This window comes from Microbacterium sp. SORGH_AS_0454 (assembly GCF_031453395.1).
Taxonomy (GTDB): domain Bacteria; phylum Actinomycetota; class Actinomycetes; order Actinomycetales; family Microbacteriaceae; genus Microbacterium.
The window spans coordinates 1-57,009 of the sequence record NZ_JAVIYS010000001.1; the positions used below are offsets into that span (position 1 = coordinate 1).

The window sequence follows — 57,009 nt, forward strand, 5'->3', positions numbered from 1 at the left end:
TCGTGCAGGCCCGCGTAGGTGAGCTCGGCCGGGAGCAGCATGCCCAGGCTCGTCGTCAACAGTTCGAAGGTACGGTCCATCAGCTGCCGGATCAGCGCCGACTCGATGGGGGTCAGGGTGCGCGGCTCGATCGGCGCGCTGCTCTTGCCGCCGAGCATCTGCACGACCCACGTCAGCGCCACGCCGAGATCGAACTGCACCACTCCCGGCTCGTCGCGCCCCGCGGTCGCACCGGTGACCATCGCGGTCGTCGCCGGGAGGGTGTCGGCGTACTCCTGGTACGACATCGACTCCACGCCCTCGAGCGTCAGGTGGGTGCGCATGCGGACCTTGCCGGTCAATTGCGATGCCCACTGTCGCGCGAATGCCTCGAAAGCCGCCTCCAACCGGCGCCGGTGCTCCCGACCCAGCTGGACGGGGCGGCTGAAGTCATAGGCGGGATAGCGGCGCAGGGGGTCGTCGCGGACGGCGGTGGTCGCCATGGCGGTCTCCTTGGGAGTGGTGGTCACGAGGGGTCAGCCCTGCGGAGCGGTCTGGACGAGTCCGGGGATGAGAGCACGTACCTTCTCCTCCTCGGTGGATTGCACGACGATGTCCACGCGGCGGTTCGCCGCCAGATCTTCCGCGGTGTCGCCCTCGACGAGGGGGCGTTGATCGGAGTAACCGACCGCCTGCACACGGGACCCGGTGATGCCCTCGTGCTCGACGAGGAACCGTGCGACCTTGGTGGCGCGTCCGCTGCTGAGCTCCCAGTTGCTCTCGTAGGGGGCGACCGCCGCGCGATGGTCGGCGTGCCCCTCGATACTGAGGGGGTTGCCCGCGGCGGCCAGCACGTCGCCGACCGCGTCGAGGACGGCATCCGCCTTCGCCGAGAGGTCGGTGCGGTTGTCGGTGAAGAACGTCTCGGCGCCGACCAGGCCCACCTTCAGACCGCGCTCGTCGATGACGAAGTCCACGGTCTCGGCCAGGCCCTGCGCTGCCAGCGCGGAGGTGATCTGCTGCTTCATCTGCTCGAGGTTGTCGCGCTCGCGAGCCGCGCGCACCGCGACGTCCTCGACGCCCTCCTCCGCCAGCAGCTCGGGCGGGATCACGAGCCCCTCGGTGAAGTCGCCGCCGCCCGGCGTCTGGGATTGCCCGAACGCCTCGGCGAGACCGTTCTTGAGCTGTTCGTACTTGGTCTCGTCGACGATCGACACGGCGTACAGCACGATGAACAGGCACATCAGAACCGTCACCATGTCGGAGTAGGACACCGCCCAGCGCTCATCGGGCTCGTCGTGCTCGCCCTCGTCGTGGCCGCGTCCGCGCGCGGGGCGCCTGCTGCTCACTCGGCATCCCCGGTCGCTGCGACCTTATCCGGCCGGGGCTCTTTCTTCTTCTTCGGTTTGTAGGTGGTCAGCGCCAGCAAACGCTCCTCGACCAGGCGCGGCGCGCTGCCGGCCTGGATGGCGAGGATCCCCTCGCACACGAGCGTCATGCGCTCCTGCTCGACGGCGGCCATGCGATTCAGCCGCCCCGCGATGGGGTTCCAGATGAAATTGGCCGACAACAGGCCCCAGAGGGTGGCGACGAAGGCGGCCGCGATCATGTGGCCGAGCTCGTCGGGCTTGTCGAGGTTCTCGAGCACGTGCGTGAGCGAGACGACGGTCCCGACGATGCCGATCGTGGGTGCGTAGCCGCCGAGGGCGGAGAAGAACCGCGCGGCCACGCGGTTGCGCGCGGCCTCGGCGACGATCTCGTCGTCCATCAGCGTTCGCAGCTCTTCGGCGTCGACGCCGTCGGCCACCGCCTGCACGGCGCGGCGGGTGTAGTCGTCGGGGGCGGAGTCGAGCTCGTCCTCGAGGCGCAGCAGGCCCTCGGTCCGCGCCTTCTCGGCGTAGGAGACGAGGATCGGGATGACGGCGGCCGGGGTGGATCGCGGACCGCGCGCCATCCGACCCAGCGAGCCGAAGGCTGCGATCGCGTCGCGCAGCGTGTGGCTGGCGATGCCGACGCCGATGGTCGAGCCGAGCACGAGGATCATCGGGGCGGGCAGCAGGAGCGCGCTCAGGTGGGCGCCCTCCATCGTGATCATGGCGTACAGGGCCCCGAAGGCCACGACGACGCCGACGACGAAAGCGATGTCCATGTCAGCGCTCCGACGGGGCCGAGAGAGCGGATGCCGCGGCGAGCACGCGCGCGCGGTAAGCGACGATGCGCTCGATGAGCTCGTCGAGGCTCTCTTCGACGTTGTAGACGCGGCCGTCGACCATGTGCAACGTGGTGTCGGGAGACTCGTGCACCCGTTCGATCAGATCGGGGTTCACCGCGAATCGCGTGTGGTCGAGACGGGTGAGCGTGATCATCGGGAGATCTCCGGTCGATGGGTGAGGGGACGCCCCCGACTATCGCGACGCGGCCCACCGCGGGTAACTCGGGTGGGCCGCGCCATCGAGGGGCGCCGGGTCAGCGCTTGAGGTTGGTGAGCTCCTGCAGCACCTCGTCGCTCGTGGTGATGATGCGTGCGCTCGCCTGGAAGCCGCGCTGCGCGACGATGAGGTTGGTGAACTCCTGCGAGAGGTCGACGTTGCTCATCTCGAGCGAACCCGAGACGAGCTTGCCGAAACCGGCTTGACCGGCCTCGCCGACCTGCGCACCGCCGCTGTTGACGGAGGCGCGATAGGCCGTCCCGCCGACCTTCTCGAGGCCTTCGGCGTTGGCGAAGGTGACCATCGCGACCTTCGCCAGGGTCTCGGTACGGCCGTTCGAGAACGTGCCCACGATCGAGCCGTCTCCGGTGATCGAGTAGGACTGCAGGGTGCCGGCCGCGGCCCCGTCCTGCGAGGTGATCGCGACCGTGCTCAGGTCGGCGAAGCCGGTGACCGCGGTGAGGTCGACCGCGACGCCGCCGGCATCGAGGGTGAGTCCCGCGCTCTGGCGGCCGTCGGTGAACGCCAGGGCGCCGGTCGCGCCGCTCACGGGTTCGGTGACGTCCCACCCCGTCGCGGTCCGGGTGAAGGTGAGGCTGAGGGCGGTGGTCGTGCCCTGGGCGTCGTGCACGTCGATGTCGCGGACGAGCTGGTCACCGACGGCGGCGGACGAAGGCAGGTTGCCCGTCACGGTCGCCGCCGTGGTCGCGCGCGCCGGCGAGACCACCCCCTGGGGCAGGGAGATGTTCCCGACCGCTTGGCCGGTGCCCAGGACACCGTTCTGGGCGATCCATCCCTGCACGAACGCTCCGTCGGCGGTGACCATGTTTCCGGCTCCGTCGAAGCCGAAGCCTCCCGCGCGCGTGTAGAGGGTCTCCCCGCCCGAACGCACCGCGAAGAAGCCGTCACCCTGGATCATCAGGTCGCCGCCGCGGCCGGTGGTCTGCGCGGCGCCCTGGCTGAAGTTCGTGCGGATGCCCGCGACCTGGACGCCGAGTCCGACCTGAGCGGGGTTGCGACCGCCGGCGCCGGCGCCGGGGATCGCGGCACCGCCGACCGCCTGCGACAGCGTGTCCTGGAAGAGCACCGAGGAGCCCTTGAATCCTGCGGTGTTGACGTTGGCGATGTTGTTGCCGGTGGTGTCGAGCATGGTCTGATGCGCACGGAGTCCGGAGATGCCGGACGAGAGGGAACGGAGCATGGAGGTCTCTTTCGTGTGGGTGGTCAGGCGGACGTGCGGGAAGCGGCGGTGGCGAGGGAGGTGATCTCATCGAGCGCGACCGTCGCGTCGCCGATGGTGACCTGCGGGATGGCGCCGTCGAAGCTCACCTTGGTCACGGTCCCCGTGACGGCGAGACCCTTCGCGTCGAGGTAGCCGGCCTGCTGCCCGATGAGCGTCGAGGCGGCCTGGCGCATGTCCAGGGCGAACGCCTCGGTGGAGGTGCGGCTCATCGCCGTGAGCTGCTCCATCATGGCCAGCTGCGTGGTCTGCGAAATCATCTGGTTGGTGTCCATCGGGGTGGACGGGTCCTGGTTCGTCAGCTGCGTGACGAGCAGTCTCATGAACACCTCGCTGTCGAGCCCCTTCTTCGCCGCGACGGCGGTCGTCGTCGCGGTGGTCGTGTTCGCGGGGATCGGGGCGGGCGAGCCGGTGACGGCGGTGACGGGCATGGCGGTCCTCTCAGACGAGAATGTCGAGCCCGCGACCGGTGACGGCGGGCGAGAGCGCGGGCAGGAGACGGGCGGGGGGACGGGCGGATGCCGACGGGGCGGTGTCGTCAGGGCGTTGAACGCGACCGGGGTCGGACGAGTCGGCCCCGTTCTCCCCGGGAGCGCCGCGCTCGCCCGTTCCGGCGTCGGCGGTGAGGGACGACCCGAGGCTGAGATGGGCGTGCGGCATGACCGCGGCCAGATCGCGGCGGAGGTCGGCGACGATGACGCGCAACGCCTCACGGCCCGCCTCGGTGGCTCCCGCCAGGTCGATGCGCACCTCGCCCCCGGCGCCGAGGTGGGCGCGCACGGTCACCGGTCCCATCTCTTCGGGGGTGACGGTCAGCGTGATCTGGTGGGCGCCCGCCGGGCGCTGGGCGATGTGCATGATGGCGGGTGCGACCTGAGCGGCGATCGAGCGCGGGGTCGCGGTCGGCGCAGCGGTCCGCTCCGGGGCGGGTGCGAGAGGGACGGATGCCGACAGGGGCGCGGTCGCCGCGACGCCGGTCAACCCGGCGGTCGCCGCCACCGACGGTGCCGCCTCGTGTCGGGTCGGTGCGTCCTCCGGCGCGGCGGCGAGGGCGAGCCCGGTGACGACGACGCCGCCGGGGTGCGCCGGCTCGGGCGTGCCCGCCGGTCCCGCGGCGGCGGCCGGGGGAAGGGCACGGACAGGCGCGCCGGTGGATGCCGGCACGGCCCGCGGAACCTCGGGCCCGAGAGGTTCCTCGGAAAGGATCGCGGTCGACGGCGGTACCGCCGCCGCGGCCTCGCGGGGGGAAGCGACGGCGGCACCGGGCCGCGCCGATGTCGGCAGGGCGGCGTCCACGCGGGTACCGGCGGTGACCGCTGCGGGCGTCGTCGGATCGGACGGGCTCTCGGTACCGCTTCCTGCGACGAGCGCGACGGGCGCCGTGTCGAGGCGAGCGTCGCCCGCGGGTCTCGCGGCGTCGGTGGCGATCCCGGCGAGGGGCACTCCCCCGAGGGGACCGGCCTCCGGCTCTCCGACGGCCGGGACAGGCGTCCGTGCGAACGGCTCCCCCGCTGCGGCTGTCGCGATCGACTCGGTCGCGGCGGTGGGCGACGCGGCGCTCCCGGCCATCGGAACGGCGTCCGCCCGGACAGCCGCGGACGCGGGTATCGCGATACCCGTGAGGGCTTCGGGCCCGACGACCGCGGCATCCGCCCCCGAAGACGGCCCCGGTTCGGCGGGACGATCATCGCGGCCGTCCGCGGGGGCGTCGAGGGTGTCTCGCGCGGCGGTCGCCGGCCCGGCCGCGAGAACCGGAGCGGCCGGATCATCCCGACTCACCGCGGCGTGGGCCAGCGCGTCCGCGAAGCTCGTGCGCGTGGCCGCGGGCCCCGACCCCTCGCCCGTCGAGCGCGCACCCCGGGGCGAGGCGGGCATCGACCCCGCGGTCGGCAGCAGCATGCTCACGCGGCGCTTCCCGCGTCGCGCGCCGCACGCACCACGGCGATCTCGTCGAGCGCGCTCTGTTCGGCGCGCCGTTCCTGCGCGAGCTCGCTCGCGCGATGGGCGCTCTCGAGCCGCTCGAGTCCCTTGAGCTCGCGGCGGGCCTCGACGTGGGCGGCAGACGCGGCCTCCGCGGCATCCTGGCGCAACTGCGCGAGAGCACGCAGGTCGGCCAGCGCCGCCTGCCCCGAGGATCGGGCCGCGGCCATCGCCAACAGCGTCGCGGGGTCGTCGATCTCGGTGGCGATGTCGCTCAGGCTCGACACCGCGTGCTCGACCGCCGTCTCGGCGGCGACGGCCTCGGCGCGAGCGTGCGACAGCGACTCGGCCGCGGCGCGCTCCTGCACGCCGCGCACCCGCAGCAGCCCGGAGAGGGGGAACGTCATGAGAGTCCTCCGAAGGTGGTCGTCAGGGCGGCCAACCGCCGCCAGGAGTCGTCGGTCGGGGTCAGATCGTCCATGCGCTGGGTGAGGAACCCGTCGATGGCGCCCTGATGGGTGAGGGCGGCATCCACGAGCGGGTTCGCCCCCGCCTTGTACGCGCCGATGTCGATGAGGTCGTTCGCCTGGCGACGGGCGGCGAGCACGCGGCGTAGGGTCACCGCCGCCTCGCGTTGGTCGGGCGAGGTCACCTTCGACACGACGCGCGAGACCGACCCGAGCACGTCGATCGCCGGGAAGTGGCCGCGCACGGCGAGACCGCGGTCGAGCACCACGTGCCCGTCGAGGATCCCGCGCGCGGCGTCGGCGACCGGCTCGTTGTGATCGTCGCCATCGACGAGCACGGTGTACAGCCCCGTGATCGACCCGGTGGGCCCGGTGCCCGCGCGCTCGAGCAGGCCCGCCAACACCGAGAAGGTGGAGGGCGGGTAGCCGCGGGTCGCGGGCGGTTCCCCCGCAGACAGTCCGATTTCACGCTGGGCCATCGCCACGCGCGTGAGCGAGTCCATCATCAGCACCACGTCGAGGCCGTCGTCGCGGAACTGCTCGGCGATGCGCGTCGCGACGAAGGCCGACCGCAGGCGCGCCATCGCCGGTTGATCCGAGGTGGCGACCACGACCACCGCGCGCGCGAGGCCCTCGGGACCGAGGTCGTCCTCGAGGAACTCCCGCACCTCGCGACCGCGCTCGCCCACCAGCGCGATCACGGTGACGTCGGCGGTCGAGCCGCGCGCGATCATCGACATCAGCGACGACTTGCCGACCCCCGAGCCCGCGAACAGTCCGAGTCGCTGGCCCACGCCGACGGGGGTCATCGTGTCGAGCGCGCGCACACCCAGCCCCAGTTGGCGGTCGATCCGCTGGCGTCCGATGACGCTGGGCGCGGTGTTGCCCAGGGCGACGACGGGGGCGCCGGTGAGCGGGCCGAGACCATCGATCGGGCGACCGAGACCGTCGAGGACGCGCCCCAGCAGGCCGCGACCGGTCGGCACCGTCAGCGCCGCACCAGAGTGGTGCACCGCCGCACCGACGCGCACACCGGTCATCGGGCCCATCGGCATGCAGCGCACGGCCTCACCGTCGACCGCGACGACCTCGGCCTCGATCTCGACGGCGCCGGCCGCTTCGATGCGCACGCGGTCGCCGACGGCGGCGGGGATGCCGAGCGCCTCGACGCCGAGACCCACCACGGCCTTCACGACCCCCGAGCGGCGCGGACCGGTCGCCCTCAGTGCGCGCTCCCAGCGACGGGTGGCGACACTCACGAGCCGGCCTCGCCGTCGTCGTCCAGAGCGAGTTCTGCGCGCGCCCGCTCGAAGGCCGCACCGATCCGCGTGTCCACGCTGCCGTGCGCGATCCGGACAATCGCGCCGCCGGGATCCACGTCGGCGTCCGCCACGACCTCCACGCCCTCCGCGAGTTCCGCGGCGGCCGCGTCCCGGAGCGTGCGCAGGTCGCGTTCGTTCAGGTGCACCCGCACCCATGCCGCGCGGGGCGTCTGGGCCGCGGCCCGCCGCATCGCGTGCGCGGCCGAGCGGGCGGCATCCGACATCTCCGTTCGGAGGATCTCTGCGGCCATCTCGACGGCGAGCTCCTCGAGGCGTCGCACATCGGATGCCACGAGAGCGCCGATCTCGGCGTCGAGCCGGGCCTTCGCCTCGCCGAGAGCCGAGAGGGCTGCCCGGTGGGCCGCGTCGGCCGCGGCGTCGCGCGCGGCGATCCGCCGCTCGTCCGCGATCCGCTCGCGCTCGAGTTCGGCCCGGGCATCGCGGCGGCCCGCGGCGAACCCGTCGGCGTATCCCCGCGCCCGTGCTCTGTCGACGACCTCCCGCGCGTCCGGTCGCGCATCTCCCACGCGCGGCACCACCAGCGGCGTGAAGACGGAATCGGACACGGTGGTCACCCTGCGGTTGTGGCGAAGCCGATCCGTGGCCAAGTCGACGAGCGATCCGTGCTCTTCCCGGACTATCGCGACGGGTGCGCCCCGCCGTAACCGGCCGCCTCCGAGAGGGCGGTCGGCACCGTGGTCACTCGATCAGTTCGTCGTCGTCCTCGCGCGCGAGCGTGATCTCCTCGGCGGCTTCGAGCTCGCGGATGACGCGCACGACCTCGGCGCGCGCGTCGTCCACCTGCCGCATGCGCACGGGGCCGAGAGCGCGCGTCTCCTCGTCGAGGTTCTCGCGGTTGCGCTCGGTCATGTTGCGGCGGATCACCTCGCCGATCTGATCGTCGGCGCCCTTCAGCGCGAGAGCGAGGATGCGCAGGTCGATCCCCCGCAGCACGCGCTGAGCGTCGCGGTCCTCGAGCCGCGAGATGTCGGCGAAGGTCAGCATGCGGCTGCGAACCTCCTCGGCGAGCACCTGATCGCGGTCTTCGAGGCCGGCCAGCAGCGCCTTCTCGAGCGCGGTGTCGGACCGATTGATGATGTCGACCAACGGCTGCACGCCGCCGATCGCCTCGTGCGCCTCGCGGATGCCGAAGACCCCCGTCCGCGCACGCAAGGACTCCGCGACCACGGTGATCGCCTCCTGGGAGGCGACCCCGAGCTCGGCGATCGCCTGCGCGACGTCGGTGCGCAGCGGGTCCTGCAGCGCGGCGAGGACCGCGGCGGCGCGGTCCGCGCGGAGGTTCGCGAGCACGACGGCGACGGTGGTCGGCATCTCGCCGTCGAGGATCGTGGCCAGCTGTGTGGGGTCCGCGGCGTTGAGGAAGTCGAACGAGACCACGCCCTGCGACATCACGCGCCCGACCATGCCCACGGCCTTCTCGCGCCCGAACGCCGTCTCGAGCAGCCCGGTAGCGAACTGCTCTCCCCCGCGGCTCATGAGCGATCGACCCGAGGCGATGCGGCGGAAGTCGGCGAGAGCCGCGGCGGTGGCCGCGGTGTCGATGCTGCCGAGCTGCGCGAGCTCGCCCGCCAGGAGCTCGGCCCGGTCCTCGCCCAGATGACGCAGCACCTCGGCGCTGGTCTCGCGGTCCATGTTGAGCATGACGATCGCGGCCTTGCGCAGACCCGACGTCGCAGCCGCCGGCACGGCGAGCACCTCGGTCACGGCGGTGGCGGGGGCCTCCTCGGCATCCGTCGCCCGGGTGTTCAGCAGGCTCATACCGTCGCCTCATCCATCATGTGGGCGAGCGCCTTCGCCGCGTTCTGCGGATCGCTCTTGGCGAGCTGGTCCACCTCGCGCCGTCGCTGCTCGACGAGCACCTGCGGCGACTCCGGCTCCTCTTCGATGTCGAGGAGGGTGGGGATGATCTTGGTCGGCGGCACCGCGGGCAGCGCGATGGGCTCGGCCAGGCCCTTGAGGGTCTTGAGCTTCTGCTCCTCGGTCTCGGTCATCGTCGCGAAGTACTCGATGGGTCCGTCGTCGGTGTAGAGCGTGCGGCGTTTCAGGCGGCGCCGGACCAGCAGGGCGATCACGAGGATGAGGGCGGCGAGCACGATCGAGCCGCCGATAATCGCCGCACGCATGAGCTCCGACTGCACCAGCGCGGCCTTCTCGGCCTCCGCGGCATCGAGTGCAGCGGTGGCGGCGGCGGCGGCGCTCTGGCTGAAGTCGACGAACTCCACCGTGACGGTATCGCCGCGTGCCGCGTCGATTCCCGCCGCGTTGGTCACCAGCGCCTGCACCTGTTCGGCCGTGACACCCTGCACCGACCCGCGATCGAGGGCGATGCTGACGGTCTGCCGGGTGACCTCTCCGGCCGGCGTCGTCGTCTTCTCGGTGGACTTGTTGACGGCGTTGTTGCGCGTGGACTCCTCCGACTCGAACGACCCCGCTCCTGCGGTGTTCGGCACGGCGATGTTGTCGGGTCCGAGCACGCCCGTTCCCCCCGCTTGACCGCCGGTCGAGGTCTGAGTGCGGGTCTGCTCGTTCATCATCACGCCGCCCTCGGGAGCGGTGTAGGTCTCGTCCATGCGCTCGGAGGTCGAGTTGGCCACGTCGGCGCTGACGCTGACGGTGGAGTTGCCCGGCCCCACGATGGTCTCGAGCATCTTCGTCACCGCCCCGGCGACCTTCGCCTCGTGTTCCGAGGCTTGCGTGCTCGCGGAACCGGTGAGCCCCTGCCCCACGGCCGCGAGCACCCGACCCGACTGATCGGTCACCGCGACGTCCTCGGGGGTCATCCCGGGGATCGAAGCGCTGGTCAGATGCACGATCGCGGCGATCTGGTCGTCGCTGAGGTTGGCCCCGCCCTGGGTCTTGACGAAGACGGATGCCGTGGGGTGCTGCGTGTCGGCCACGAACACGCTCTGCTCGGGAATGGCCAGTTGCACGGAGGCCGCGGTGACGCCCGACATCGCCCCGATGGTCGCCGCGAGCTCGCCCTCGATGGCGCGCTTGTACGTCACCGACTGCTGGAACTCGCTGGCGGTCACGCCCATCTTGTCGAGGAGCGTGTACCCGCCGGTGTCGTTGGTGGGCAGCCCCGCCGCCGCGGCGGCCAGACGCTGCGGGTAGACCTGCGCGTCGGGCACCAGGACCGTCGCGCCTCCCTCGGTGAGCTCGTAGCTCACCCCCGCCGATTTGAGCTGCTCCACGACCGCCGACGCGTCGCTCGGGCTCAGGCCGGTGAACAACGGACTCATCTGCGGTTTCGCGAGCCAGCTTCCGAGCGCGATCACGCCCATCACGACGAGGGCGGCGCCGATCACGGCGATGGTGCGTTGAGCGACGCTGAAACCGGCGACGATCCGCTTGAGCCTCTCGATCGAGGACGCGAGCACGCGGGGCACGTCAGGCCTGCATCCGCATGACGTCGTTGAACGCGGCGACCCCGCGATCGCGCACGGCGACCATCAGGTCGAGCGTGACCCCGGCGCGCGTCGAGGCGAGCGTGGCCTTGTGGATGTCGTCGAGGTCTCCGGTGACGGCCTGCACGGCCAAGCCGTTCGAGGTCGACTGCAGCTGCTGCAGATTCTCGACGGCGGCGGCGAGCGACGTCGCGAACGATTGTCCGCCCGCGGCGCCGCCGATCGCCTGCGGTGCCGAGGCGGTCTGCTCGAAGCTCAGCGGGCTGAGGGGCGTCACGCCCGCGGCTGCGATCGGGTCGAGGGGAATGCTCATCAGCTTCGTCCGATCTGCAGGGCCGCTTCGTAGCTCGTCTTGGCGCGGTCGATGACGGCGGCGTTGGCCTGATACCCGCGCTGGGCGAGGATCAGCATGCTCATCTGGTCACCGAGGTCGACGTTGGGGTACTGCACGTAGCCGTTCTCGTCGGCGTAGGGATGCTCGGGCTCGTAGACGAGACGCCCCTCCGCGGTCGACTCGCGCACGCCCGTGACGTACACGCCGGGGGTCACGGTGCCCTCGGCCGCCGTGACGTACTTCTCGCGGAACATGTCCTGCCCCGCGGGGGTGGCGGTGTTGACGTTGGCGATGTTGTCGCTGATGGCATCCAGCCACTTGCGGTGGGCCGTCAAGCCCGCCCCCGCCACGCCGATCGCGTCGAAGCTCATGCGGAAGCCTGACCGATCGCCTTGGTGATGGACGATGCCTGGCCGCTGAGGGCCTGGGCGGCGAACTGATAGCGCAGCACCGTGTCGATGTTCGACATCGTCTCGGTGTCGAGGTTGACGTTGTTGCCGTTGAGCCGAGTGGGCTCGAGCGAGCGCTGTACCACCGCTTCGACGCTGCCGGACCCCCGTCCGACGGCGCTCGCGAGCTCCTCTTCGAACGACACGCGTTTGGCGTGGTAGCCGGGCGTGTTGACGTTGGAGATGTTCTCGGCGATCGCGCGCTGGCGCAGCGACAACGCGTCGAGAGCGCTGGACAGGGCTGTTGAGGTGACGGATTCGAGCACGCGGCACTCCGGTCGAGGGGCGAGCCGATCCGTGGCCAGTCGTTGAGCGATCCCTGCTCGGCACCGACTATCGCGACGGGTGCGCTCCGGCGTAACCGCGAGGGGGATTCGAGGACGGATGCCGGCCCGGGACGCCCGCGGCACGCGAGCGAGGCGACGGGCTGCGGTTATCCGCGCACGTCGAGGTAGACGGGTGGGCTCACTCGCGTGGGCGGGATCCGCCGCAGGGCCGCGAGCTCGCGCGCGACCTCGGAACGGGCGACGCCGAGTGCCTCGATCGCGCGGAGCTGCCTCTCGAGCACCTCCCGCGCCCGGGCGACGAGGTGCTCCGGGGGCGGACCGGCCGGTCGCACGAAGGACCCGGGCGCCATCTCGTCGCCACCGTCGAGGGCGCGCTCGAATGTGTCCAGGAGGTCGGCCCACGCCGCGTCGTCGGTCATCGCTTCCTCACGAGACGGTGAGCGCGGACGCCGCGGCGTGCCAGGCCTCGCGGAGCGGGGCGATCAGGGTCGCGCACTCCTGTGTGGCCGCCGTGTCCCGGCCGACGTTGGCCACGATGAGACGACCCGTGATGTAGGTGTAGAGCCCCCGCAGCCCGTCCGAGCCGTCCCAGCCGTCGTCGAGCGAACCGTTCAGTTCCGCGATGATCGCCTGCGCGTGCGTGAGGTACGTGCCCGCCGAGGGCCAGTCGCCGCTCTCCTGCGCGGCGCGCGCGCGCTCGACGTCGACGAGCAGACGGTCGTAGAGCATGGTGACGAGACGCTCGGGGGTGGCGGATGAGACCTGCTGCTCGAGGTATTCCTGCTGGGCGCGGGCGAGGGTGGTGACGGGCATCGATCTGTCTCCTGTTCGCGGTTACTGGGACGGCGGAGTGAGGGCGGCCAGCTGCGAGGTGAGCCAGGACGACTGCGACTGCAGACCCGACAGGCGGACCTCCATCGCCGAGTAGGTGCGCTCGAGCGTGGCTCGGCGCATGTCGAGCCGCAGGTCCATGCGTTCCACCTGCTGCTGCAGCGACCTGACCTCGCTCTGCTGGCCGGTGATGCGCTGGGTGAGCAGGCCGTCGTACTTGTCGGAGTACTGCGTCGTGCTCGCCTGCACGCGATCCGCGACGGCCGAGAACATCGCTTGTGTCGCGGCCGGGTCGGCTCGCATGGCCGCGGCGAACTTCTCCTGGTCGAACGACAGCGCGCCGAACTTGTCGACGCTGATCCCGATGGTCGACGGCGAGACGGAGCCGACCGGGCTCTGGACGGCGCTGGCGAGGGCGCCGCGGAGTGAGCGGACCGTACTGTCGCCGGTGAACACGCCGAGGGTGGTGGCCGAACCCGGGGCGGCGACCGTGGCCTTGGAGCCGTTGTCGATCCGCGTCAGCAGGGCGGCGATGTCTTTTATGAAGGCCGCGGCGGTGTCGGATTGCGCCTTGCCGTCGGCGGCGACGGTGACCGTGACCGGCTGCGTCGACGTGGCGCGCACCGTGATGTCGACGCCCTCGCCGATCCCGACGAAGGTGTTGGAAGAACTGGTGACGCTCTGTTCGGCGGCGGTCCCCGCGAACAGGCGGATGACGGCATCCGTGCCGCGTGCGACGATCGCCGCGCCCGTCTCGGTCGTGACATCGTCACCGGTTCCCGCGGCGACGTCGGCGGCGCTGCCGCGGTGCAGGGGTGAAAGCGGCCTCCGCCCCCGTCCGGTTCGCGGTGATCTGCACCCGCGACAGGGGCTGGCCGTCGGCACTCCGACCGCCCGGTACGACCGTGGCGGTGACGCCCGTGCCGGAGGCGTTGATGGCGGCGACGAGGTCACTGGGCGCGGCACCGGCCGGGGTGATCTCGGTGACGGTCCCGTCTCGGGCGACCAGGGTGAACGGGCCCGCGAACGCGTCGGCTCCCCCGGGCGCGGTCACCACGGCGTGAGCGGTGGCGAGGGTGTCCACCACCACGGCGGTCGAGAAGGCGCGGGCCTTGTCGCCCGCGGTGACGGTCACGGCCTCGGCGGAGCTCGTCGCTGAGAAGCGCGCGAGCGACGTCGCGGATGCCGCGGTCTTCGCCTTCTCGGCGAGGCTCTGCAGGGTCGTGTTGAGCGACTGCAGGTTGGCGATGACGGTGTTGCGATCGGTGATCTTGTTGGTCACCAGGGTCTTGGGGATCGCGGCGACGTTCATCAGCGCGTCGATGACGTCCGCGGTCTTCATCCCGGATGCCAAGCCGTCGATGTTCATCGTGTCTCCGCCTTCCGTCGGTGAAGCGATCCCGGGTGAGGCGACGCCCGAGCAGGAGGAACCTCCCGCCCGGGCGTCGTCGGTGCGTCAGCGCTGCGGATCAGCGCAGGAGCTGCAGGACGCCCTGGCCCGACTGGTTGGCCTGGGCGAGCATCGCGGTGCCCGCCTGCGCCAGGATGTTCGAGGCCGTGTACTTGACCATCTCGGCCGCCATGTCGGTGTCGACGATGCGGCTCTTGGCGGCGGAGAGGTTCTCGGCCGAAACCTGCAGCGAGTTGATGGTCGACTCGAAGCGGTTCTGGACGGCACCGAGCTCGGCGCGAGCCGACGACACGGACTTGATCGCCGTGTCGACCGCGGTGATGGTCGTCGCCGCGACCGTCGGGGCTGCGAAGCCGTCGGTCGTGACGATGCTCGTGCGCAGATCCGTGGCGAGCGTCTTGATGTCGGCGACACCGAGGTCGACGGAGATCTGGCTGGACGCCGAACCGTCCGCTCCGATCTGGAAGCTGAGCTTGCCGTCCGCGGCGGCTCCTGCGGAGCCGTCGAGGAGCTTGATGCCGTTGAAGTTCGAGCTGTCCGCGATGCGCTCGAGCTCGTCGACCAGCTGCGTCACCTCGGAGGTGATGGCCTTGCGGGAGTCCGCGTTGTTCGAGTCGTTACCCGCCTGCACCGCGAGGTCGCGCACGCGCTGCAGGATCGAGTGGACCTCCGTGAGGCCGCCTTCCGCGGTCTGGATGACCGAGATGCCGTCCTGGGCGTTACGCGCGGCCACGTTCAGGCCGTTGACCTGCGAGCGCAGGCCCTCGGAGATGGCGAGGCCGGCGGCGTCGTCGGCCGCACGGTTGATGCGCAGACCGCTCGAGAGCTTCTCGAGCGACTTCGACACGTCGTTCTGGTTCGACGACAGGTTGCGGTACGCGTTGAGGGCACCGACGTTGGTTGCGATCTGAAGACCCATGTTGTTCCTCCGTGGATGGGATATTCGAAGCGGAGCCGTCCGTGGCCTCGCATCCCCCACCATCGCGACGGATCCATCGACGCGTAACCGCCGTGTCCGGCGAGATTCGCGCCTCAGGCGGGAAGGGCCAGTCCCCTCAGGTCCACGCTCGGCCCCGTCGCCTCTCTTGCGGCCCGAGCAGAGGACACCGCGACGGGACCGAAGACGCCGTCGAAGAAGGCCGCTTTCGTGGCCGTCGATCGGTCGGGCGTCGTACCGTTCTCCCAGGCGTCGAGGGCCTCGCGCATGAGGGTCAGACCGACTCGTCGGAGCTTCGAGACGTAGGCGTGACTCACTTCGAGGTCGGCCGCGACGTCTTTCACCATGCGCTCGTCGAGGTACACGCCGCGGATGACCTGGCGCATCTGATCGGGCAGCGCGCCGATGATGCGGTCGAGCATCCGCTGCTTCTCCGCCTGCTCGACCGCGTGTTCGGGAAGGATCACGGTGTCGGTGAGATCGGGAGCCGAGCGGGAGTCGTCACCCTCGAACTGCGCCTCGAAGCTCGTTCCGGTACGGACCATCTCGTCGAGCATCTGCATCTTCACCACGACCTCGGCATCGAGGCCGGATTCGGTAGCCAGCTCTGCCACGGTCGCCGCGCGCCCCGTCCGCACCCGCACGAGCTCATCGGCCACGCGCACGCGTTCGATCTTCTCGCGACCGCGTTCGCCCGCGGGATCCGCCGAGCGCATCTCGTTGAGGATCGCCCAGGTGATCTTGGTGCGTGCGTAGGCGCCGAACGGGATGCCGCGTTCGGGTTCGAACTCCAAGGACGCGGTGGCCAGACCCAGATACGCCGCCGACAGGAGGTCGTCGAGGTCCACGTGCAGGGCGGTGCGCGCTTTCTCGACGGCGAGGTACTTCGCCAGGGGCAGGTTCTCCCGCGCGAGACGCTCGGGCGACATCGGGGTGGCGGAATCGGAGGGGGCAGTGACGCTGCTCAACACGGATGCTCCTGCTTTTTGCTCGTTTATAAGCAGAAACTAACACAACTCCCAGTCGACTCCGAGGCCGCGCCCAGCAACGAAGGAGATACGGCGCGTGGGGCGGGACGCTTCGGCACCGCGCCGCCGGCCGGCGCTCGACGACTGTCGCGGCGCACGCTTCGATCCGCAGGGGCAACCGACGGCGCCGGCGATCACCGCCACCGCCCGAGCACGCTCACGCGCCCCCCACGCCGCGCTCCGGTGCGAACGGTCGTCGCGCACCACCAGCGACCGAAGACGACCTTCTCGACACGTCGGCGCGCTCATTTTTCCACGTTTACGAGTGAACGTAGCACGCCGATACGGAAAGGCCCCGCCGACCGTCCCAGACCGGCCCCCGCGCTGCAACGGAGAGCCCTCAGCGGGTATCGACGAGGACATCGACGAGACGATCGACGATGTTACCCTCGCGCCATGTCGCGCGTCTCCGGCGCGGTCGCTCGAGTGCGCTCCTCCGCGCTCGGGGCGGCCGCGGGTCTCATCGGCTGGTTCGTTCTCGTGGAGCTGGCCAGTGGCATCCTGCAGGGTTTCTACATCCCCCTGTTCCCCGAGATCGTCGCGCACCTGGGCATACGCGACGCCGACATCAACTGGTTCGAGGCCGCGCAACTGCTGCTCTCGGCCCTGGTCCTCCCCGTGCTCGCCAAGCTCGGCGACATGTTCGGGCACAAGCGCATCCTGCTGTTCTCGGCGATCGCCACCGCGGTGGCGAGCTGGGCGCTGGTGTTCGCCGACTCCTTCGCGACCTTCCTCGTCGCGTGGGCCTTCCAGGGCTTCTACGTGGTGTGGCTCCCCCTCGAGATCGCGCTGATCTTCGACCGCGGTCGGCGGCAGCAGCGCGGAGTCTCGCAGACGCGCCGCGCCGCGGGTCTCATCGTCGTCGGCCTGCATCTCGGCGGCATCCTCGGCGCCCTCGCCGCCGGCCGCTTCTTCGCCGCGAGCGGCGGCAATCTGCAGCTCGCGCTCGCGATCCCCGCCGTCGTCGTCACCCTCATCAGCGTCGCCATCTGGCTGGGCGTCCCGGAGTCCGAGCGTTCGAGCGGCGCACGGCACCTCGATCTGGGCGGCTTCGTCATCCTCGCCGGTGCGCTGCTGTTCCTCACCGGCGCCCTCTCGTTCGTCCGCCTCCCCGCGGGCCCGGGCCCGGTCGTCATCGGCGCACTGCTCGCGATCGGCCTGGCCCTGGGCGCGTTCTTCGTCCGGTACGAGCTGCGCCAACGCGACCCGGCGATCGACATCCGCATGCTCCGGAGCCCCGAGATGTGGCCGGTGCAGGCGACCGCGTTCCTCGTCGGCATCAGCCTGCTCGGCGCTCAGGGCCCGCTCGTCACCTACCTCGGCACCGATCCCGCGATCGGGTACGGCCTGGGCCTCGATACGACGCAGCGCTCGAACGTCGTGGGGGCCTACCTGCTCTCGCTGATCGTGGGCGCGGTGCTCTTCGCCGTCACCTCGCGCCGCACCAGCCCCCGCGTCTCGCTCATCGGTGCGGCAGTCCTGGTCGGCATCGGGTACGGCCTGCTCCTGCCCCTCCACGATGAGCCCTGGCAGGTGCTGGTGAGCCTCGGTGTCGCCGGGGTGGGGGCGGGCGCCCTCATCGCCGCGATGCCGGCCGCCGCGGCCGCCGCTGCTCCGCGCGGACGCACCGGTATGGCCTCGGCGATGACCAACACGACGAAGATCATGGGCGGCACGATGTCGTCGGCGTTCTTCGGCGTCGTTCTCGCCGGCGGTGCGGCCACCGCGATCGGCACGGCCGCCCCCTTCACCGGGTACGTCACCGTATGGGTCGTCTGCAGCGCGAGCGGCCTTCTCGCCGCCGTTCTGCTGGCCTTCGTCCCGAGTGTCGCGTTCTCGGACACGGTCGAGCGAAGGTCGCCGCCACCGCCGCGCGCGGCGAGTTGGTGTGACCGCCGGTCAGCGCGTCTTCAGCGGCCCCCGCGCCAGCAGGTGCTGCGCCGACTGCGCCACGGGGCGCAGGGTCACCAGGTCGAGATTCACGTGGCCGGGCGCATCGAGCGCATAGGCGATCACATCGGCGACATCGCCGGCCGTCAGCGGCGCCTCGACACCCTCGTACAGCTTGTCGGCGGCATCCTGGTCTCCCCCCAGGCGGTTGAGCGTGAACTCCTCCGTGTGCACCATTCCCGGGGCGATCTCGATGACGCGCAGCGGTTCGCCGTTGAGCTCCTGGCGCAGCGCGTGCACGAGCATGGCCTCGCCCGCCTTGGCCGCGTTGTAGCCGCCACCACCCGGGTACGCCGTCTGCGCGGCGGTGGAGGTGACGAAGAGCACGTCGGCGTGACCGGTCGCGTTCGCAGCCGTGCGCAGAAGCGGCAGAAGGGATGCCACGAGCCGCTGTCCCGAGAGCACGTTGGCCTCGAACATCCAGCGCCAGTCCTCGGCGTCGCCGTCTTCGATCCGGTCGCTCCCGCGCGCCCCGCCCGCGACGTGCACGAGGGCGTCGACGCCCCCGGTCTCGCTCAGCCAGGTCGAGAGACCGGCGATGTCGTCGGCGTCGGTGAGGTCGGCCGCGTGCGCGACGACCCCCGTCTCGGCCTCGAGGGCTCGGAGACGCTCGGCGCGGCGCGCGACGCCCACGACGTCCCACCCGCGCGAGCGCAGCAGCCTCGCCGTCGCCTCTCCGATACCCGAACTGGCCCCGGTCACCACTGCGCGTCGCGTCATGGCATCCACGCTATCGCTCCCGTCCGACACCGGCATGGCAGAGGTGTTACGGCCCATGTCCGGGTCGCTTGTCGGCGTCCGAGGCTGTCCCTACGCTCGCAGCAGGCCACGGCGACCGCCCGGCCTCCCGAAGCTGAGGAGCAGTCATGTCGGTACCCGAGAACTGGCGTTTCGAGACCAAGCAGATCCACACGGGTGCGCAGCCCGACCCGGTCACGAAGGCTCGCGCCACCCCGATCTACCAGACGACCTCGTACGTGTTCGACAACGCCGACCACGCCGCGAACCTCTTCGCGCTGGCCGAGTTCGGCAACATCTACACGCGCATCCAGAACCCCACGCAGGACGTCGTCGAGCAGCGCGTCGCGGGCCTCGAGGGCGGCACCGGCGCCCTCCTCGTCGCCAGCGGCCAGGCGGCCGAGACCTTCGCCGTGCTCAACATCGCACAGGCCGGCGACCACATCGTCTCGTCGAGCTCGATCTACGGCGGCACCTACAACCTCTTCAAGTACACCCTCGCCAAGCTCGGCATCGAGACCACGTTCGTCGAGAACCAGGACGACCCCGAGGAGTGGCGCGCCGCGGTCCGACCGAACACGAAGCTGTTCTTCGCCGAGACCATCGGCAACCCCAAGATCAACGTCCTCGACATCCGCTCGGTCGCCGACGCGGCGCACGAGGCGGGTGTGCCGCTCATCGTCGACAACACGATCGCGACCCCGTACCTGATCCGCCCCTTCGAGCACGGCGCCGACATCATCGTGCACTCGGCGACGAAGTTCCTCGGCGGGCACGGCACCACGATCGGCGGCGTGATCGTCGACGGCGGCACCTTCCCGTGGTCCGAGCACTCCGACCGCTTCCCCGGCCTCACGACCCCCGACCCCTCGTACCACGGCGCCGTGTACACGCAAGCGGTCGGCGACGGTCTCGCCTACATCATCAAGGCCCGCGTCCAGCTGCTGCGCGACCTCGGCGCCTCCATCGCCCCGCAGAGCGCGTGGCAGCTGATCCAGGGCATCGAGACCCTGTCGCTGCGCATCGAGCGCCACGTGCAGAACGCCCAGGAGATCGCGGAGTGGCTCGAGTCGCACCCCGACGTCGCCACGGTGAACTACTCCGGCCTTCCCACCTCCCCCTGGTACGCCGCCGCCAACAACTACGCCCCCAAGGGCGTGGGCGCGGTGCTGTCGTTCGAGCTCAAGGGCGGTGTCGAGGCGGGCCGCGAGTTCGTCAACTCGCTGAGCCTGTTCAGCCACCTGGCCAACATCGGCGATGTGCGCTCCCTCGTCATTCACCCGGCCTCGACCACACACTCGCAGCTGACCCCCGAGCAGCAGCTCACCGCGGGGGTGACCCCCGGCCTCGTGCGCCTGTCGGTGGGACTCGAGAACATCGCAGACCTCAAGGCCGACCTCGACCAGGCTCTGGCATCGGCGCGTCGCCTCTCGGAGGCCGCCCGCGCCTGACGGCCCGCACGAACGCCCCGCCCCGTTTCTCCGGGGCGGGGCGTTCCCGCGTGCCGGCGGGGCACCGACGAGGCACTCCGGGACAGCCAGGAACACCCCGGGCCGATCCACCCCGGGCCGTCACACCTTCTGCCGCGGACGCAGACTCCCCAACCCGCCGTCGACCCCGAGCACCTGCCCCGTCACCCACGCGTTCTCGGGCGCGAGCAGGAACTCCACGGCGCGCGCGACGTCGTCGGGCTCGCCGAGCCGGCCGAGCGGGTGCATCGCCTCCGAGACCTTGCGCGACATGTCGCTCGAGGTGAGCTTCTCGGTCAGCCGGGTCTGCACGAGTCCCGGCGCGACGGCGTTCACCCGGAGTCCGTGCGCGGCGTAGCTCGCCGCCGCCGACAGGGTCAGGCCGATCACCGCGGCCTTGGCCGCCGCGATCCCGTCGTGGTTCGGGAGCCCCGCGAGAGCGGCCGCCGACGACACGAGCACCACCGCCCCGCCGCCGCGCATGTGCGCCCCCGCCGCGCGCACCGCCGCGAAGGCCGTGGTGAGCGAGGCGGCGATGAGCTCGTCGTACTGCTCGCGAGAGGTCAGGTGCGCGGGCTTGAGCAGCATCGACCCCGCGAACACCGCGATCCCGTCGAGCTCACCCGCCTCGCCGACGACGCGGTCCACGGCGTCGAAGTCCGTGGCATCCAGGATGAAGTCGGGCTCGATCCGCGAGGAGTCCCGCGCGGTGGTCACGACACGGTGACCCGCGTCGCGCAGTCGTGTCGTCGTCGCCTGACCGATGTCGCTCGAGGCCGCGATGAGGAGGAAGTTCGCCATGCCGCGATCATGACGAGCCGACCCGTGCGACGGCGGGGGCTGGACAACGGTGTCCACCGGTGGTCGGGGCATCGCGCAGACCCTCGTCGTCGCCGCGCCGGTCGTAACAGTTCGTGCCGACCCTCCCCGCCTAGGGAGAATGGATGCCATGGACTGGCAGATCTCCGAAGACACGGTGCCCTCGGCCCCGGTGACGGAGGCGGACGCCCGCTCCCTCCTCGGCAGACCCCCCGCGACCGGCGCGTGGCGCGACGGCGACCCCGTCGGCGACCGACGCTTCGCCGCCTTCGGCGTCTTCGAGACCGAGAGCGGCGAGTCCCTCCCCGCGTTCCGCCTCGCCTTCGAGACCTGGGGTGAGCTCTCCCCCGCGCGCGACAACGCCGTCCTGATCCTGCACGCCCTCACCGGCGACAGCCACGTCCGGGGGGCCGCCGGCCCCGGTCACCCCACGGCCGGATGGTGGAGCGATCTCGTGGGCCCCGGCGCCGCGATCGACACCGACCGCTACTTCGTGATCGCCCCGAACATGCTGGGCGGATGCCAGGGCTCCACCGGTCCCGCAAGCATCGCCCCGGACGGCTACGAGTGGGCCTCGCGCTTCCCGTACCTCACGATCCGCGATCAGGTGAACGCCCAGGCCCTGCTCGCCGACCGTCTCGGCGTCGATCGCTGGCACGCCGTGGTGGGCGGATCGATGGGCGGCATGCATGCCCTGGAGTGGGCCGTCGGTTTCCCCGACCGGGTCGAGCGCGCGGCGATCCTCTCCGCGCCGCCCATCACCACCGCCGACCAGATCGCGTTGAACTCCGTGCAGCTCGACGCCGTGCGCGTCGACCCGCGCTTCGCCGGCGGCGAATATTACGACTCCGGCGACGGCGACGGCCCGCACCGCGGTCTCGCCCTCGCCCGGCGCATGGCGCTGCTGAACTACCGCAGCCCCACCGAGCTGAACCAGCGTTTCCAGCGGTCGTGGCAGTCGGGGGTGAGTCCCCTCGGCCGGGGCGGACGTTTCGCGGTGGAGTCGTACCTCGACTTCCACGGCAACAAGTTCACGCGCCGCTTCGACGCCAACAGCTACCTCGTCCTCGTCGAGGCGATGAACTCGCACGACGTCGGCCGTGACCGCGACGGCGTCGAAGACGCGCTGCGCCGTGTCACCGCCACGACCCTCGTCCTGGGCGTCGACAGCGACCGCCTGTTCCCCATCGACGGGCAGCACCGCATCGCCCGCGGCATCGCGAACACCCTCGACGGAGACGGCGCGATCGTTCTGTCGAGCGACTTCGGCCACGACGGCTTCCTCATCGAGACCGCCGCGGTCGCCGCGCACCTGCGCCGACTCCTCGCGACCTGACGATCCCGGATGCCGCGACCGCCCGACCGCGTCAGCGCTGCGTCGGGATCGATCCGGTGATCGCGGTCTGCGCAGCCTCGGCCGCCGGCATCCGGTGATCGGGGTGGCGTCCGCTGCGGTCCTCGACCCGGTACGCCACGATCGCGACGACGAGGCCGCCCGCGGCGAGCACCGCACCGACCCACGCCGGCGCCACCAGCCCCAGTCCGGCGGCGATCGCGAGGCCGCCGAGGAACGCTCCGAGGCTGTTGCCGATGTTCAGCGCCGAGTGGTTCAGCGCCGCGGCGATCGACTGATTGTCTTCGGCGACGTCCATCAGACGGGTCTGGATGGCGGGGCTGAGCGCCGAGCCGCAGAACGCCACGAGGAACGCGAACAGCACGAGACTCACGATCCACCCGGCTGTGAGAGCCAGACCCACGGATGCCGCGCCCAGGGCGATGAGGCCCGTGAAGAGCCAGAAGCGCAGATCCTTGTCGGCGAGGGCGCCGCCGACGATGTTGCCGATCGTCATGCCGATGCCGACGAGCACGAGCACGAGCGAGACCGTCCACTCGGGCTGGCCGGCGACGCCGGTGATCATCGGTGCGATGTAGCTGTACATCGCGAAGGACCCGCCGAAACCGATCGCCCCGATGCCGAGGGCGAGCCAGACCTGACCGATGCGGAACACGCGCAGCTCGTCGCGCAACCGCCGACCGGGCGAGCCGGGGTGCTTCGGCACGAACAGGGCGATGCAGACGGTCGCGAGCAGGAAGATACCGGTGACCACGGCGAAGGCGGCGCGCCAGCCGACCTGCTGACCGAGGAGGGTGCCCAGGGGCACGCCGACGACGTTGGCGATGGTCAAGCCCGTGAGCACGAAGGCCACGCCCTTGGCGCGGTTGCCCGGGCCGAGGGCGTCGGCGGCGACGAGAGCACCGATGCCGAAGTACGCACCGTGCGGGAGCCCGGCGAGGAAGCGGGATGCCGCGACGAGTTCGAACGTGGGGGCGATCACGGTCAGCAGGGTGAAGAACGCCAGGGCCGCGGCCAGCACGATCATCACGCGGTGGCGCGGGAAGCGGGCCACGGATCCGGCGATCGTGGGAGCTCCGACGACGACGCCGAGGGCGTACAGCGAGATCAGCCAGCCCGCCTGGGCGATCGCGTCGTCGGGAGAGGCCGCCCAGGCACCGGGGACGAGTTCTCGGGCGATGTTGGGCAGGAGGCCCATCACCACGAACTCGGTCATGCCGATGCCGAAACTGCCGATGGCGAGAGAAAGGAGCGCCCGCATCGCCGCACCTCTCGAGGTCGTCGAAGAGGTCACCAGGCGATGCTAGTCGGCGGGGCGGGGTCGGGTCGAATCGTTTCGAGATTCGGGGTGGCGTTCTCTCCCCCGCGAGCCGTCGCTCCTCGACAGACCGCGGAGCGGAGGAGGTCTCCGCACGCGAGACGGAGCGAGCGGCGCCGGCACGAGACGGCGCGGCTCAGCCGCGGGTCAGTCCTCCCGGCGCTCCAGCGCGTCCTCGAGGCGCTCGATCTTGCCGTCGAGCTCGCCGGTGTGCCCGGGGCGGATGTCGGCCTTGAGCACCAGCGAGACGCGCGAGCCGTAGGGCATCACGGCATCCGTCGCCGCCTTCACCACGGCGAACACCTCGTCCCACTCCCCCTCGACCTCGGTGAACATCGAGGTCGTGCGGTGCGCAAGGCCCGAGGCGCGCACGACCGCGACCGCCGCGGCGACCGCATCGTGGACCGATCCGTCGGGGTTCTCCGTGGCAGCGGTGCCGACCCCCGAGGGGGCGACCGAGAAAGCGATGAGCATGGATCGAGACTACGTCCCCGCCCCGCGGCGCGGAACGGGGAGACCGCGGTCAGCGCCCGGTCGGAACGCGGGCCGGGATCGGCCGACGCCCCGTCACGATCTCGCGGAGCCCCGCGGGCGGGCGCACGCGCCCCGTGGGAACGCGCACGACGCGCACGACGGCCCACACCAGCAGAACGAGGGCGAGCAGGTTGCGCGCCTCGAGCACGACCACCGGGAAGGGGTTCGGGTGCGTCGCCATGAGTCCGTCGTACAGCAGCGGGTACATCCACTGCGTGAGGGCCGCGATCACGAGCGTCATGCCGGCGAAGGCGTACCAGCGACGGCGGTCGATCATGAGCCCGAGCACGACGGGGGCGAACAGCCACACGTAGTACTGCGGCGAGCCGACCTTGTTCAGCGCGATGAACGCGGTCACCAGCGCGAGCGTCAACGGCGGGAAGAGCGACAGGAAGGTCGCCCCTCGGCGCATCTTCGTCACCCCGACGATCGCGACGGCGACCATCGTGAGCAGCATGATCGGCGTCATCGCGGCGATGAGGGGCTCGGCGCCCGGACCGGTCACCTGGAAGGTGAGCACGCCTCCGTCGTAGTACACCTCGCTGCCGGGCACGTAGAACGCGGCGAGGAACATGTACAGGCCGCCGACGGGGGCCTCCATCTGGATGCCGCGCGAGGTCTGGTCCCCGACGAATCCGAAGACGTAGGGCGCCCCGCCCAGGGCCACCACGGGGATGATCGTCGCGAGCGACACCGCGACGGCTCCCCACACCAGCGCCAGCCGTCGGCGCACGACGATGAGACCGGCGGCGAGGATCGCGGCGGGCCAGACCTTCATCCACACCGAGATCGAGAGCAGCAGGGATGCCACGAACGGGCGCCGCAGCATCCAGATGCTGCCGAGGATCGCGAAGGGCACCGTGATGCCGTCGATGCGGTACAGGCCCACGGGCCCGATCAGCAGGATCGCGGCGAGCCAGAACCAGGCCGCGAGCACGCGACCCGTCGAGCGCCCCTTGCCGACCAGCACGACGAAGGCGACGAGGTTGAACAGCGCCACGGTGATCACCCAGGCCGGCGTGTAGCCGACGGCCCAGGCGAAGACCCACGCGAACGTCATCGGCAGGAACGCGAGCTGCGGGTAGATCCACTTCTCGGTGATGCCCGGCCAGGCCCACGCGTCGCTGCGCGTGCACGAGGTCACATCGATGCCCCCGAAGAGGGCGCAACGCGACCAGGGTTCATACACCAGGTACACGTCGCCCATGGGTTCGTTGGGCTGCTGATAGCCCAGGATCCCCACCACGACGTGCACGGCGACGAACGCGATCAACAGGGGAACGACACGCCTCAACACCGCCTCATCCTAAACGGGCGTCACTCGCGGCCCCGGACGAAGGTCGGTCGGACCCCCGCCGTCGCGCGGGCCGACGCAGCGAACCGTTACGCGATCGAGTCCCTCAGCACCGCGGCCACCACACCCGGCAGCGCCTCGGCGACGTCGAGCGCCGCGATCGGCCCCCCGTCTGCTCCGCGGGCGAGGGATGCCGCCCGCCCGGCCGTCCCGTGCAGCCACGCGGCGGCGGCGGCCGCGGCGGCCAGGTCCTCCACGCCGTCCCGCCCGTCGGCCACCGACCCCGCCAGCACGGCCCCGAGCACCCCGCCGAGGACATCGCCGGTGCCCGCCGTCGCGAGCCACGGCGTCCCCGTCGACACCCGGCGCGTCCAGCCCCCGGCCGCCGCCACGATCGTGACCGCTCCTTTCGAGAGCACGACTCCCCCGAACGCCTCCGCCGTCTCGCGCGCCGCCGTCTCTCGTGCGTCGTCGTCGCGGGCGTCGACCGCCGGCATCCCGAGACCGTCCCGCAACCGGTCGAGCTCTCGCGCGTGGGGTGTGACGATCACGGGGGCCGTCGCTCCCGCGACCAGGTCCAGCGCCCCGGCGTCGACGACGACGGGTACCTCTTTCGACAGGATGCCCCGCAGCGCCGCAGTCTCGGCGGCATCGCGCTCGGCGGCATCCGTTCCCGATCCCATCACCCAGGCCTGCACCCGCCCGTCGGCCGTCACCGTCTCGGGGCGCCGCTGCAGCACGAAGTCCTGGGCGCGCGCGGGTCCGAGATAGCGGACCATTCCCGTCCCGGTGCGCCACGCGGCCTCGACGCCGAGCACCGCCGCGCCCGGGTAACGGGCAGAGCCGGTACGCAGGCCGACCACCCCGCGGGAATACTTGTCGTCCTCCGCCGTTGGCTTCCGCAGTGCGCGGGCGACATCGTCCCCGCTGAAGTCCTTCGCCGTCATGGCGTCACCCTAGAACGCAAAGGTCCTCATGAGCGCCCTCTTCACACCCCTGTCCATTCGCGGTACCGCTGTGCGCAACCGCCTCTGGGTCTCCCCGATGTGCCAGTACAGCGCGGTCGAGGGCGTGCCGAACGACTGGCACCACGTGCACCTCGCGCAGTTCGCGTCGGGCGGTGCCGGCATGGTGATCGCCGAGGCGACCGCCGTCTCGCCCGAGGGGCGCATCTCGCCCGAGGACACCGGCATCTGGACCGACGCGCAGGCCGAGGCGTGGGTCCCCATCGTCGCCGCGATCCGATCGCGCGGAGCCGTCGCCGGCGTGCAGCTCGGCCACGCGGGTCGAAAGGCCTCGACCACCTCTCCCCTCACCGGTGGCCGCGGCACGATCGCTCCCTCCGACGGCGGCTGGACCACCGTCGCTCCCTCGGCGCTGGCCTACGACACCTTCGCCGCCCCCGTCGCCCTCGACCCCGCGGGGATCGAGAAGGTCGTCGCCGACTTCGCCGACGCCACCCGCCGGGCCGTTCGCGCCGGCTTCCAGGTCGTGGAGATCCACGCCGCCCACGGCTATCTGCTGCATCAGTTCCTCTCGCCCCTCACGAACCACCGCGACGACCAGTACGGCGGATCGTTCGAGAACCGCGTGCGCCTGCTGGTCCGGGTGACCGAGGCCGTTCGCGGCGCCGCGGGGGACGCCGCCGTGTTCGTGCGCTTCTCGGCGACGGACGCCGCCGAGGGCGGCTGGGACGTCGCCGACACCGTGGCGGCCGCGCGCCTCGTCGCCGATGCGGGCGCCGATCTCATCGACGTGTCCAGCGGCGGCCTCGTCCCCGAGCAGCGCATCATCCCCGGGCCCGGGTACCAGGTCGACTACGCCGACACCGTCCGACGCGAGACGGGCCTGCTCGTCAGCGCGGTCGGCATGATCGACGACCCCACCTTCGGCGAGCAGATCCTGGCCGACGGCCGCGCCGACGCCATCATGTCGGGCCGCGAGTGGCTCCGCGACCCGCACTACGCACTGCGCGCCGCCGTGGCTCTGGGTGCGGACTCCCCCGCCCCCGCGCAGTACCTCCGCGCCTACTGAGCACCGCCCCGATCGAGGTCACGTGATCTCGCGCCGCACCGCCCACTTCAGGGTCCGGATCACGTGATCTCGCGCACAGCACGCGCCACGACAGGTGCCGAGGGCCAGGTCACGTGATCTCGCCCACAGCACGCGCCACGACGGGTGCCGTGGGCAAGGTCACGTGATCTCGCGCCGCACCGGCCGCTCGCACCCGCGCGACCTCACACGAAGACACCGGATGCCACGAGGCCCAGGCCCCGTGGCATCCGGTGCGGTGTGTTCAGACGAAGCGGCGACGCTCGGTGGCGTCCTGCACCTCGCCGACGAGCTCCTCGATGACGTCCTCGAGGAAGAGCACGGCCTTGACGTCGCCGCTGTCGTCGCGCACCTGTGCGAGGTGGCGGCCGGAGCGGCGCATCAGGGCGAGGGCGTCCTCGAGGTCGGTGGTCTCGAGCATCGACACCATGTGGTGCACGCGCTTACTGGGGATGGGGCGAGCCATATCGGCATCCGATCCCTCCGCCGCCCGCAGGACGTCCTTGAGGTGCACGTAGCCGGTGGGGTGTCCGCTCTGGTCGACGATCACGTAGCGCGAGTAGCCGTGCTGGGCGACGGCCCGCTCGATCTCGGCCGGCGTGGTCGTCTCGGGCAGCGTCACCAGGGCGCTCACGGGCACCGCGATGTCGGCCGCCTTCTTCTCGGTGAACTCCACCACCGCGGTGACCGTCCCGGCCGAGTCGTCGAGGACTCCCTCGCGGCGCGACTGCGTCACGATCGTGGCGACCTCGTCGAGCGTGTAGGTCGAGGCGGCCTCGTCCTTCGGCTCGACGCGGAACAGTCGAAGCACGTGGTTGGCCGTCCAGTTGAGCGCCACGATGATCGGGTGGAACGCCTTCGAGACGGCCACGAGAGGGGGCGCGAGCATGAGGACGGCCCGATCCGGCAGCGAGAACGCGAGGTTCTTCGGCACCATCTCGCCGAACACGACGTGCAGGTACGACACCACCAGCAACGCGACGACGAAGCCGACGACGTCGACTGCGGCCTCGGGGATGCCGGTCAGGCCCAGGGGGCCGGCCAACAGGTGGTGGATCGCGGGTTCCGAGACGTTCAGGATCAGCAGGGAGCAGATGGTGATGCCCAGCTGACAGGTCGCCAGCATGAGCGTCGCGTGCTCCATCGCGTACAGCGCGGTCTTGGCCGCGCGCGAACCGCGGTCCGCGTGCGGTTCGATCTGCGAGCGCCGTGCCGAGATGACGGCGAATTCGGCACCGACGAAGAAGGCGTTGGCGGCCAGCAGGACCACCAGCCAGGCGATTCCGGCCCAGTCGCTCATCGCTGGTCACCGCCCTTCGCAGCCCGCACGAGTTCGTCGACGTCCTGCTCGACCGGCGTCGGGGTGAACTGCACGCGGTCCACGCGACGACCGTCCATGCGCTGCACGGTGAGCCGGCCGTCCTCGAGGTCGACGGTGTCGCCGACGACGGGGATGCGCTCGAGCGCCGCCATGATGTACCCGCCCACCGTGTCGTAGACCTCCCCCTCGGGCACGCGCACTCCGGCGCGATCGAGGGCCTCGTCGGGGCGCAGGTCGCCCGGGAAGGTGACGAAGGCGGCCGAGCGCACGACGCCGGCGCGCGAGCGGTCGTGCTCGTCGAGCACCTCGCCCACGATCTCCTCCACGAGGTCTTCGAGGGTGACGACTCCGGCCGTTCCGCCGTACTCGTCGATGACGATGGCCATCTGATAGCCCCGCGAGCGCAGCTCCGAGACGAGGGCGTCGAGGTGAACGGTCTCGGGGACGCGCAGCGGCTCGGTCGACAGGGCGGCCACGGGCACCTCACCGCGCTTCTCGCGCGGCACGCCGATCGCGGCCTTGAGGTGCACGACGCCGACGATGTCGTCCATCGACTCGCCGTACACGGGGAAGCGACTGTGGCCGGTGCGCCGGGCGAGCTGCACCACGTCGTCGGCGGGGTCGCCCGCGGCGAGCGCGTGCACGCTTGGCCGCGGGGTCATCACATCGGCCGCGCTGAGGCGCGCGAAGGTGAGACTGCGGTCGAGGAGCGACGCCGTGTCCTTCTCGAGCATGCCCGCGCTGGCCGAGCGCTTGACGAGGCTCGACAGCTCTTCGGCGGAACGCGCTCCCGACAGCTCCTCCTTGGGCTCGACGCCCATGGCGCGCAAGACGCCGTTGGCGCTGCCGTTGAGCACGACGATCGCGGGCTTGAACACCGCCGTGAACGCGACCTGGAAGGGCATGACGAGCTTGCCCGTCTGCCGCGGAATCGCCAGCGCGAAGTTCTTGGGGACGAGCTCGCCGAGGATCATCGAGAGCACCGTGGCGAAGCCGACGCCGATGATCGCGGCGATCGACACCGTGAGCGCCTCGGGCAGCCCCCACGACTGGAACACCGGGCGCAGCAGGTTCGAGATCGCCGGCTCCAATCGTGTAACCGGTGAGCAGGGTCGTCAGCGTGATGCCGAGCTGGGCGCTCGACAGGTGCGTCGATGTGATGCGCAGGGCGTCGATGGTCAGCGACAACCGGGTCTCCCCGGCGGCGCGACGCGATTCGAGGTCGGCGCGGTCGAGGTTGACGAGGGCGAACTCGCTCGCGACGAAGAGTCCGGTCCCCACGGTGAGCACGAGCCCCACAACCAGCATGACGTAATCCATCAGGCATCACCCCCGCTCGATCGCTCGGCGGAAGAGGGTCGTTGGGGCCTGGGTCTACAACTGGGAGGGTCGTCCATCGTGCGGACGATTCTATTGCAGCCCCGGCCCCTCGGCATCCGTATCGTGCACCTTCCTGCGCACTGGAGAGGATGGGCGAATGGATGCCGACACCCCGGCGCAGCAGCGCGCCGCCTCCGCGGAGCACTCGGTGCTCGAGCGCTACCTCCACCGCTACGGGCCCGTCGCGTGGGCGCACGCCTCGCTCGGCGGTCGCGAGAACCCCCGGATGTGGCACTACTGGTGGCACGCGCACCTGCTCCACGTCCTCGCCGACGCCGAGACCCACCGGCCCGACGCGCGTCGACGCCTCCTCCTGCGCCGCGTGGGGCGCGGGGTGGCGCTGCGCACGATCGGCCGCTGGACCACGCCCTTCTACGACGACATCGCCTGGATGGGCCTGGCCCTCGCCCGCAGCGGACGGCATCCCCGTGCGCTGCGCAGGATCGCGCGCGTCCTCGACGATGCCGTGGACCCGGCCGTGGGCGCGCTCGCCTGGAGCGTCGACAGCGAGCTGTACAACGCCCCGGCCAACGCCCCGGGCGGCATGGTGCTGGCGGTCACCGGACGACGGACCGAGGCGGCCGGTCTGGCCGCGTGGATGGCATCCGTCCTCGACGATCCCGCCACCGGTCTCGTGCGCGACGGTATCGAACGCGGGGTGACACGCCCCGAGCTGTGGACGTACAACCAGGGCGCCGTGATCGGTCTCGAACTGGTGCTCGGCGAGCCCGCCCTGGCGGACCCGGCCCACGAGGCGGGCCCGCACGTGGAACGCGCCCGGGCGCTCGTGCGGGCGGTGGAGCGGTGGTGCTCCGCAGACGACGGCCTGTTCCCGGGTGCCGGAGGGGGCGACGGCGGACTGTTCGCCGGCATCCTGGCCCGCTATCTGGCCCAGGCCGCGAGGGATCTCGCGGAGCGAGGGGATGCCGAGGGCGACGCCCTCTCGCACACGGCCCGGCGTCTCGTGCAACGCAACGCCGACGCCCTGTGGGAGGGGCGCCGTGACGGCCTCTTTCCGGCGGACCCGCGTCGGCCCGCGCGGTCGGAGGGCGACGACCTGGACCTCTCGGTCCAGCTGGGCGCCTGGATCACGTTCGAGGCCGCGGCCGGCCTCGAACGCGTGGTCACCAGCTGACCGGCAGCGCCTTGCCCTCGTCGTAGCCCGCGGCCGACTGCAGACCGACACGCGCGCGCTCGTGGAACTCGGCGACGGTGGCCGCTCCGGCGTAGGTGAACGACGAGCGCACGCCCGAGGTGATCATGTCGAGCAGGTCTTCGAGCCCCGGGCGCTGCGGGTCGAGGTAGATCCGCGACGACGAGATCCCCTCGGCGAAGAGCTCCTTGCGGGCGCGCTCGAAGGGGTCGAGACCGCCGAAGCGCCCCTGCACGGCCTTCGTCGACGCCATGCCCCACGACTCCTTGTAGATCCGCCCGCCCGCGTCGGTGAGGAGCTCTCCGGGAGCCTCGATCGTCCCGGCGAACCACGAGCCGACCATGACGGATGCCGCGCCCGCGGCCAGCGCGAGGGCGACGTCGCGGGGGTAGCGCACCCCACCGTCGGCCCAGACGTGCGCGCCGACGCTGCGTGCCGCCTCGGCGGTCTCGAGCACAGCCGAGAACTGCGGCCGACCGACGGCGGTCATCATTCGGGTCGTGCACATCGCGCCCGGTCCCACTCCCACCTTGAGGATGGTCGCCCCCGCATCCGTGAGGTCGGCCACGCCGTCGGCGGTCACCACGTTGCCGGCGGCGATGGGGATGCCGAGGTCGAGAGCGGCGACCGCGTCAAGCGCGCGGAGCATCTGCGCCTGGTGACCGTGGGCGGTGTCGACGACGAGGACGTCGACACCGGCATCGGCCAGAGCGCGCGCCTTAGTGGCGACGTCGCCGTTCACCCCGACCGCCGCGGCCACGATGAGACGACCCCGGGCGTCCACGCCCGGTCGGTAGACGGAGGCGCGGAGGGCGCTGCGCGCGGAGAGCGTTCCGACCAGACGGTCGCCGTCGACGACCGGGACGATGTCGACGCCCGCGGCCTCGATCCGCGCGAAGACCTCGCGGGGGTCGTGCACGTCGGCCGCGTCGACGGGCTCGGCGTCGCGGCGCGCGATGTCGCCGAGAGTCGCGTCGGGCAGGGCCGTGGCCAGGCGCCCGGCGGGCACGATGCCGCGCACGTCCGAGAGGGCGACCACGCCGTCCTCCCCCGCGGTGGCCACGACGATGCCCCGGCCGGGCACGGCGGGAAGGATGCGCCGCGCGTCGGCGACGGTGGCCTCGGGCGGAAGGATCAGCGGGGTGTCCCACGCCGTCGGCTGCGCCTTGACCCACGACACGGCCTCGACGAGGTCGTCGAGGGCCATGTCCTGGGGCAGGACGCCGAGGCCGCCGCGACGCGCCAGGGTCGCCGCGAGTCGCGTACCCGTGACCGAGTTCATGTTCGCCGACACCAACGGGATGGTGGCGCCGCTGCCGTCGGCGGGGGCGAGATCCACGTCGAGGCGGCTGCGCACCTCGGAATGGCGGGGGACGAGAAAGACGTCCGAGTACGTCAGGTCGACATCGGGCTGCGCGCCGGAGAACTCCATGGCATCCACCTCACCACATCAGGGCGGGGGAAAGACCCGAAGGACGTCCAGATTCCTCGGCTAGGCTGGCACCTACGCGGCACGGCGACGTTCGCGTATCCACAGGAATCTTCATCGAGGAAAGCAGGCGATCGACTGTGTCGAGCCAGGTGACGGGCGTCGGTACTTCGAGCGAGGGCGAGTTCGGCGCGAACGAGTGGCTCGTAGACGAACTCTACGAACAGTTCAAAGTCGACAAGCACTCCGTAGACAAGGCCTGGTGGCCGATCCTGGAGGCGTACCACCCGGTCGTCGACGGGTCTTCCGCCGCCGCTCCCCCGCCCTCCGCGCCGCAGGCGTCGACGGCGTCCGAGCCCAAGCCGGTGACGGCTCCCATCCCCGTGGTCGGACAGGCGCCCGTCGCCCGCACCACGGCCAAGCCGGCCAAGCCGCAGCCGATTCCCGCTCAGGCTCCGAGCGCGGTTCCCTCCGCAGCCGCCGAGAGCACCGAAGAAGACCGCGTGACGGTCCTCAAGGGGATGCCGAAGGCCCTGGCATCCAACATGGATGACTCGCTCACGGTGCCCACCGCGACGAGCGTGCGCACGATCCCGGCGAAGCTGATGATCGACAACCGCATCGTCATCAACAACCACATGTCGCGCACGCGCGGCGGCAAGGTGAGCTTCACCCACCTGATCGGCTGGGCGCTGATCCAGGCGCTCAAGGAGTTCCCGAGCCAGAACGTCTACTACGCCGAGATCGACGGCAAGCCTTCGGTGGTCGCTCCCGCGCACGTCAACCTCGGCATCGCGATCGACATGCCCAAGCCCGACGGCTCGCGCGCGCTGCTCGTGCCGAGCATCAAGCGCGCCGACACGATGACGTTCGGCGAGTTCCTCGCCTCGTACGAAGACCTCGTCCGCCGCGCGCGCAACAACAAGCTGACGCCGGCCGACTTCCAGGGCACCACGGTCTCCCTCACCAACCCCGGCGGCATCGGCACGGTCCACTCGGTCCCGCGCCTCATGCGAGGACAGGGCGCCATCATCGGCGCCGGCGCACTCGACTACCCCGCCGAGTTCATGGGTGCGAGCGAGAAGACGCTGAACGAGCTGGCGATCGGCAAGACGATCACGCTCACGAGCACCTACGACCACCGCGTCATCCAGGGTGCCGGCTCGGGCGAGTTCCTGAAGAAGGTGCACGAGCTGCTCATCGGGCAGCGCGGCTTCTACGACGACATCTTCGCCGCCCTGCGCATTCCCTACGCCCCCATCCACTGGGCGGCCGACATCAGCGTCGACATCTCGGAGCGCATCGACAAGAGCGCCCGCGTGCAGGAGCTCATCAACTCCTTCCGCGTGCGTGGCCACCTCATGGCCGACATCGACCCGCTCGAGTACGTGCAGCGCACGCACCCCGACCTCGAGATCGAATCGCACGGCCTCACGTTCTGGGACCTCGACCGCGAGTTCGTCACCGGCGGCCTCGGCAACAAGCGCGTCGCCAAGCTCCGCGACATCCTGGGCGTCCTTCGCGACTCCTACTGCCGCACCATGGGCGTCGAGTACATGCACATCCAGGACCCGGCCCAGCGCCAGTGGTTCCAGCGCAACGTCGAGGTCAAGTACACCAAGCCCGGCCACGACGAGCAGCTGCGCATCCTGTCGAAGCTCAACCAGGCCGAAGCGTTCGAGACGTTCCTGCAGACCAAGTACGTCGGCCAGAAGCGCTTCAGCCTCGAGGGCGGCGAGTCTCTCATCCCCCTGCTCGACCAGATCCTGCAGGGTGCGGCCTCGGCCGGCCTCGACGGTGCCGCGATCGGCATGGCCCACCGCGGTCGCCTGAACGTGCTCACCAACATCGCCGGCAAGACCTACGGCCACGTGTTCCGCGAGTTCGAGGGCGCCGTCGCGATCGGCAGCAAGCGCGGCTCCGGAGACGTGAAGTACCACCTCGGCACCGAGGGCACCTTCGTCGGCGACGCCGGCGACGAGCTCCCCGTGTACCTGGCGGCCAACCCCTCGCACCTCGAGACCGTCGACGGCGTGCTCGAGGGCATCGTCCGCGCCAAGCAGGACCGCAAGCCCATCGGCACGTTCTCGTGGCTGCCCATCCTCGTGCACGGCGACGCCGCGTTCGCGGGTCAGGGCGTCGTGGTCGAGACCCTACAGATGTCGCAGCTGCGCGGCTACCGAACGGGCGGCACGATCCACGTCGTGGTCAACAACCAGGTGGGATTCACCACCACGCCCACCGACGCCCGCACCTCGGTGTACGCCACCGATGTCGCGAAGGCCATCCAGGCGCCGATCCTGCACGTGAACGGCGACGACCCCGAGGCCGTCGTCCGCGCCGCGGAGCTCGCGTTCATGTACCGCGAGGAGTTCCACCGCGACATCGTGATCGATCTCGTCTGCTATCGCCGCCGCGGTCACAACGAGGGCGACGACCCCTCGATGACCCAGCCCCTGATGACGAACCTCATCGAGGCCAAGCGCTCGGTCCGCCGTCTCTACACCGAGTCGCTCGTCGGTCGCGGTGACATCACCGAAGACGAGTACGAGCAGGCGAAGCAGGACTTCCAGAACCGCCTCGAGGTCGCCTTCGCCGATACGCACGAGGCCGAGACCGGCACGAACCCCGTCGTCACCATGGACGCGGCCGAAGAACCGGCCGTCGGCGCGCCCGAGACCACCGGCGTCTCGCGCGAGGTCGTCCAGCACATCGGCGACGCGTTCGTGAACAAGCCCGACGGCTTCACGGTGCACACCAAGCTCCAGCAGCTGCTCGAGAAGCGCCACGACATGAGCCGCAACGGCAACATCGACTGGGCCTTCGGTGAGCTGCTCGCCTTCGGCTCGGTGCTGATGGAAGGCACCCCGGTGCGTCTCGCCGGTCAGGACTCGCGCCGCGGCACCTTCGTGCAGCGTCACTCGGTGCTGCATGACCGCGACAACGGTCAGGAATGGCTGCCGCTTGCGAACCTCAGCGAGAACCAGGGCCGCTTCTGGGTCTACGACTCCCTGCTGAGCGAGTACGCCGCCATGGCGTTCGAGTACGGCTACTCGGTCGAGCGCTCCGATGCGCTCGTGCTGTGGGAGGCGCAGTTCGGCGACTTCGCCAACGGCGCCCAGTCGGTCATCGACGAGTTCATCTCGTCGGCCGACCAGAAGTGGGCGCAACAGTCGAGCGTCGTCCTGCTGCTGCCCCACGGCTACGAGGGTCAGGGACCCGACCACTCCTCGGCTCGCATCGAGCGCTACCTGCAGATGTGCGCGCAGGACAACATGATCGTCGCCCGCCCCTCGACGCCCGCGTCGTACTTCCACCTGTTGCGCCGTCAGGCCTACCAGCGCCCCCGTCGCCCCCTCGTGGTCTTCACCCCGAAGGCGATGCTGCGTCTGCGCGGCGCGACGAGCCCCGTCGAGGACTTCCTCGAGGGTCGCTTCGAGCCGGTGCTCGACGACAACCGCGGTGTCGACAAGAGCGCCGTCACGCGCGTCCTGCTGCACGCCGGAAAGATCCACTGGGACCTGCGCGCCGAGCTCGACAAGAACCCCAACCCCGAGATCGCCCTCGTGCGCCTCGAGCAGTACTACCCCGCACCGATCGAGGAACTGACCAGCGTGCTGGCGCAGTATCCGAACGCCGAGCTGGTGTGGGTTCAGGACGAGCCCGAGAACCAGGGTGCGTGGCCGTTCATCGCCCTCGAGGTCGCAGACCAGCTCGGTGGCCGCTCGATCCGTCGCATCTCGCGCGCGGCTGCGGCGTCGACCGCGACCGGTTCGCCGAAGGTGCACGCGAGCGAGCACGCCGCCATCATGAAAGAAGCGCTCGCGCGCTGATATCGAACACTGCGGGGCCCGATCGACATCCGTGTCGGTCGGGCCTCTCGTGTCTCACCCCCGGCCCGGGCGTACCGCCGGTCGGGGGTGAGCCGAAGACCGTTCCAGAGGGCACGGGCACGCGATGCGATCGACCGCGCGCGGATCTCGAGGTCGCGCACCGCGGGGTCAGGACCCCGCCCGCGGGCTCAGGATGCCGGCGCAGCCAGCCCCAGCGTCGGGGCGAGGGCGGGAATGGCCCACGCCAGGCTGCCGTCCAGCGCTTCACCGGTGTGTCCGGCCCCCTCGACGATGTGCGTCAGGACGGTGAACCCCGCCGCCGCCGCCGCCTTCGAGTTCGCGAGCTGTCCCGGCCCGTAGGTCTTGTCTTCGCTCCCCCACGTGAAGATGGCGGTATGGCCGGCGTACGAGCCGGGCGCCGCCGCCGCCATGATCACCGCGGGCTTGTTGGCCTGGAAGGCACCCGCGTTCCCGTTGTAGACGTCTTTCACGGTCTGGTCGACGTGCTCCGACCCGGGGAACTCGTTGCCCATCACGTCGAGCATCTGCCCCCAGGTGTCGGGGTACTTCGCCCCGTAGTACGCCGCGCACGAACCGCCGTTCGAGAACCCGCCGATGACCCAGTAGCGGTGGTCCTTGATGATGTTGAGGTTGTTCTGGGCCCACTGCGGCACGAGCTGGTTGATGTACGTCGCGACGGCGCCGTACTTGCTGGAGTCGACGCACGTGGGGTCGCGGTCCGGAGCGGTCAGCTGATCGACCACGATCGCGATCGGCGCGAGACCCTTGTTCTTCGCGGCGAAGGCGTCGAGCGCTTTGGCCAATGCCGTCGGGTCGGGCGACCCGGGCTGGCCCATCATGAACACCAGCAGCGGGAGAGCCGGGGGGTTGGCGACCTGCGCCGCCGGCGGAAGATAGAGCGAGGCATCGCGCGCGGCGTACTGTCCGGTGGGGATCTTCGTGCTCCCCGTGAGGGCACTGACCGACCCCTTGGCGGGCATATCCGCCGGAGGCTCCCACGTCTGGTACAGCGTGGCGGGATCTCCCACCACCGCGTCCTGCGGAGGAAGCGAAGCGGGGTCGAGGGCCTGCACCCCGAGGATCGCGGCGAGATTGTGCGTGACTCCGTAGGAGGTGTTCACCCCCAGGATGCCGGCGAGGAGCGAGGCGATGACGGTGACGACGCCGAAGACACGACGCGGCCACGGAGCACGGAAGATCCCGACGACGCCGACGGCGACTGCGGCCACCGCTCCCGACGCACACCAGATCGCAGCCCCCGGAAGCGGCCCCTGGAAGGTGTCCATCGCCTCGAGGATCTTCGCCGTGACGAACATGACCACCCCGACGGCGGCACCGATCACGAGGGTGCCGATGACTCGACGGGGACGCCAGACGACCACGGCCACCAGGCCCAGGACGGCGACGATGGCGCTGATGAGCAACAGGGGGCTGTCGATCAGCTCGAACGAAAGAATGAACTTGTTCACCGACGGCCCTCCCAGGCGGTTCGAGCGAGTGCCACCATCTCTCGGCGTGAGGCATCGGGCAGGTACGCACGCCCCACCGCGGCGCCGATCGCGGGGAGCTCGAGGGGATCGCGGTACGCCAGCGCCAGGGGCCGGTAACGCGGCCGGAACTTCCCCTTGAAGCGGAACAGCGAGGCGAACCCATAGGCGGGTTCGAGCACCTCGGCGAGCCAGCGAAGCAGCGCGCGCAGGGGGGCCGGGTCACCGTCGACGGCTTCGTCGGGGTCGTCGGCGAGAGGGGCTCCCGACAGGCTCAGGACCGTCGCGCCCTCTTCCTGCAGCGCCAGCGCGGCCTTGGCGATGAGGAACTCCATCATGCCGTTCGGCCCATCGGTACGCCGTCGCATGAAGTCGAGCGTCCACCCCGTGATCTCGCCCGCCGTCCAGGAGGGCATCCAGCTCGTGACCGCCTCGATCCGCTCGTCCGGGCCCACCGCGAGCAGCAGACGGACATCGCGGTCGCGCAGCTCGTCGAGAGAGCCCAGGGTGAACCCCATCTCGGGGAGGGCTCGGTCGGCGACCCACTCCTCGTCGATCGCGACGACCTGCGAGGCCTGACCGACACTCAGCTCGTGCCACCGCGACCAGACGGCGGTGTACCCCTCGCGTTCGGCGCGGGTGAGAGGCTGGCGCACCTTCTGCCAGGACTTGCCGGCGAAAGTGAGGCCGGGCAGGTCCATCACCGTCTCGACCCCGACCGGAACGTGCCTCCAGCCGAGGGCGACCAGAGCCTCGAGGGTGTCCCCGTGGACGCTGTAGAACGCCGGCGTCCACCCGTGCTCGACGCAGTAGTCCGTGAACCCCTGCAACGCCTCGGCACGCCGACCCTCGGGGACGAGGGGATCGCCGACGGCCAGGGCCACATCCCCGCTCAGCCGGTACGCGACCGCGCACTCACGGTCATCGGAGTACCAGTGGAGGTTGCCGGCCCAGGTGCCCAGGAAGCCGAGGGTGTCGCTCCCCCGTCGCAACAGGTCGCGGTAGTGACCGTCGTCGACGGTCGCGGGGCGGCGCGAGCGGCGGTAGAGCCACAGGATCGCGGCGACCACGATCGCCCAGAACAGCACACCGATCCACTGGTAGGCGAACAGAGCCGGTCCGCTGTGCGGGAACGCCGTCGAGCCGCCCGGGTGGGTGAAGGCGGGAGGGAGGAAACGGCGCAGCGTCAGACCGAGCAGATCGAAGATCGACACGTCGCGGTCGAAAGCGCGATGACCGATGGCCTCGACGACGAAGAGCGTCGTCGCGCAGGCGAGGAAGGCGAGCGAGACCACGGCTGCGACGACCCGCGCCGCGCGACGGGTCGCACGCACCGAGAACCGGGTACGCACGACGGCGAGCGCCGCGGCGAGCGCGAGAGGGATCATGATCGTCGCGATCGCCCACAGCACGTACTCCGCCCCGCTGCCGTCGACCCAGGGGTCGATCCGCAGGCGCCCGTCGAGAAGAGAGACGACGGGGAGGACCGCGGATGCCACGAGGACGAACTCCGCGACGATCCACGCCGAGCGTCGTCCCTGTCGGAGGCCCCACGCGGCCACCAGCAGCAGGACCAGGGGCACGATCGCGAGAAGGGCAGGGCCTGCTCCCCGGGTCATCAGGAGGGCGATCTGCTCGTCGCACACCGACGAGGCGACCTTGCCGCACTGGGACAGCAGCTCGTCGTCGTACTGCGTGTACGCGTCGACCACGAGCGAGAGAGGCCCGCGGCCTCCGCCGCTGACGAGGGCGACGATCGGTCCGCTGCCCACGACCGCCACCAGCAGAGCGAGAAGGGTGCGCGTCTCCCGCGTCGAGCTGCGGTGCCAAGAGCGCCGCTCCCGGCCGCGCGCGAGGAGCGCGCCGACGATCAGTCCGATGACCGCGGCCGAGAGCCGATACCAGGAATCGGCGTCACCGGCGTAGAGCGCGAACAGGGCCAGGAGGGCGAAGCCCACCAGACGCAGACGACGACGCCACAGCGTCGGCGCGAAGGCCGACCCCGCCATGACGGCTCCGGCGATCGCGGTGGTCGGGTCGAGCACGGGCACTTCGGCGGCGACGACCGGGCGCAGGTCGGTGATGGTCCAGGCCGCCGCGTGCAGACCGATGCCCACGACCAGGCCGCTCAATCCGATGGCCACCAGGAAGACGCTCGTGCGCCGTGATCCGACCAGACGCTCGACGTAGGCCAGAGCGGTCAGGGCGAGCAGCACCGACGAGAGGGCGTCGATCGTGGAGTCCGGGACCACCAGCGCGGTCACGAGCGTCCACCACCGGCCGCTTCCGAAGGTGGCCAGCGGCCCCGCTCCCCAGACGAGGGCGTCCTCGCCCCAGAGCGATCCCGTCGCCGCCGCCGCCGCGACGACCACCACGGCCACGACGATCGCCACGGGGTTGTGCGACACGTAGCGACGAAGCGCAACAGCGAGAGCCGTCAGGCGCGACGGTGAGCGTTCGGCGACCGGAGGAGCGACGGATTCGGACATCGGCGAAATCGTATTGCCAATTCCTATGAGAAGCCGTCAGTACCAGATGTCGAGCAGCGGGGTGACCTCGGGGGCGAAGACGCGGTCGAGGGATGCCAGGACGTCGGCGTCGCCGTGCACGAGACCCGCGAGCGCGAGCTCGGTGGAGCGGACCCCGCCGAGAAGGAGCGAGCTGAGGGCACCGACGGTGAGCTCGACGTCGACCGGCCGGTCGCTCGCGGGCACGACCTCCGCCTCGCCGTCCTCCGCGATGCGCAGGTTCCACGTGCCCTCGGCGAAGCCGAGCGGGTCGGCGACGCGCAGGACCACGTCGAGACCGGCCGCGTACCGGCGCGACGCCAGCGCCCCGGGAACGTCGAGGATGCGCAACCAGTGATGGTCGGTGAGCGTCGCCGTCACCGCGCGGCGGTCGGCGACCATCCACTGCACGGGCGGCACGGCCGGCTGCAGCCACGCCTTCACCCGACCGACGAGGTCGTGCTCGAGCGCGAACCGCCACAGGGCGGCCGAGGCCTCGCCGTCGACGGCGAAGATCGCGCGTACCTCGAGATCGTGTGCGGAGAAGTCGTCGCGCTCGTCGATCACGTAGACGAGGATCCCCGTCTCGTCACCGTCGGCGGTGCGGTACGAGACGGCGCGCACCTTCTCGCCGGACTTGTCGCCCGGCGCGAGACCGGCCACACCACGCCACCGGCCGTCCCACCCGGGGACGGACCCGGGACGCTGGAGGCGCACGCGCTCGTGCACAGCGCTCAGACGATCCGCCACCGCCTCACGCGGGACGAAGTCGAGACGCCCGGGAGACGACGGGCCGATCCAGCGGGCACGACCCGTGTCGACCTCGACATCCGAGGCCCACGCGGCGGGAGAGAACCCCCAGCGCCCGTAGATCGTGGCCTCGGTGACGGTGAGACCAGCGATGGCGAAGCCCGCCGCCGCTGCCGTGCGCAGCTCGCCGCCGATCATCGCGCGGGCGATACCCCGCCGGCGATGCGTCGCCGCGACCGTGACGGCGCTGATCGACCACAGCGGCGTCGTGCGCCCGGGCGACGTCGTGAGCTCCGACGCCCACGAGTCGATCGTGCCGACGGGCACCTCGGGCTCGACCCCCCGACGGTCGTAGACCGCCGTGAGACGGCGGGTCCGCAGGGTCGTGCGCGCGTTCTCGGCCTCGTCGTCTGTCGACTCCCCGCCCAGGAAGCCCCGGGCCACCGCGCGCTGGAAGGGACGGAACCCCTCTGCCTCGGCGTCCACACGCGCGTACTCCAAGCCGGAGGCGGCGAGGTCGGCGGCGGAGGTCTGGTCGAGGGGCAGCGTCAAGGTGTCGGTGGATGCCATGACCCCAGCCTAGGGATCACCTCCGACACGCGCCGGGCCGGCGCGGGTGCCGTCAGTGCGTCGCCTGGATGGCGCGAAGGCGCGAGAGCACCTGATCGCGGAGTTCGTCGGGGGCCGTCTCTTTGCACGCACGGGCGACCACCTCGGTCAGCGTGCGCGCCACGAGGGCCTCGTCCTGGCATCCGGGACAGTTCTCGAGGTGCTCGCGGATATCGGTGTGCTGGGTCTTGCAGACCTCGTTGCGGAGGTATTCCTCGAGGTCGCGTCGCGCCTCGTCGCAGCCGCAGTCGCTCATTTCTTCTCTCCCGTCGCGGCCTGGATGCCGCGCTCCTTGGCGTAATCCGACAGCAGGTCGCGCAGCAGCCGCCGGCCGCGGTGCAGACGGCTCATGACCGTACCGATCGGGGTTTTCATGATGTCGGCGATCTCCTGGTAGGCGAAGCCCTCGACGTCTGCGAGGTACACCGCCATCCGGAAATCCTCGGGAATCGACTGCAGCGCGTCCTTGACGACGGATGCCGGCATGTGGTCGATCGCTTCGGCCTCGGCCGAACGGGCGCTGCTCGCGGTGGTCGACTCGGCTCCGCCGAGCTGCCAGTCCTCGAGGTCGTCGATCGCACTCTGGTACGGCTCGCGCTGCTTCTTTCGATACGTGTTGATGTACGTGTTCGTCAGGATGCGGTAGAGCCACGCCTTGAGGTTCGTGCCCTGCGTGAACGTGGCCCACGAGCCGAAGGCCTTCACGAAGGTCTCCTGCACGAGATCGGCCGCGTCGGCCGGATTACGCGTCATGCGGATGGCTGCGGCGTACAGCTGATCCATGAAGGGCAGAGCCTGCTCTTCGAACTGTTCGCGGGGCTCCACCTGCGGGCCGGCGTCTGCGGTGTCGTTCATCGCGCGCCAGTCTACGTCGGGCATGTCGACGGCCACCGGGATGGCCTGCGGCAAGCGGTCGCGTTCGAGAAGTGCGGTCACGTGTCCTCCCCTTTCAGTAGGCTAGGAACCGATGTCTCCCCTCGGGTATTCCCCTTCCGCCGCCAGTCCCCGCGGTGAGTGGGACGCGCCCGTCTCCGACGGACCCGTGAATGCCGCGGTCACCGTGCCCGGGTCCAAGTCGTTGACCAATCGAGAGCTGATCCTCGCCGCCATCGCGGACGGCCCCGGCACGTTGCACGGCCCCCTGCACTCCGACGACTCCGCGCGCATGGTCGACGCGCTGCGCGTGCTCGGCGTCGGGATCGACGAGATCGACACCGGCTCCCCTTTCGGCCCCGACCTGCTGGTGACGCCCCCCTCCTCTTTCGCGGGCGACGGCACGATCGACTGCGGGCAGGCGGGAACCGTCATGCGGTTCATCGCTCCGGTGGCCGGCTTCGCCCGGGGCGACGTGCGCGTCACCGCCCACGAGAGCGCATTGCACCGCCCCATGGGGGCGATGATCCACGCCCTGCGCGACGTGGGCGTCGACATCGACGACGGCGGCCACTGGGCGCTCCCCTTCTCGGTCCGCGGGCACGGACACGTGCGAGGCGGCGAGGTCGAGATCGACGCGAGCCAGTCGAGCCAGTTCGTCTCGGGCCTTCTTCTCGCGGCCGCGCGTTTCGACGTCGGACTCCACCTCCGCCACGTCGGCTCGCGCCTGCCGAGCATTCCGCACATCGACATGACCGTCGAGGCCCTCGCCCACCGTGCCGTGCACGTCGAACGTCCCGCGCCCGGCGAGTGGGTCGTGCCCGCGGGACCCGTGCGCGCGAAAGACGTGGCGATCGAACCCGACCTCTCCAACGCCTCCCCGTTCCTCGCCGCCGCGATGGTCACGGGCGGCTCCGTCACCGTCACGGGCTGGCCCCTGCACAGCACCCAGCCGGGTGCCCTCCTCGTCGACATCCTCGCCGAGATGGGAGCCCGCGTCAGTCGCCGCGGAGGCGCCCTCACCGTGGCCGCCGGCGATGACGGCATCCTGGGCGTCGAACTCGACCTGTCGGCGGCGGGCGAACTCGCCCCCACTCTCTTCGGCCTGGCCGCCTTCGCGGACGGGCCGACCACGCTGCACGGCATCGGCCACATCCGCGGCCATGAGACCGACCGCATCGCGGCCCTCGTCGGCAACCTGCGCTCGCTCGGCGGCGAGGCGCACGAGCTCGAAGACGGCATCCGCATCGTCCCGCGGCCGCTGACCGGCGGTGAGTGGAAAGCGCACCACGACCACCGCTTGGCCACCACCGGCGCCCTGATCGGGCTTCGCGTGCCCGGCGTGCGCATCGACGACATCGGTACGACCGCCAAGACGCTCCCCCAGTTCGCGGGCCTGTGGCAGAGCATGCTCGACGACTCGCGCCCGTGAACGGGGACTGACGCGTGAGCTGGCTCGACGATCCCGACGACGACGAGGACGACCTCCGGTACGACGAGTCGTCCATCCGGGTGCGTCCCAACCCGAAGGCGAACAGGCCCCGCACCAAGCGACGCCCCGCCCACGCCGACGCACAGATCGCCCGTGTGCTCGGAGTCGACCGCGGCCGGTACACGGTGCTCGTCGACGAAGACGGCCCCGACGAGCGCCGGGTGCTGGCCACCCGCGCCCGCGAGCTCCGCAAGCAGCCCATCGTCAACGGCGACCGCGCCCGCGTCGTCGGCGACCTCTCGGGCGACGAGGGCACTCTCGGGCGCATCATCGGCCTCGAGGAGCGCACGTCTCTCCTGCGTCGGAGCGCCGACGACACCGACCAGGTCGAGCGCGTGATCGTCGCCAACGCCGATCAGATGCTCGTCGTGGTCGCCGCGGCCGACCCCGAGCCCCGCGCCCGTCTCGTCGACCGTTATCTGGTCGCGGCGTTGGATGCCGGCATCCGCCCCCTGCTCGTCGTCACCAAGACCGACCTGGCCGACCCGACCGAATTCCTCGCGCACTTCGTAGGACTCGACCTGCGGGTGTTCACCAGCGCCCAGGGCGAGATGCCCCTCGACGAGATCGGCGAGGCGCTCGTCGGCCACTCGACCGTGTTCGTTGGGCACTCGGGCGTCGGTAAGTCGACCCTGGTCAACGCCCTCACCGGCTCGGAGCGCGCGATCGGGCACGTCAACACCGTCACCGGTCGCGGCCGCCACACCTCGTCGTCGGCGGTGTCGCTGCGCTACCGCGGCCGCGACGGCTCGGGCTGGGTCATCGACACCCCGGGCGTGCGATCTTTCGGGCTGGGCCACGTCGACCCCGCCCACGTGCTCGGCGCCTTCACGGATCTGGCCGAGGTCGCCGAGGAGTGCCCGCGCGGCTGCACCCACCTCCCCGATGCCCCCGACTGCGCGATCATCGAGGCGGTGGAGTCCGGACGCCTCGGACCCGGAGCCGCCGCCCGGCTCGACTCGCTGCAGCGGCTGCTGACGACGTTCCAGGGCATCGAGCGTTCTAGGCTGGAGGGGTGACGAACCTCGAAAAGGGCGATATCGCCCCCGACTTCACCCTCCTCGACCAGGACGAACACCCCGTCTCGCTGGGCGACTTCCGCGGCCGCCGCGTGATCCTCTACTTCTACCCCGCGGCCCAGACCCCGGGGTGCACCACCCAGGCCTGCGACTTCCGCGACAGCCTGGCCTCGCTGCAGGGCGCCGGCTACACGGTGCTCGGCATCTCGCGCGACCTGCCCGAGAAGCTGCGCGCCTTCCGCGACAGCGACGCGCTGACGTTCCCGCTCCTCAGCGACGCCGACCACGCCGTCCACGAGGCCTACGGCGCTTGGGGCGAGAAGCAGAACTACGGTAAGACGATCACCGGCGTGCTGCGATCCACGTTCGTCGTCGACGAGGAGGGCAAGATCCTCGAGGCGATGTACAACGTCAAGGCCACCGGCCACGTGGCGCGTCTGCGCAAGAACCTGGGGCTGGCCGCAGCCTGACCTGCGACGACCACGACCCCGCCCCGCGACAGCGGTAGGCGGGGTCTTCTCGTGAGGGCGACGCGTCAGTCGTCGTCGCGGTGCCGCGGAGCCGCCGCACGCACCGCCAGGGCGAGCAGCACCAGGCCGACGACAGCGGGGACCGCGATCAGCACGGCGATCCCGGGAGACGCCCACTCCCCCGTGACGGCGCCGATGGCCACCGACAGGATCAGCAGTTGCGTCACGATCCCGCCCGATCGGCCGGCGGAGACGTCGCGAGCGGTCGCGACGCCGAACGCGCCGACGATGGCCGCGCCGATCACGGTGAGCACGATGAGGGCGATCGAGCTGACCGCCGAGTCGGTATCTCCGCCGATGAGGGCGACCGTCTGCCAGCCCGCGAGGGCCAGGATGCCGACACTCTCGAGCCCCAGGAGAGCTGCGGCCGCAAGACGAATCGGCATCAGGAAAGCCTCCCCGGCGGGCGCACCTGCGCCGTTACGATCTGGAAACCTACCGGTTACCTCTTGATCAGGCGGAATCGCTATGGGAGCATGGAACAAGCCGTGTGCTCCCACAGCGAAGTGGGGCGAGCAATCGCTCGCGTTCCCACCAGGGTACCGGACCCGAATCCCGGTGCCGAATCGACCAATTTTCTGTAACAAGGAGCACCCCCATGGATTGGCGCGACAAAGCAGCCTGCCTGACCGTCGACCCCGAGCTGTTCTTCCCGGTCGGCAACACCGGCCCCGCGGTCGACCAGATCGAGAAGGCCAAGTCGGTCTGTGCACGCTGCACCGTCACCGAGGTCTGCCTGCAGTACGCCCTCGAGTCCGGTCAGGACTCGGGCGTCTGGGGCGGTCTGAGCGAAGACGAGCGCCGCGCGCTCAAGCGCCGCGCTGCTCGCGCCCGCCGCGCCTCCTGACCATAGTTACGCGAAGAAGCCCGCCCCTCTCGGGGCGGGCTTCTTCGCGTTGTCGAGGTGGAGGGATCGGCGCGTCAGGCCGCGGAGCCGCCGATGTAGCGCAGCGGGATCTCGATCGTGACCTCGGTGCCGCTGCCCATCAACGTGTGCCAGTCGATCGTGCCACCGAGTTCACCCTGGATGAGCGTGCGGACGATCTGCGTGCCGAGCCCCCGGCCCACCTGCCCCTCGGGCAGGCCGACGCCGGTGTCGCGCACGCTGACCTCGAGCATTTCGCCGCTGCGCTCGGCCGCGATCTCGACATCGCCCTCCTGCCCGGCGAGGCCGTGCTCGACGGCGTTGGTCACGAGCTCGGTGAGGGCCAGGGCGAGGGGCGTGGCGAACTGGCTGGGGAGCGTTCCGAACTTGCCCGTGGTCCGCGTGCGAGCACGGGTGTTCGGGGCCGCGGCCACCTCGGCGACGAGCTTGAGCACGCGAGCGAAGACGTCGTCGAAATCGACGTTCTGCGCGAGCCCCTCGGAGAGGGTGTCGTGCACCACCGCGATCGCCGAGACACGGCGCATGGCCTGCGTGAGGGCATCGCGTGCCTCGTCGGAGTGCGTGCGGCGCGCCTGGATGCGCAGCAGCGAGGCGACGGTCTGCAGGTTGTTCTTGACGCGGTGGTGGATCTCGCGGATCGTCGCGTCCTTGGTGATGAGCTCCTGCTCCTGGTGGCGGATCTCGGTGACATCGCGGCTGAGCACGATCGCGCCGATGCGCGTGCCGCGGTCGCGAAGCGGAATGGTGCGCAGTGACACCTGCACACCGCGTGCCTCCATGTCGGCTCGCCAGGGAGCGCGGCCGCTCACCACGACGGGGAGCGACTCGTCGACGTCCTGGCGCTTTGCGGGAAGGATCCGGGCGGTCACCTCGGCCAGCGACTCGCCCTCGAGCTCGTCGTCGAAGCCCATGCGGTTGAAGGCCGAGAGCGCGTTGGGGCTCGCGAAAGTGGTGATGCCGTCGACGTCGAGGCGGATGAGTCCGTCGGAGGCGCGGGGAGCACCGCGTCGCGGAGCGGTGGGAGCCGAGAGGTCGGGGAACTCGGCCGAGGCGATCATTCCGAACACGTCGTCCGCGCAGTCGTTGAACGTGATCTGCTGCCGCGACGGGGTGCGTGTCTCGCCGAGGTTGGTGTGGCGGGTCAGCACACCCACCGTCGTGACCGCGTACCCCTCGCGCGAGAGCTCGCGCACGATCGGTACCGCACGCACGCGAGTGGGCGTCTCTTCGAACCAGTCGGGGGATGCCGAGTCGACGATGCGACCGCTCTGGAAAGCCTCGCGCACCTGGGTACGCCACTGCGGACGCACGCGGTCGCCGACGATGTCGCGGTAGAACAGCGTCGCCGCTCCCCCGGGCCGCGTGTGGGCGACAGCGACGAAGGAGTCGTCGGGGGTGGGGACCCAGATGACGATGTCGGCGAACGCCAGGTCGGCCAGCAGCTGCCCGTCGCCCGCCAGCCGGTGCAGCCACTCGACGTCCGCCTCGCTGGAGCGGCCCTGGGCGTAGACGAGTTCACTGAGTGTCGACACCCCTCCACCCTACGGGGAGCCCTCGTCTCGGTCGGCCGTCGCGGGCACGTTCCCGACGAGGGGTGAGGATCCGGGCGAATTTCGAGGCGACGGAAACAGGTCAGGGGGCTACCGGACAGACGATAAGTCCCCTGCCGTTGCGGGCATTCTGCCGGCCTCGGAACGACTGGCGGGGTGGCGGGTGACTTCTCCGCGTCCCCAGGACGGTGGACATAATGACCGCATGACGGAAAGGGACTCACCCAGAGGACGATTTGCGGCGCCGGACGCCGTCGCCGAAATGCTCGGGATCACGCATGCGGACGTGCGGTCTCTGATCCGCGAAGGACGACTCCGGGGTCTTCCGGTGGGGTCTCCCCCACGGTGGCGCATCGACCTCGACAGCGTCGACGATTATCTCGACGAGCAGGCCGAACTCACGCGTCGCGCGGCCCTGTGGCAGCAGTCGCAGGCGGCCAGCTTCCCGGAGCTGTGGGGGCGCGGCGCGGTCCGCCACGACGACTGATCACCCGCTCCTCCCCGATCTCACCCCGCGGGCGAGTAATCCACAGCCACAGCGAATGCCCCACCGGGTGTGCGTGTCCACGCCTACTGTCGGCGTCATCCCCGCCCGCTGGACGCACGACCGACAGATTGAGGATCCATGCCCGAAGCAGCCCGGCGACCCGAGGACGCACGATGTGCGCCGCAGAACGCGTGCGACCTGAACGCCCTCGGGACGAATCCGTCCCCGGAGACTCCCTCGCCGGTCGAGGTGTTCGTCGGCAACATGGTGCGCGGCATCCTCGAGGTGGTCGCCGGCGTCCGAGACCCGGAGCAGCTGGCCCGGTGGATGTCGGAGGAGGTCTATCGAGCCCTGCTCACGCGCACGAGCCTGGCCACACGAGCGCGCAGCGCTCGACGCGTGCAGGTGTACCGCGTCATGCACGAGATCCGAAGCGTGCGCCTGTTCTCCCCGCGAGACGGCGCGATCGAAGCCACGGTCGTCGTGTCGGGCCGCATGCGCACCCGAGCGGTGGCCCTGCGCCTCGAGTCCATCGAACGGCGATGGCGCATCACGGCTCTCAGCCTGCTGTGACGCGTGCGATCTCGCTCCGTGAGCGTGTGTCAGGGGCGCCAGGACGCGAGGAAGTTCCCCAGGCGCTCGATCGCGTCGCTGATCACGCGGGCTTCGGGGAGCGTCACGATACGCACGTGGTCGGTCGCGGGCCAGTTGAAGCCCGACCCCTGCACGAGCAGCACGTGCTCGGCGAGCAGGAAGTCGCGCACGAACTTGCCGTCGTCGGGGATCTCGTACACCTCGGGGTCGAAGCGCGGGAACGCATACAGCGCACCGCGCGGCATGACGCACGAGACGCCGGGGATCGCCTCGAGGCCCTGCCACGCGGCATCCCGTTGCTCGTGAAGACGCCCCGTCGGGGCGATGAGCGCATCGATCGACTGCACGCCCGAGAGCGCCGCCTGGACGGCGAACTGCGCCGGCACGTTCGGGCAGAGCCGAGTGGATGCCAAGAGGTTGATCCCGTGCAAGAAGCCCTGCGCGTGCTTCTTGGGGCCGGTGATCGCGAGCCAGCCGGAGCGGTATCCCGCCACCCGGTAGGTCTTGGACAGGCCGTTGAAGGTCAGGCAGAGCAGGTCGGGGGCGACCGTGGCCATGGGGATGTGCACCGCGTCGTCGAAGAGGATGCGGTCGTAGATCTCGTCGGCCAGCAGCAGCAGCGAGTGCTCGCGGGCGATGTCGGCGATGCCCTCGAGGATCTCGCGCGAGTACACCGCTCCCGTGGGGTTGTTCGGGTTGATCACGACGATCGCCTTGGTACGGGGGGTGACCTTGGAGCGGATGTCCTCGAGGTCGGGCTGCCACTCGCGCTGCTCGTCGCAGAGGTAGTGAACGGGGGTGCCGCCGCCGAGGCTCGTCATCGCCGTCCACAGCGGGTAGTCGGGGGCGGGGATGAGCACCTCGTCGCCCTCGTCGAGCAGGGCCTGCATCGTCATCGTGATCAGCTCGGACACGCCGTTGCCGAGGAACACGTGGTCGGGGTCGAGGTGCGGGAAGTCGGGCTCCTGCTCGTAGCGCGAGACGACCGCACGCCGAGCCGACAGGATGCCGCGGCTGTCGCTGTAGCCGTGAGCGTTGGGGACCGAGGCGATCATGTCGCGCACGATCTGGTGCGGCGCCTCGAATCCGAAGATCGCCGGGTTGCCCGTGTTGAGTTTGAGGATCGCGTGACCCTCGGCCTCCAGACGGTCGGCCTCGACGAGGGCCTCCCCGCGGATCTCGTACAGGACGTCCTTCAGCTTGGATGACTGGTCGAGGGGGCGCAGCGGGCTCATCGGTTCAGGATATCCCCGCCCGCATCCGGCCAATCGACACCGCGTGGCCCCCGCCGGGCGAAGGCTGCCCCAGGCGAGGCGACGGAGAGCTGCCCTCGAAAACGACGGATGCCGCGCCCCCGACCTCGGGGCGCGGCATCCGTTCTGGGCTTACTTCTTCTTGGCTGCGCGACGGTCGGCGCGGTTGCTCGCGGCCGGCTCGTCACCCGAGGGCACGCGCTGACCGAAAGCTCCGCGGGCGGCAGGAGCCTGCTCGGCGGCGGGCTCGGCCTGCTGCTCGGCCTGGCGGAGACGGTTGGTCGCCGCCTGCTGAACCTGACCGCGGTCGTTGCGAACCTCGACCTCTCCGGCGTCGTTCGCCGCCGAGTACTCGAGGCGCTGCGTCTCGACGGGCGTCGGGGCGAGTCCCTTGGCCTCGACCTGCGCCTCGTCGCCCTCGACCTTTCGGACCTCGACCTCGAGGTTGTAGAGGAAGCCGACCGACTCCTCCTTGATCTGCCCCATCATGGACTGGAACATCTGGTAGCCCTCGCGCTGGTACTCGATGAGCGGGTCACGCTGGGCCATGGCGCGCAGGCCGATGCCGTCCTTGAGGTAGTCCATCTCGTAGAGGTGCTCGCGCCAGCGACGGTCCAGCACCTGCAGCACGACACGGCGCTCGAGCTCGCGCAGCGCCTGCTCGCCGAGGGCATTCTCGCGGTTCTCATACGCGATACGGGCGTCGGAGATGATCTCGCGCTTCAGGCCCTCGGGCGTGATGCGGCCCTTGTTGCCCCCGGCCTCGGCCACGACCTCGTCGATCGTGACGCTCACGGGGTACATGGTCTTCAGCTCGGTCCACAGGGCGTCGAAGTCCCACGACTCGGTGTGGCCCGAACCGGTGTGGTCGTCGATGACGGCGGTGATCGCGTCCTCGATGAAGTGCTGGACGCGGTCGGCGATGTCGTCGCCCTGCAGCATGTGCCGACGGTCGGCGTAGATCGCCTCGCGCTGACGGTTCAGCACGTCGTCGTACTTCAGGACGTTCTTGCGCATCTCGGCGTTGCGCGACTCGACCTGCGACTGCGCGCTCTTGATCGCGCGCGAGACCAGGCCGGACTCGATCGCGACGTCATCGGGGAAGTTCGTGCGCGCGAGGATCGCCTCGGCGGCGCCCGACTGGAACAGACGCATCAGGTCGTCGGTCAGCGAAAGGTAGAAGCGGCTCTCACCGGGGTCGCCCTGACGGCCCGAACGACCGCGCAGCTGGTTGTCGATGCGGCGCGACTCGTGGCGCTCGGTACCCAGCACGTACAGCCCGCCGGCCTCGACGACCTTCGCGGCCTCTTCGGCCACGGTGTCGCGCATGCTCTGGTAGACGGTGTCCCACTCCGACTCGTAGGCCTCGGGGGTCTCGACGGGATCGAGGTTCTTCGCCTTCATCTCCTGCACGGCGAGGAACTCGGCGTTACCGCCGAGCATGATGTCGGTACCGCGGCCGGCCATGTTGGTGGCGACGGTGACGGCGCCCAGACGACCCGCGCGCGCGACGATCTCCGCCTCGCGAGCGTGGTTCTTGGCGTTGAGCACCTCGTGGCGCACGCCCTTCTTGGCCAGCAGGCGCGAGAGGTACTCGCTCTTCTCGACGCTCGTGGTGCCGACGAGGACCGGCTGGCCCTTCTCGTGGCGCTCGACGATGTCTTCGACGACCTGCGCGAACTTCGCCGTCTCGTTCTTGTAGACGAGGTCGGACTGATCCTTGCGGATCATCGGCTTGTTGGTCGGGATCGGCACCACGCCGAGCTTGTAGGTCGACATGAACTCGGCCGCCTCGGTCTCGGCGGTACCGGTCATGCCGGCGAGCTTGTCGTAGAGGCGGAAGTAGTTCTGCAGCGTGACGGTGGCGAGCGTCTGGTTCTCGGCCTTGACCGGGACGCCCTCCTTGGCCTCGATCGCCTGGTGGATGCCCTCGTTGTAGCGGCGACCCACGAGGATGCGACCGGTGTGCTCGTCGACGATCATGACCTCGTCGTTCATGACGACGTAGTCGGTGTCGCGCTTGAACAGCGCGATCGCCTTGATCGAGTTGTTGAGGAACGAGATCAGCGGGGTGTTGGCCGACTCGTACAGGTTGTCGATGCCGAGGTAGTCCTCGACCTTCTCGATACCGGGTTCGAGCACGCCGATCGTGCGCTTCTTCTCGTCGACCTCGTAGTCGACGCCGGCTTCGAGGGTTCGGGCGAGCTTGGCGAACTCGGCGAACCAGCGGTTGGCTTCACCGGATGCCGGGCCCGAGATGATCAGCGGGGTGCGGGCCTCGTCGATGAGGATCGAGTCGACCTCGTCGACGATCGCGTAGAAGTGACCGCGCTGCACGAGGTCTTCCTTGCGCCACGCCATGTTGTCGCGGAGGTAGTCGAAGCCGAACTCGTTGTTCGTGCCGTAGCTGATGTCGGCCTCGTACTGCTCGCGCCGCACCTCGGGGGTCTGACCTGCGACGACCGTTCCCGTCGTCATGCCCAGGGCGCGGTAGACGCGACCCATGAGCTCGGACTGATAGCTCGCGAGGAAGTCGTTGACCGTGATGACGTGGACGCCCTGGCCCGCGATGGCGTTGAGGTAGGCCGGAAGAGCGGCGGTCAGGGTCTTGCCCTCACCGGTCTTCATCTCGGCGATGTTGCCCAGGTGAAGGGCCGCGCCGCCCATGATCTGCACATCGTAGGGGCGTTGTCCGAGCGTGCGCTTGGCGGCCTCTCGGACGGCCGCGAACGCCTCGGGCATGAGCTGGTCGAGCGTCTCACCGGCTTCGTAGCGGGCGCGCAGCTCGACCGTCTCGTTGCGCAGCTCGTCGTCGGTGAGCTGCTCGTAGTCCTCTTCGAGCGCTCCGGTCGCTTTCACGACGCCCTGCAGTCGGCGCAGGATGCGGCCCTCGCCGGCGCGCAGCAGTTTCTCGAGCGGATTGGCCACGAAGCATCTCCATCTGTCGGGTGCGGCGCCCGCGTGGACGCCGGCCTGCGAACAGGCATACATCGCCCATGCTATCCGTGTTACCCGTTCGTGACCTGCGAGCGAGCCACAATCCGATCGCGAGGCAGCGCGCCCGCAGCGAACACACGGCGACGGCGGGGAGGGCGACGCCTAGGATCGAGCCATGGCCGGTTTCTGGGGCAAGAGGAAGCGCGAAGAACAGGACGCGGCGGATGCCGATCTGGCACGCCGAGCGGAGCTTGCGATCGTCGCGGCCGACGAGCGTGTCCGCCTGACCTCGGACGAGCTCGACTTCGCCCGCGCCGAGCTCGGCGACAAGGCGACGGAAGACCTCGCGGCGGCTCTCGATTCCGTACGAACCCACCTCGCCGAGGCGTTCCAGCTGCATCAGCTCAACCACGACGAGATCCCCGACACGAAAGAAGAGCTGCGTACGCGCAATGCGCGCATCGTCCAGCTCTCGCAATGGGCCGAGGACCTGCTCGAGGAGCGCACTCAGGTTCTGCAGCCCAAGATCGACGCCGTGCGCCGCGCCCCCGAGACGCTGGCTCGCGTGAGAGCCGACCGTGAGCGGCTGGCGCAGCGCATCCCCAACGCTCGGGAGGTCGTCGACCGGCTCTCGCGGCGCTACAGCGACTCGGCCCTCTCGCAGATCGGCGGCAACCCCGAAGAGATCGAGCAGCTCCTCGACTTCGCCGTGCACACCGCCGCCGTATCGGAACGTCGACGCGAGGCGGGCCAGCGCGAGCAGGCCTCCGTCGCCCTCGAGGCCGCCACCGAGGCCGCTCGTCGAGCCGAATCGCTCCTGGATGCCGTGGACACCTTCGAGATCGAGGCCCTCCGCGCCGAGTCCACCCTCGCCGCCGTGGTCGACGACTCGCGCAACGACCTCATCGAGGCGCGCCTGGGAGCGCAGACCCCCGCCGTCACCCAGGCGATGGCCGCGCTTCAGCAGGCGCTCACGGCCCTCCCCGCCTCGGGAACCCGCAGCGACCCTTTCCAGGCTCTGTCGTCGCTGCGGCAGGCCAACGCGGATCTCGACCTCGCCCGCGAGCGCGCGGCCCGCCCCGTCCCCTCCCAGGATCAGGTGGAGCACGCCATCGACGATGCCGACCGCCAGATCGCCGTCGCGCGCGGCCTCATCACCGGGCATCGGGGCTGGATCGGAGCCGATGCTCGCACGCGCTTCGTCGAGGCCGAGCGGCTGCGCGCGGGTCTGCCGCTGGGCCCCGTGCCCGAGGAGCAGCGTGAGACGGCGCTCGCCACCGCACGACGCGCCGGGGCACTGGCATCCGAGGCCCTGCAGATCGCCCAGCGCGACATCGAGCAGTCCCGCCCGAACGACTGGGGCAATGACGGCCGGGGAGGCGGTTACGGTCGGGGAGGCGGCATGGGCGGCGGCAACATGGTCGGCGGCATGCTCGGCGGTCTCGTCATCGGCTCTCTGCTCGGCGACATCTTCGACGGCTGAGCGCGGGCGTCTGCGCCCGCGGCATCGACCGCACGACGAAGCCCCCGGTCCGAGGACCGGGGGCTTCGTGGCGTTCTCAGGTCAGGATGCGACCTCGACGGCGGGTGCCGCCTGGGTCGCGAGGGCGATCACACCGTAGTCCCAGCCCTTGCGTCGGTAGACGACGCTCGGGTGGTCGGTGCGGGCGTCGATGAAGAGGAAGAAGTCGTGGCCGACGAGCTCCATGCGGTCGACGGCGTCTTCGACCGTCATCCACTCGGGACCGAACTCCTTCTGGCGGATGACGACGGGCGAGTAGTCCTCTTCTTCGGCCCCGGCCTCTTGCACGGGGATCGAACCGGTCGCGACGGCGCGCAGCACCTCGACGGAGGCGGGCTCGACGTCGATACCCGAGAGCTCGCCGGTGCCCTTCTCGAACTTCGCACCGCGGGGGTGGTTGCGGGCGTCGATGCGCTTGTCCTTGGCGCGACGCACCTGTTCGGAGATCTTGTCGACCGCGAGATCGAGGGCCGCGAACTTGTCGGTGTCGGTCGCCTCCGCACGAACGACCGGGCCCTTGCCGTCGAGCGTGAGCTCGACCGTGTCGTCCTCCAGACGACCGTTGCGATAGGAGCGATGAGTCACCTTGACCTCGAGCGCCTGAGCGCGAGGCGCGAGGTGCTCGATGCGGCTGACCTTCTCTTCGACGACCGAGCGAAAACGGTCGGTGATACCGACTCCCACTCCGACGATGTTGGTGTCCATCAGTGACCTCCTTGTTCCGGGTTCCGCCCGGTCTAAGGGCGGAACATCCGTCGCCTTCAGTCATCCCCACGCTAGTAGGCCGACACCGCCGTGTCACGTCTCAATCACCCGGGATTCACCTTCGAAGCTCCTTCGACGCGGCGTGTCCGCCAGAGCCAGGGCGACGACCTCGTCGGCTCCCGCGGCACGGAGGGCGCGCGCCGCCTCGGCCAAGGTCGCCCCCGTGGTGACGACGTCGTCGAGGACCACGACCGTGCCGCCCGCGATCGGTCGGCTCACGAACGCTCCCCCGACGTTCTCTCGTCGCGCGCGGCGTCCGAGACCCCTCTGGTCGTCGGTGGCACGGGCCACCCGCAGCAGCCGCTCGTGCCTCCACCCCGCGCGGCGCATCAGCACGTCGAGCGGTCGGAACCCGCGACGGCGGAATGCCGCGCGCGTGCCCGGGACGGTGGTGAGGACGGCACCGGCGGGCACCGAGAGGCGCAGCAGCTCATCGAGCGCCGGGGCGAGTTCGCGGGCGAGAGAGGTGCGGCCCTCCTCCTTGATCGCGCGGATGACGCGGGCCGCCACGCCCTCGAAGACGAGGACGCTCGTCACGGACAGGCCCGGCTGAATGGGGCGCCGGATCCGCCTGGCGTTCAGGGCGTCACGGCATGCGCGACACAGGTCCGAATCGACGACGCCGCAGCCCGCGCAGGAGACGGGCAACCAGAACGTCAGGGCATCGCGGAAGGAACGGGTGAGCGCAGGGTGGAGCGACATGCGCCCACGGTGCCCGGGGCCCGCCGCCGCGCGCACGCGCCGAAGCCCCACTCGGGGAGAACGCCCCGCAGACCCCGGGTGGGGAGGAGCCTCAGGAGGTGGTGCCCTGCTGGGCGGCGAGCACGCGGATGTCGGTGGCCACCAGCGTCCACGAGCTTCCGCGCCGGCTGTACAAGCGCCCGGCGTTGTCGAGCACGCGCACGCTCGTGCTCCCCGCGGCGAGGGTGGTGGCGCCGTCGGGAGCCGCGGCCTCGGTTCCTCGCCCGCCGACGTTGAGCTCGCGCAGGCGACCGGCGCCGTCGACGTCGGCGAGGACTCC

General features: G+C 70.6%; 52 protein-coding genes and 3 pseudogenes (1 of these 55 only partly in view). 13 read left to right on the forward strand and 42 right to left on the reverse strand.

The features are described 5' to 3' along the window. The 21 genes and pseudogenes from QE454_RS00005 to QE454_RS00105 form a co-directional block, all read right to left on the reverse strand. Positions 1 to 482 (reverse strand): annotated as a pseudogene (locus QE454_RS00005) (hypothetical protein); the annotation flags it as partial. A 33-nt stretch (positions 483 to 515) separates the two neighbouring features. Continuing rightward, positions 516 to 1,328 carry a flagellar motor protein MotB gene (locus QE454_RS00010; RefSeq protein WP_210072036.1) on the reverse strand — a complete coding sequence of 271 codons (813 nt, stop codon included), beginning with the start codon at positions 1,326 to 1,328 and terminating at the stop codon, positions 516 to 518. Beyond that, entirely contained in the window at positions 1,325 to 2,128 is an 804-nt protein-coding gene (locus tag QE454_RS00015; RefSeq protein ID WP_307315666.1) for a motility protein A, read from the reverse strand. Before QE454_RS00015 ends, QE454_RS00010 begins: the two co-directional genes overlap by 4 nt. Before the next feature lies 1 nt (position 2,129). Beyond that, positions 2,130 to 2,345: a flagellar FlbD family protein gene (locus tag QE454_RS00020; protein ID WP_210072038.1), complete on the reverse strand. Its 216-nt coding sequence runs from the start codon at positions 2,343 to 2,345 to the stop codon at positions 2,130 to 2,132. 100 nt (positions 2,346 to 2,445) lie between these two features. Further along, positions 2,446 to 3,609 (reverse strand): flagellar hook protein FlgE, encoded by a 1,164-nt coding sequence (locus QE454_RS00025; RefSeq protein ID WP_210072039.1) that lies wholly within the window; start codon positions 3,607 to 3,609, stop codon positions 2,446 to 2,448. 23 nt (positions 3,610 to 3,632) lie between these two features. Beyond that, positions 3,633 to 4,079, reverse strand: a complete 447-nt coding sequence (locus QE454_RS00030; protein ID WP_210072040.1) for a flagellar hook capping FlgD N-terminal domain-containing protein — start codon at positions 4,077 to 4,079, stop codon at positions 3,633 to 3,635. A gap of 10 nt (positions 4,080 to 4,089) precedes the next feature. Next, the gene (locus QE454_RS00035; protein ID WP_307459300.1) at positions 4,090 to 5,553 is read right to left on the reverse strand and encodes a flagellar hook-length control protein FliK; all 1,464 of its coding nucleotides are present in this window, start codon (positions 5,551 to 5,553) and stop codon (positions 4,090 to 4,092) included. Next, a complete protein-coding gene (locus QE454_RS00040; protein WP_210072042.1) occupies positions 5,550 to 5,975 on the reverse strand; it encodes a flagellar FliJ family protein in 426 nt (141 codons plus the stop codon). Before QE454_RS00040 ends, QE454_RS00035 begins: the two co-directional genes overlap by 4 nt. Beyond that, positions 5,972 to 7,294, reverse strand: coding sequence for a FliI/YscN family ATPase (locus QE454_RS00045; protein ID WP_210072043.1), 1,323 nt, complete (start codon positions 7,292 to 7,294; stop codon positions 5,972 to 5,974). Before QE454_RS00045 ends, QE454_RS00040 begins: the two co-directional genes overlap by 4 nt. Beyond that, on the reverse strand, positions 7,291 to 7,932 hold the full coding sequence (locus QE454_RS00050) for a FliH/SctL family protein (RefSeq protein WP_309668377.1): 642 nt from the start codon (positions 7,930 to 7,932) through the stop codon (positions 7,291 to 7,293). The genes QE454_RS00045 and QE454_RS00050 overlap by 4 nt, the downstream gene beginning before the upstream one ends. A gap of 124 nt (positions 7,933 to 8,056) precedes the next feature. Continuing rightward, on the reverse strand, positions 8,057 to 9,136 hold the full coding sequence (gene fliG / locus QE454_RS00055) for a flagellar motor switch protein FliG (RefSeq protein WP_267786448.1): 1,080 nt from the start codon (positions 9,134 to 9,136) through the stop codon (positions 8,057 to 8,059). Further along, entirely contained in the window at positions 9,133 to 10,767 is a 1,635-nt protein-coding gene (gene fliF, locus QE454_RS00060; protein WP_309668380.1) for a flagellar basal-body MS-ring/collar protein FliF, read from the reverse strand. Before fliF ends, fliG begins: the two co-directional genes overlap by 4 nt. A 1-nt stretch (position 10,768) precedes the next feature. After that, positions 10,769 to 11,098, reverse strand: a complete 330-nt coding sequence (gene fliE, locus QE454_RS00065; protein ID WP_307459295.1) for a flagellar hook-basal body complex protein FliE — start codon at positions 11,096 to 11,098, stop codon at positions 10,769 to 10,771. Next, entirely contained in the window at positions 11,098 to 11,490 is a 393-nt protein-coding gene (gene flgC, locus QE454_RS00070) for a flagellar basal body rod protein FlgC (RefSeq protein ID WP_307459292.1), read from the reverse strand. The genes fliE and flgC overlap by 1 nt, the downstream gene beginning before the upstream one ends. Beyond that, on the reverse strand, positions 11,487 to 11,834 hold the full coding sequence (gene flgB / locus QE454_RS00075) for a flagellar basal body rod protein FlgB (RefSeq protein WP_210072049.1): 348 nt from the start codon (positions 11,832 to 11,834) through the stop codon (positions 11,487 to 11,489). Before flgB ends, flgC begins: the two co-directional genes overlap by 4 nt. A 167-nt stretch (positions 11,835 to 12,001) precedes the next feature. Then, the gene (locus QE454_RS00080; protein WP_307459289.1) at positions 12,002 to 12,274 is read right to left on the reverse strand and encodes a hypothetical protein; all 273 of its coding nucleotides are present in this window, start codon (positions 12,272 to 12,274) and stop codon (positions 12,002 to 12,004) included. Positions 12,275 to 12,281: 7 nt separating this feature from the next. Continuing rightward, positions 12,282 to 12,668 carry a flagellar export chaperone FliS gene (gene fliS / locus QE454_RS00085; protein ID WP_267786444.1) on the reverse strand — a complete coding sequence of 129 codons (387 nt, stop codon included), beginning with the start codon at positions 12,666 to 12,668 and terminating at the stop codon, positions 12,282 to 12,284. Positions 12,669 to 12,689: 21 nt separating this feature from the next. Then, positions 12,690 to 13,571, reverse strand: coding sequence for a flagellar filament capping protein FliD (gene fliD, locus QE454_RS00090; protein WP_309668385.1), 882 nt, complete (start codon positions 13,569 to 13,571; stop codon positions 12,690 to 12,692). Beyond that, complete coding sequence (locus tag QE454_RS00095; protein WP_309668388.1) at positions 13,456 to 14,055, reverse strand: flagellar cap protein FliD N-terminal domain-containing protein; 600 nt, start codon at positions 14,053 to 14,055, stop codon at positions 13,456 to 13,458. The genes fliD and QE454_RS00095 overlap by 116 nt, the downstream gene beginning before the upstream one ends. A 100-nt stretch (positions 14,056 to 14,155) precedes the next feature. Further along, positions 14,156 to 15,016 (reverse strand): flagellin, encoded by an 861-nt coding sequence (locus tag QE454_RS00100; protein WP_307459284.1) that lies wholly within the window; start codon positions 15,014 to 15,016, stop codon positions 14,156 to 14,158. Positions 15,017 to 15,129: 113 nt separating this feature from the next. Next, positions 15,130 to 16,002 (reverse strand): sigma-70 family RNA polymerase sigma factor, encoded by an 873-nt coding sequence (locus QE454_RS00105; RefSeq protein WP_210072054.1) that lies wholly within the window; start codon positions 16,000 to 16,002, stop codon positions 15,130 to 15,132. A gap of 456 nt (positions 16,003 to 16,458) precedes the next feature. On the opposite strand from QE454_RS00105, the pseudogene QE454_RS00110 reads away from it, so the two are divergent. Beyond that, a pseudogene (locus QE454_RS00110) lies at positions 16,459 to 17,862 on the forward strand (MFS transporter); the annotation flags it as partial. A gap of 99 nt (positions 17,863 to 17,961) precedes the next feature. On the opposite strand, the gene QE454_RS00115 reads toward QE454_RS00110, so the two are convergent. Next, entirely contained in the window at positions 17,962 to 18,732 is a 771-nt protein-coding gene (locus QE454_RS00115) for an SDR family oxidoreductase (RefSeq protein ID WP_307459280.1), read from the reverse strand. 146 nt (positions 18,733 to 18,878) lie between these two features. On the opposite strand from QE454_RS00115, the gene QE454_RS00120 reads away from it, so the two are divergent. Further along, complete coding sequence (locus QE454_RS00120) at positions 18,879 to 20,201, forward strand: bifunctional o-acetylhomoserine/o-acetylserine sulfhydrylase (RefSeq protein WP_309668391.1); 1,323 nt, start codon at positions 18,879 to 18,881, stop codon at positions 20,199 to 20,201. Between the two features lie 120 nt (positions 20,202 to 20,321). On the opposite strand, the gene QE454_RS00125 is transcribed toward QE454_RS00120, so the two are convergent. Next, positions 20,322 to 21,020 (reverse strand): SDR family NAD(P)-dependent oxidoreductase, encoded by a 699-nt coding sequence (locus QE454_RS00125; protein WP_307459277.1) that lies wholly within the window; start codon positions 21,018 to 21,020, stop codon positions 20,322 to 20,324. 148 nt (positions 21,021 to 21,168) lie between these two features. Between QE454_RS00125 and QE454_RS00130 the strand changes: the two genes are divergently transcribed. Then, complete coding sequence (locus tag QE454_RS00130; RefSeq protein WP_210072059.1) at positions 21,169 to 22,374, forward strand: homoserine O-acetyltransferase; 1,206 nt, start codon at positions 21,169 to 21,171, stop codon at positions 22,372 to 22,374. A gap of 31 nt (positions 22,375 to 22,405) precedes the next feature. Here QE454_RS00130 and QE454_RS00135 read toward each other — a convergent pair whose 3' ends face one another. From QE454_RS00135 to QE454_RS00150, 4 genes are all read right to left on the reverse strand, one after another. Next, positions 22,406 to 23,653: an MFS transporter gene (locus QE454_RS00135; protein WP_307461219.1), complete on the reverse strand. Its 1,248-nt coding sequence runs from the start codon at positions 23,651 to 23,653 to the stop codon at positions 22,406 to 22,408. Positions 23,654 to 23,857: 204 nt separating this feature from the next. After that, positions 23,858 to 24,184: an MTH1187 family thiamine-binding protein gene (locus QE454_RS00140; protein WP_210072060.1), complete on the reverse strand. Its 327-nt coding sequence runs from the start codon at positions 24,182 to 24,184 to the stop codon at positions 23,858 to 23,860. Positions 24,185 to 24,233: 49 nt separating this feature from the next. Continuing rightward, positions 24,234 to 25,541 carry a glycosyltransferase family 87 protein gene (locus QE454_RS00145; RefSeq protein WP_307459274.1) on the reverse strand — a complete coding sequence of 436 codons (1,308 nt, stop codon included), beginning with the start codon at positions 25,539 to 25,541 and terminating at the stop codon, positions 24,234 to 24,236. Positions 25,542 to 25,627: 86 nt separating this feature from the next. Next, on the reverse strand, positions 25,628 to 26,485 hold the full coding sequence (locus QE454_RS00150; protein ID WP_307459271.1) for an ADP/ATP-dependent (S)-NAD(P)H-hydrate dehydratase: 858 nt from the start codon (positions 26,483 to 26,485) through the stop codon (positions 25,628 to 25,630). Positions 26,486 to 26,513: 28 nt separating this feature from the next. Between QE454_RS00150 and QE454_RS00155 the strand changes: the two genes are divergently transcribed. Further along, positions 26,514 to 27,572 (forward strand): NADH:flavin oxidoreductase/NADH oxidase, encoded by a 1,059-nt coding sequence (locus QE454_RS00155; RefSeq protein WP_307459268.1) that lies wholly within the window; start codon positions 26,514 to 26,516, stop codon positions 27,570 to 27,572. Between the two features lie 262 nt (positions 27,573 to 27,834). Here QE454_RS00155 and QE454_RS00160 read toward each other — a convergent pair whose 3' ends face one another. After that, positions 27,835 to 28,890 carry a hemolysin family protein gene (locus tag QE454_RS00160; protein WP_307459263.1) on the reverse strand — a complete coding sequence of 352 codons (1,056 nt, stop codon included), beginning with the start codon at positions 28,888 to 28,890 and terminating at the stop codon, positions 27,835 to 27,837. After that, positions 28,887 to 30,231: pseudogene (locus tag QE454_RS00165) on the reverse strand (hemolysin family protein). The gene QE454_RS00160 and the pseudogene QE454_RS00165 overlap by 4 nt, the downstream one beginning before the upstream one ends. 157 nt (positions 30,232 to 30,388) lie before the next feature. Between QE454_RS00165 and QE454_RS00170 the strand changes: the two are divergent. Beyond that, positions 30,389 to 31,426, forward strand: a complete 1,038-nt coding sequence (locus QE454_RS00170) for a hypothetical protein (RefSeq protein WP_307315615.1) — start codon at positions 30,389 to 30,391, stop codon at positions 31,424 to 31,426. Here the strand turns inward: QE454_RS00170 and QE454_RS00175 are convergent. Further along, complete coding sequence (locus QE454_RS00175) at positions 31,416 to 32,876, reverse strand: GuaB1 family IMP dehydrogenase-related protein (RefSeq protein ID WP_307459256.1); 1,461 nt, start codon at positions 32,874 to 32,876, stop codon at positions 31,416 to 31,418. The two genes, QE454_RS00170 and QE454_RS00175, sit on opposite strands and share 11 nt — an antisense overlap. A gap of 137 nt (positions 32,877 to 33,013) precedes the next feature. Here QE454_RS00175 and QE454_RS00180 point away from each other — a divergent pair, with 137 nt between their 5' ends. Beyond that, positions 33,014 to 36,706 (forward strand): multifunctional oxoglutarate decarboxylase/oxoglutarate dehydrogenase thiamine pyrophosphate-binding subunit/dihydrolipoyllysine-residue succinyltransferase subunit, encoded by a 3,693-nt coding sequence (locus tag QE454_RS00180; protein WP_210072068.1) that lies wholly within the window; start codon positions 33,014 to 33,016, stop codon positions 36,704 to 36,706. Positions 36,707 to 36,894: 188 nt separating this feature from the next. On the opposite strand, the gene QE454_RS00185 is transcribed toward QE454_RS00180, so the two are convergent. Genes QE454_RS00185 through QE454_RS00205 form a run of 5 tightly spaced genes read right to left on the reverse strand, consistent with a single transcriptional unit; the run spans position 36,895 to position 42,935 of the window. Continuing rightward, on the reverse strand, positions 36,895 to 38,196 hold the full coding sequence (locus QE454_RS00185) for an esterase family protein (protein WP_307459253.1): 1,302 nt from the start codon (positions 38,194 to 38,196) through the stop codon (positions 36,895 to 36,897). Continuing rightward, entirely contained in the window at positions 38,193 to 40,703 is a 2,511-nt protein-coding gene (locus QE454_RS00190; RefSeq protein WP_307459250.1) for a bifunctional lysylphosphatidylglycerol flippase/synthetase MprF, read from the reverse strand. The genes QE454_RS00185 and QE454_RS00190 overlap by 4 nt, the downstream gene beginning before the upstream one ends. A 36-nt stretch (positions 40,704 to 40,739) precedes the next feature. Continuing rightward, positions 40,740 to 42,041, reverse strand: a complete 1,302-nt coding sequence (locus QE454_RS00195; RefSeq protein WP_307459245.1) for a GNAT family N-acetyltransferase — start codon at positions 42,039 to 42,041, stop codon at positions 40,740 to 40,742. Positions 42,042 to 42,093: 52 nt separating this feature from the next. Further along, positions 42,094 to 42,336, reverse strand: coding sequence for a zf-HC2 domain-containing protein (locus QE454_RS00200; RefSeq protein ID WP_210072072.1), 243 nt, complete (start codon positions 42,334 to 42,336; stop codon positions 42,094 to 42,096). After that, positions 42,333 to 42,935 carry a sigma-70 family RNA polymerase sigma factor gene (locus tag QE454_RS00205; RefSeq protein ID WP_307461217.1) on the reverse strand — a complete coding sequence of 201 codons (603 nt, stop codon included), beginning with the start codon at positions 42,933 to 42,935 and terminating at the stop codon, positions 42,333 to 42,335. Before QE454_RS00205 ends, QE454_RS00200 begins: the two co-directional genes overlap by 4 nt. Before the next feature lie 112 nt (positions 42,936 to 43,047). Between QE454_RS00205 and aroA the strand changes: the two genes are divergently transcribed. The 3 genes from aroA to bcp are packed head-to-tail and all read left to right on the forward strand — an operon-like array spanning position 43,048 to position 45,934. Next, positions 43,048 to 44,385, forward strand: a complete 1,338-nt coding sequence (gene aroA, locus QE454_RS00210) for a 3-phosphoshikimate 1-carboxyvinyltransferase (RefSeq protein WP_307459242.1) — start codon at positions 43,048 to 43,050, stop codon at positions 44,383 to 44,385. Between the two features lie 14 nt (positions 44,386 to 44,399). Further along, the gene (gene rsgA / locus QE454_RS00215) at positions 44,400 to 45,464 is read left to right on the forward strand and encodes a ribosome small subunit-dependent GTPase A (RefSeq protein ID WP_267786413.1); all 1,065 of its coding nucleotides are present in this window, start codon (positions 44,400 to 44,402) and stop codon (positions 45,462 to 45,464) included. Further along, positions 45,461 to 45,934, forward strand: a complete 474-nt coding sequence (gene bcp, locus QE454_RS00220) for a thioredoxin-dependent thiol peroxidase (protein WP_210072075.1) — start codon at positions 45,461 to 45,463, stop codon at positions 45,932 to 45,934. The genes rsgA and bcp overlap by 4 nt, the downstream gene beginning before the upstream one ends. Positions 45,935 to 45,999: 65 nt before the next feature. On the opposite strand, the gene QE454_RS00225 is transcribed toward bcp, so the two are convergent. After that, positions 46,000 to 46,380: a histidine kinase gene (locus QE454_RS00225; RefSeq protein ID WP_307459240.1), complete on the reverse strand. Its 381-nt coding sequence runs from the start codon at positions 46,378 to 46,380 to the stop codon at positions 46,000 to 46,002. Between the two features lie 212 nt (positions 46,381 to 46,592). Here QE454_RS00225 and QE454_RS00230 point away from each other — a divergent pair, with 212 nt between their 5' ends. Further along, complete coding sequence (locus QE454_RS00230) at positions 46,593 to 46,841, forward strand: WhiB family transcriptional regulator (protein WP_013583608.1); 249 nt, start codon at positions 46,593 to 46,595, stop codon at positions 46,839 to 46,841. 74 nt (positions 46,842 to 46,915) lie between these two features. Here QE454_RS00230 and QE454_RS00235 read toward each other — a convergent pair whose 3' ends face one another. Continuing rightward, positions 46,916 to 48,412 carry a sensor histidine kinase gene (locus QE454_RS00235; RefSeq protein WP_210072077.1) on the reverse strand — a complete coding sequence of 499 codons (1,497 nt, stop codon included), beginning with the start codon at positions 48,410 to 48,412 and terminating at the stop codon, positions 46,916 to 46,918. Positions 48,413 to 48,692: 280 nt separating this feature from the next. Between QE454_RS00235 and QE454_RS00240 the strand changes: the two genes are divergently transcribed. Next, positions 48,693 to 48,917, forward strand: a complete 225-nt coding sequence (locus QE454_RS00240) for a helix-turn-helix domain-containing protein (RefSeq protein ID WP_309668781.1) — start codon at positions 48,693 to 48,695, stop codon at positions 48,915 to 48,917. Positions 48,918 to 49,055: 138 nt separating this feature from the next. Further along, complete coding sequence (locus QE454_RS00245) at positions 49,056 to 49,490, forward strand: Rv3235 family protein (protein WP_307459238.1); 435 nt, start codon at positions 49,056 to 49,058, stop codon at positions 49,488 to 49,490. Positions 49,491 to 49,519: 29 nt separating this feature from the next. On the opposite strand, the gene QE454_RS00250 is transcribed toward QE454_RS00245, so the two are convergent. After that, a complete protein-coding gene (locus tag QE454_RS00250) occupies positions 49,520 to 50,746 on the reverse strand; it encodes a pyridoxal phosphate-dependent aminotransferase (RefSeq protein ID WP_210072079.1) in 1,227 nt (408 codons plus the stop codon). A gap of 150 nt (positions 50,747 to 50,896) precedes the next feature. Then, positions 50,897 to 53,692 (reverse strand): preprotein translocase subunit SecA, encoded by a 2,796-nt coding sequence (secA, locus tag QE454_RS00255; RefSeq protein WP_309668429.1) that lies wholly within the window; start codon positions 53,690 to 53,692, stop codon positions 50,897 to 50,899. A gap of 184 nt (positions 53,693 to 53,876) precedes the next feature. On the opposite strand from secA, the gene QE454_RS00260 reads away from it, so the two are divergent. After that, a complete protein-coding gene (locus QE454_RS00260) occupies positions 53,877 to 55,184 on the forward strand; it encodes a hypothetical protein (protein WP_307459234.1) in 1,308 nt (435 codons plus the stop codon). An 81-nt stretch (positions 55,185 to 55,265) separates the two neighbouring features. Here the strand turns inward: QE454_RS00260 and hpf are convergent, their stop codons facing one another. The 3 genes from hpf to QE454_RS00275 form a co-directional block, all read right to left on the reverse strand. Next, positions 55,266 to 55,928 carry a ribosome hibernation-promoting factor, HPF/YfiA family gene (hpf, locus tag QE454_RS00265; RefSeq protein ID WP_210072082.1) on the reverse strand — a complete coding sequence of 221 codons (663 nt, stop codon included), beginning with the start codon at positions 55,926 to 55,928 and terminating at the stop codon, positions 55,266 to 55,268. Between the two features lie 93 nt (positions 55,929 to 56,021). After that, positions 56,022 to 56,525 carry a phosphoribosyltransferase family protein gene (locus QE454_RS00270; protein WP_307459230.1) on the reverse strand — a complete coding sequence of 168 codons (504 nt, stop codon included), beginning with the start codon at positions 56,523 to 56,525 and terminating at the stop codon, positions 56,022 to 56,024. A 256-nt stretch (positions 56,526 to 56,781) separates the two neighbouring features. Next, positions 56,782 to 57,009 carry the 3' portion of a GerMN domain-containing protein gene (locus QE454_RS00275; RefSeq protein ID WP_307459227.1) on the reverse strand. The gene runs 1,431 nt beyond the window's last position, so 228 of the gene's 1,659 nt are visible here — the last part of the coding sequence; its start codon lies off the right edge, out of view; it ends in the stop codon at positions 56,782 to 56,784.

Coding starts and splice junctions, on each gene's coding strand:
- QE454_RS00015 (WP_307315666.1), bottom strand. CDS start 2,128: ATGGACATCGCTTTCGTCGTCGGCGTCGTCGTGGCCTTCGGGGCCCTG.
- QE454_RS00020 (WP_210072038.1), bottom strand. CDS start 2,345: ATGATCACGCTCACCCGTCTCGACCACACGCGATTCGCGGTGAACCCC.
- QE454_RS00025 (WP_210072039.1), bottom strand. CDS start 3,609: ATGCTCCGTTCCCTCTCGTCCGGCATCTCCGGACTCCGTGCGCATCAG.
- QE454_RS00030 (WP_210072040.1), bottom strand. CDS start 4,079: ATGCCCGTCACCGCCGTCACCGGCTCGCCCGCCCCGATCCCCGCGAAC.
- QE454_RS00040 (WP_210072042.1), bottom strand. CDS start 5,975: ATGACGTTCCCCCTCTCCGGGCTGCTGCGGGTGCGCGGCGTGCAGGAG.
- fliG (WP_267786448.1), bottom strand. CDS start 9,136: ATGAGCCTGCTGAACACCCGGGCGACGGATGCCGAGGAGGCCCCCGCC.
- fliE (WP_307459295.1), bottom strand. CDS start 11,098: ATGAGCATTCCCCTCGACCCGATCGCAGCCGCGGGCGTGACGCCCCTC.
- flgC (WP_307459292.1), bottom strand. CDS start 11,490: ATGAGCTTCGACGCGATCGGCGTGGCGGGGGCGGGCTTGACGGCCCAC.
- QE454_RS00080 (WP_307459289.1), bottom strand. CDS start 12,274: ATGACCGACGACGCGGCGTGGGCCGACCTCCTGGACACATTCGAGCGC.
- fliS (WP_267786444.1), bottom strand. CDS start 12,668: ATGCCCGTCACCACCCTCGCCCGCGCCCAGCAGGAATACCTCGAGCAG.
- QE454_RS00095 (WP_309668388.1), bottom strand. CDS start 14,055: ATGAACATCGACGGCTTGGCATCCGGGATGAAGACCGCGGACGTCATC.
- QE454_RS00100 (WP_307459284.1), bottom strand. CDS start 15,016: ATGGGTCTTCAGATCGCAACCAACGTCGGTGCCCTCAACGCGTACCGC.
- QE454_RS00115 (WP_307459280.1), bottom strand. CDS start 18,732: ATGACGCGACGCGCAGTGGTGACCGGGGCCAGTTCGGGTATCGGAGAG.
- QE454_RS00120 (WP_309668391.1), top strand. CDS start 18,879: ATGTCGGTACCCGAGAACTGGCGTTTCGAGACCAAGCAGATCCACACG.
- QE454_RS00125 (WP_307459277.1), bottom strand. CDS start 21,020: ATGGCGAACTTCCTCCTCATCGCGGCCTCGAGCGACATCGGTCAGGCG.
- QE454_RS00130 (WP_210072059.1), top strand. CDS start 21,169: ATGGACTGGCAGATCTCCGAAGACACGGTGCCCTCGGCCCCGGTGACG.
- QE454_RS00135 (WP_307461219.1), bottom strand. CDS start 23,653: ATGCGGGCGCTCCTTTCTCTCGCCATCGGCAGTTTCGGCATCGGCATG.
- QE454_RS00140 (WP_210072060.1), bottom strand. CDS start 24,184: ATGCTCATCGCTTTCTCGGTCGCCCCCTCGGGGGTCGGCACCGCTGCC.
- QE454_RS00150 (WP_307459271.1), bottom strand. CDS start 26,485: ATGACGGCGAAGGACTTCAGCGGGGACGATGTCGCCCGCGCACTGCGG.
- QE454_RS00155 (WP_307459268.1), top strand. CDS start 26,514: ATGAGCGCCCTCTTCACACCCCTGTCCATTCGCGGTACCGCTGTGCGC.
- QE454_RS00160 (WP_307459263.1), bottom strand. CDS start 28,890: ATGAGCGACTGGGCCGGAATCGCCTGGCTGGTGGTCCTGCTGGCCGCC.
- QE454_RS00170 (WP_307315615.1), top strand. CDS start 30,389: ATGGATGCCGACACCCCGGCGCAGCAGCGCGCCGCCTCCGCGGAGCAC.
- QE454_RS00175 (WP_307459256.1), bottom strand. CDS start 32,876: ATGGAGTTCTCCGGCGCGCAGCCCGATGTCGACCTGACGTACTCGGAC.
- QE454_RS00190 (WP_307459250.1), bottom strand. CDS start 40,703: ATGTCCGAATCCGTCGCTCCTCCGGTCGCCGAACGCTCACCGTCGCGC.
- QE454_RS00195 (WP_307459245.1), bottom strand. CDS start 42,041: ATGGCATCCACCGACACCTTGACGCTGCCCCTCGACCAGACCTCCGCC.
- QE454_RS00200 (WP_210072072.1), bottom strand. CDS start 42,336: ATGAGCGACTGCGGCTGCGACGAGGCGCGACGCGACCTCGAGGAATAC.
- QE454_RS00205 (WP_307461217.1), bottom strand. CDS start 42,935: ATGAACGACACCGCAGACGCCGGCCCGCAGGTGGAGCCCCGCGAACAG.
- aroA (WP_307459242.1), top strand. CDS start 43,048: ATGTCTCCCCTCGGGTATTCCCCTTCCGCCGCCAGTCCCCGCGGTGAG.
- QE454_RS00225 (WP_307459240.1), bottom strand. CDS start 46,380: ATGCCGATTCGTCTTGCGGCCGCAGCTCTCCTGGGGCTCGAGAGTGTC.
- QE454_RS00230 (WP_013583608.1), top strand. CDS start 46,593: ATGGATTGGCGCGACAAAGCAGCCTGCCTGACCGTCGACCCCGAGCTG.
- QE454_RS00240 (WP_309668781.1), top strand. CDS start 48,693: ATGCTCGGGATCACGCATGCGGACGTGCGGTCTCTGATCCGCGAAGGA.
- QE454_RS00245 (WP_307459238.1), top strand. CDS start 49,056: ATGCCCGAAGCAGCCCGGCGACCCGAGGACGCACGATGTGCGCCGCAG.
- QE454_RS00250 (WP_210072079.1), bottom strand. CDS start 50,746: ATGAGCCCGCTGCGCCCCCTCGACCAGTCATCCAAGCTGAAGGACGTC.
- QE454_RS00260 (WP_307459234.1), top strand. CDS start 53,877: ATGGCCGGTTTCTGGGGCAAGAGGAAGCGCGAAGAACAGGACGCGGCG.
- hpf (WP_210072082.1), bottom strand. CDS start 55,928: ATGGACACCAACATCGTCGGAGTGGGAGTCGGTATCACCGACCGTTTT.